Source organism: Zooshikella sp. RANM57 (genome assembly GCF_050749885.1).
GTDB lineage: Bacteria > Pseudomonadota > Gammaproteobacteria > Pseudomonadales > Zooshikellaceae > Zooshikella.
This window is the reverse complement of record NZ_JBOIUB010000001.1, coordinates 633,593-691,263: the sequence shown is the minus strand read 5'-3', so window position 1 is coordinate 691,263 and position 57,671 is coordinate 633,593. Positions and strand designations below refer to the sequence as shown.

Genomic DNA, 57,671 nt, shown 5'->3' with positions numbered 1-57,671 from the left:
CCACTTTCTTTTGAAAAACACGTTGCAGCTTGTCAGTGATAACCTGCTGAATACCATTATTAACCATTTTGCTTAGATGCTGGATGGCAGATAACTCCAATCGATAAATCCGAATTGCCTTGCCATTCGCCATACTTTTACCTGCAACGATCACAGGTAACACCGGTTTAGCATGCAGTGCCAAGCGTAATAGCTCACTAATACCTTCCTTCACCGAAAGCATTGCACTAGAAGATGTGGGCTGACGAAATGCAAGCCCATGAGGAAATTCCTCACTTTTTTGACAACAACGAACTTCAATACCTGTATATCGGATAGCCTCTTGGGGAATATTATAAAAAGTATGATGTAAAGCTGATTTATCGGGTTGAACAATCACCCTCTTTTGACAGGTTAAATCACTGCTTACTGAATTACGCTCATTACTATATTTTAATTGGTAATTGGTGATTAACTTTGCCGTTTCAGGCAAGTACACGCAAAAAAGAAGTTTTAGCAAGGGTAAAGCATTAATCTGATTTTGATCTGAGACATTACCAAGCACTAATGACATGGCAGACTGAAATGCTTCGTTTGTTGTGTTAAACGACATAACTTTTCCCTCAGGCTTGTAAAAGGTTCCCGTAAACGTCATACACCTTCACCTATCAATAAGGTATTTAATCGATCTCCATTCCTAACCACATATGTACACACACTGGGATAGTTATTGAGATTGCAAACCTGGCATATCTTTCTCAGCACAGCAAAACTACTCTTTTTGTTTGCTTCCCCAAGAGCGTTTAAGCAACATACACTGATTAAGGAAACGTTACGGGAACGATATACCTCAACACGAGGCATAAAATACAACACTGCACTATGAGCAGTTAATGTGCCAAAATAACGCCCCAAATTAACGTTAAACGCATCACAAAAACAAAATGAGACTTTTGTCACCATAGTCACTGATTTGGTTACTTTTTTTGTCATTAACCAGGTCAACAAGTGACAAAAACAGTCACATCAAGAAAACGAGTCAGTGCGGCTTAAAACAAACGATTATCAATAACATTGTTTTGCGATACACTATGACGCTGTTTTTTTGCCGTTTTCTCTGGAGTATCGCCATGAGCTGGGAAGAATACGAAGCACTTTTCATGCAAGGCCTTATCGCTGCACTTATTATTTTTATGTTTTTTATTGTTTATGATCTGGCCAAAAAAACAAAAGCAGGAAAGTTCGGTTCTTTTGTGTTATTTGGCGCTCTCTGCCTGGGTGTTATTGCTTATATTATCAAAGCAGTGGTTGTTGATAGCTTTGGTGGGTATTGATTGAAAGGAATTGATAAAGCCTAGTTAAACACGACAGTTAAGATACACTATGCTCTTATCTTCGAAAACTACAAGAAAAAATCCCATAAAAAAAGCCTGGTTGTTTAACAGCCAGGCGAGACAAGAACGAACATGATAAGATAAGGCTTGGTGCAGCTTATCTCGTTTCATTGTGGTCAATAGCCCTATTGACTACAATCCGTACAAATACTGACTAAGATATGATCAGCTCACAAAGTAATCATTCGTCATTACTTCATGTTACAACTGCAACTGCTCACCTACTTTGGGAACAATAAATTGTCCATGCAGCTCATCAGCTTGTTGATCCAATAGTGTAGTTAATTCATCTGCAGCTTGATATTGACCATCATCCCCTAAATCAAACGTACGAAAATGAATAGCCATACTATAGTCAGCCGCTAGCTGTTGATGCGCTGATAATGCATCCTTAGGTGAGAGATGATTATCAGCCATAAACCATCGAGGTAAATAAGCACCTATGGGTAGAAGCGCCAAATTCACGTGCTTAAATCGCTGCTTAATCAGCTCAAAATGAGGCCCTATCCCAGTATCACCCGCAAAATACGTTGTGTCCTGCTTTCCTTCCAACACAAAACCTAGCCATAACGTTCGATTCATATCAAAGCGTGTTCTTGTTGACCAGTGCTGGGCAGGTACGCCTGTTATATTAAAAGAAGAAGAAATTTGAAGCGTTTGCCACCAGTCAATTTCACTGACTTTATTAATCCCTGCATTACGTAGCAGCTTGCCATTGCCCAAACCAACAACAAACCTAGGGTTAAATTGCTTGTCCAGTTTTACTAATGTTGGTAAATCCAAATGGTCATAGTGGTTGTGACTAATGATGACGATATCAATAGGGGGTAATTCATCAAGCGCCAAAGCCGGTGGATGATAGCGTTTAGGGCCGAGAAAACTAACGGGACTACAGCGCTCAGACCAAATAGGATCCGTCAGAATATTTAAATTATCCTGTTGTACAAGTACTGTTGCATGATTTATAAATGTTGCTTTAATACCTGAGCGAATCCGCACTGGCATAACCTTGACGGGTCTGACGTTAAAAGCCTGCCAGCTGTCATTATCCACACTTTGCCACCGCCAACGAATAATATCCCATAATGTTTTGCGCTTTGTTGGCACAATATTAAAAAAGTAAGTACCATCAAAATGGTCTGATACAGGTCCCTGATACGTTGAACTGCACCCTGCTAATATAAAACCAGTCCCTCCAATTATCAGGCTAAGCGCTATCAACCACTTTACCCAACACTTCGTATTCATAACGTTATCACCACATACTCAAGCCAGAACCAGCATGTTATACTCAATGCTCATCAAATAATGTCTGCAGCCAATAAGGTTATCCCGTAGCGAACATGATTCACCTTAAACTGACTGTTAATCCATTCTTTACAACACGAAGCATTCATCTGTCTACCCTGTTTAAAGGTTAAAACACGACAATGCCCTTTAAACTCTCGAAGCTAAAACAGAAAACCCAACGCTCACATATCACCCACGCTAATACGAATGACATAGTGGTGCTTTTTAATAAGCCTTACCAAGTGCTATCACAATTTACAGATGACCAACAAAGACAAACGCTTTCAGACTATCTAACAATTCCAAATATTTATGCCGCTGGCCGTTTAGATCGTGACAGTGAAGGCCTACTACTTTTAACCAACAATGGCCGTTTACAACACACAATTGCTCATCCAAAGCACAAACTACCCAAAACCTACTGGGTGCAGGTAGAAGGTATTCCCAGTAATGATGCCTTACAGCAGTTACGCAATGGGGTCATGCTTAATGATGGCTTAACACTCCCTGCTACCGTAGAACTGATTCCTCCTCCCCCCTCACTTTGGCTGCGGGAGCCTCCCATCAGAGAGCGTAAATCAATTCCTACTCAATGGTTAGCCATCACGTTAGTGGAAGGACGTAACCGCCAAGTCCGACGTATGACGGCTGCCATAGGCTTTCCAACATTGAGATTAATACGCGCGCAAATGGGGCCTTGGCACATAGGGAAGTTACAACCTGGTGAGTCAATGATATTACAAGACCCTTGGCAGCAAATAGCGCGGTACCGATCACAGCAATCTCAACACAAGCCATCTAAACTTCGGCCCAAAATATGACTATTAATACGTTATGCAAATGATGACTAAATTCTTACAAAATAATTATGTATTACTGGCCCGTCTGTCGTTAGGCATTTGCCTGATTGCAATTTCAATACTTGCTTTCAGCCCTGCCGTTGTTGATCCTCTCGTACACACCAGCGACAAACTTAAGCATGGCTTTGCCTTTTTAGTTTTGGCCTATTTAGTTGATGCAGCATGGCCTACAAGCTCATTTCACCGCCATAAATGGCTGTTTTTATTGAGTTATGGCGTATTTATTGAAGTTGTACAGTATTTTATCCCCTACCGCTCGGCTTCATTATTGGATCTACTGGCTGATACTTCAGGTATCGTGTGTTACTGGCTGCTTATTCCAGGGTTCAAGTATTTACCTCTCATCAACTGGCGTTGGCAGTTTCTTACGCTTTCCACTACACGCCAGCAAAATTAAGGACTGATATGCAGTATCTATGTCCCTCTTTTGCCACACTTGCAAAGCAACAACAACTTGTCCACTTTAGTGATTTTTGGGACTTAACCACCCCCTGGTTTGAGCCACCAAACCATCGCCGTAATGGCTGGAGTGGTGTCATTGAATACCCATTAACAGATAACAGTGGACACATTCACCGCTACTTTATAAAGCGACAAGAAAATCACAATACACGTAGTTTGCGCCATCCTTTTACAGGAGAACCAACGTATCGTCGTGAATTGATTAGTATTCTGAAATTACAGGCTCTCAAGATACCTACTTTAGAAGTAGTGTACTACCAAGAGCGAAAAACAAAAGGACAGCATCAAGCTATTTTAATTACCAAAGCACTTGAAAACTTTCAAAGCCTTGGTCAGTGGTATGAAAGTAAACCGAATGAAAATCAAATATCATCAGCTTTTCAACAACTTACTGCTATTGTTAAACAGCTTCACCAACATAAACTCGCACATTACTGCTTATATCCTAATCACATTTTTATTAAACCCGACGAAAAAAATAAATTTGATATACGCCTAATTGATTTGGAGAAGGTACGTTACACCCCTCTTTCTGCGAAAGGCCGTTATAAGGACTTAGATTGCTTTTTACGCCACGCCTCAGCCTTTTCCAAACAACATTTAAATCTTTTTTTAGACGAGTATTTCAAAGACTTATCCCAGTTTACTCATATTCAAAATAAGTTAATGCAACAGTTACCATAATCAAAAGGCTGTATTTAGGCAGTTATTTTTATTTATTGTTTTTAGAGATACCCTTCAATATTTTTTAAAAGTGAGAACTACATAAAGTCTATGACATTTCCCTTCTAGGGCAATGTCATTACCATACGGTGACAATAATAAATACAAAGTGGTGCGAAGCCGTATGAATCACTTTATTGTTGCCTCACAAGCCGTTGCTAATCTTCTGACTCAAAATCAACTGAGTAGCTTTGAGCAAATCTGGGAATCTGAGCTACCGTGGTTTGAGCCTCCAAATCACCGCCGTAATGGCTGGAGTGGTGTCAGTAAGCACCAATTGCATACACCTTCCGGCAATCACATCAACATATTCATAAAGCGTCAGGAAAACCATAATACATTTAGTTTTCACCATCCTATTGCAGGTATTCCTACTTTTTCCCGCGAGTTTAATAATTTAAAGCGACTTTATCATATTGGTATCGGAGTCCCTCAACCACTACTCTACGCAGAACGCAATCACTGCGGTAACAAACAAGCCGTTTTAATCACCAAAGCGCTTGATGGCTACTGTAGTTTAGAAAGCTGGTATCAGCGCTATCCAAAAGCAACATTTACAATACGCGAAAAATTACTTGGCTCGCTGGCAGCATGCCTACGTACCTTTCACAATCATCATTTAGTCCATAACTGCCTTTACCCAAAACATATTTTTGTCACTAATGCCGAAAACCCTGAACACTTCCAAGTTTGCTTAATTGATTTAGAAAAAACCAAGCGTGTATTCAATGCAAAAAAACGCTGTCATCATGACTTACAACGTTTTATTCGACACGCTGATATCATGCCAGAGCCAGATATTCAGTGCTTTATGGAACGTTACCAGCTAGTCGATAGTAGAAGCACTACCTTTGTGCAAGTTAAATCTATACAGACAACAGAGGCGGTCACTTTATAATAATATTTTACGTATATGTGCTTGTAGAAAAGGCACAACTTCAGCCTCAAACCATGGATTTTTTCTTAACCATAACGTATTTCGAGGTGATGGGTGAGGTAGTGGCAAGTAGTCCGGTAAGCATTCTTGCCAGTGGCTAACGCGCGCTGTAAGCGTTTTATGCTGATCTTGCAAGTAGTATTGCTGAGCATATTGCCCTATCAGCAGGGTAAGCTGAATATTGGGCATTAATGGACGGAGTAATGGGTGCCACTTAGGTGCACATTCTGGACGCGGAGGCAGGTCACCACTTTTGCCTTTACCTGGATAACATAATCCTATAGGCACAATGGCAATTTTGCTTTCATCATAAAACTGCTCACGCGCCAAATTTAACCATATACGCAACCGATCACCACTGGGGTCATTCCACGGAATACCAGTAGCATGAACGCGTGTTCCTGGTGCTTGGCCTACTATCAGAATTTTCGCCGTTTCACTTGCTCGAAGTACAGGGTTGGGTCCTAAAGGCAAATGTTCCTTACAGCTATCACACTGTCTTATGTTCGCCAATAAATCTTTAAGAAGGATCATCCGTCATTACATCCCAGTACATAGCATTCATCAGAGATATAATGTAGAAATTTTAGCGGGAGTCAAGAAAAGCGGAAGGTGTTTTACAGAAGAGACTATTTACAGAATCAAGCAGCTTTCACTGTTACACACAAATTAACATCAGTCATAAAAAAAGCCCCCGAGTTTGAATACTTGGAGGCTTTTTTAAAGGCCTTGCGGTTGTAAGAACCTTTTCCTTTTTTCGGTTTCTCTGTCTGACTGCGAAACTGTCGCTGCATAACTAATTGTTTACCCAGTGCTCGACGCTTAGGTTTAATTGAAGTAGCCATTATTTATTCCTGTTTGCTTCTTTCAAATGATTAATGCTAAAAGTTACCTGCATACCCTGCAAGCCTCAATAGCGAGGAGTATCATAATAAATCTTTGTCCTAAACGCAAAAAAGCAGGTCAGTTACTGACCTGCTAAAGGCAAGGGTAATGTACATCAGGGAAGATAAACTCAAAGAATCTCCTTAAGAGGAGAAATAGATACGTGACTACTCGCCTTCACCAATAGGTTCTTTCGATGTTGACAAGAAACCTCTACCTTGGGCGAAGTATAGATAAACAGGCTTCTCATTGCGCAATACATCAATTACATTTTCAAACATGGCTGATGGTAGATGCATCCTGATAATTCCACCACTTTCATAGTCATTTTCGTATTGCATACCAGGATCATTAAACCGAACATATCCTTTTGTTTTGCCATCTGAACCATACAGTGCTATTTGAGCACGGTTAGTTTGATAACCTTCGGGGCCACCATAAAATAAAACATGATAACTTTTAATTTCTGTAGACATAACTTTCCAATCTCCCTATGGAATACGTTTTTCTATTCTTTTACCTTTATCAGGTAAACAGACCCTCTTTCTTTGCGTAAAGACTTACACTCAGATGTCAAAAATAGTTTACTGGGCAACCATCTTAAACCTAGCTTACCAACACTTGATAAAAACTTAAAAAACCGTAAATCAACTCAAATAAGAGCTTAGCAGGTAGTTAACTAGCTGCAACAAATTACCATCGAATACTCATGATTATTTTGTGAATTATTTTTAACAATTTAATAACCATCATTAAGCAACCAGGCTTCTGGAATTTCATAAAAACCATAAAAAGTGACTTCTTGTTTTTTCCCTTTCAACTGTATGGTATAACCTGGCCATTCGTTGGTATCTATCGCTAAAATTGATAAAAATGCACTCGAAATAATAATAGGGTATCCCGTCACCTTGCTTTGCTGTTCTAATCTTGCTGCAGTATTTACATCATCGCCAATTGCACTAATAATTTGTGCCGCTGGAGGTCCCATTGTACCCACAATGGCTCGGCCAAAATGTAAACCTATACCACACGACAACGGCGCTAATAATTCAGACGACAATAACCCATTAAGATGGGCCAGTTTAGCTTGCATTAATGCGACCCCTTTTAATGCCTGTCGACAAACACGTGCCTGGTTTTCTTCCGCCAAACCATATAATGCCATTAAGCCATCGCCCGCAAATTGAGCATAATGCCCTTCAGTATCATGTAATGCTGCCGTCATTTCTGCAAAAAACTGGTTTAAAATAAATAACACATCATAGGGTAAACGTTGCTCGCCTAATCGCGTCGAGTCCCGAAGATCTAAAAAAAGTATCGCCACCTCACGCTCATGCCCATCAAGACCACCTGGTCGTTTACTTGCTGAAGCCCTCACATCCGGTGATAAAAGCGGCTGCACTGCAATTGTACCTGTTGGGTACAACTGACACGCCAAACGCGTGTGAGCAGGTGCATTTATTTTATCTAATGCTTGCTTTTCAATCGTGTTAGGTGGTGCTAAAGCCGCCTCTCCAGAAGTAATTAATACCCGACAGGTTGTACATCTTCCTCGACCACCACAAATAGCCGCATGAGGAATACCATGCTGACGAAAGATATCTAACAGTGAGGTATTGCGAATAAGACGAATGTTTTGACCATCAGCTAAACAGAGCTGTCCAACTGTTTGCTGCTGTAACCACAGATAGTTCAACCAACGTACCATTAATGGCAAGACTAAAATGCCCACATAGACCAACCAGGCATACTGGGTATAATCTTCAACCGTAAAAAAGTAATCATTTGTGAAATTGGCTTGTGCTTCTATCTTTGCAATGAGCGCTTCATCAAGCATCCTCAACAACTGCCGACCACTGGCTACAAACCCCGCAAGTGCTAAAGCTGGTATCAATACTGCACCCACTAGCCAGTAACCTTGCTGATTTTGATACCAGCGATTAACACGCAACCAATAGTGGATACCTAAACAACCGTGATACCAAACAAGCAATAAGGTAGCTGCCTGCCATATTCCTTTCTCAGGCGCTAAGTACCAATAAATAAGCTGAATTGAGTGATAGTCATGCTCTACCAAAAATCTATCCACAAGCGCATTTGTGGCCAACACATGCTGTACAAGCATGATGGGTATCAGCAACCCAGAAACAATCTGCCGCCATTCCCACCCTGCAATACCCTGAACATTCCTCCTGGCTAAAGCCCAAATTGCATTAGCCATGTGAGTAAAAACAGCCAAAAACATGATTATTTGGCCTACTACAGTATTCCATGGAGCCAGTAGCCATTTACGCGCTATATTTTGAAAATGGATGTCAATCAACCCCATGCTGTGATTAACCAAATGCATTAATACAAATGCAAATAGAACCAATCCGGAATATAGCCTTAACTTTGCTCTTAGATTTTTCAGCTGCAACCATCAATCTCCGCAATAGCATATGAAATGTCCCTTACAAAAGGGATATGTTAATTATACTCATGATGCGGGGTAATGGGGTTATTCAATAATGCCCTTTTTCTCAACTCCCATACTAAAGCGATCAGCAAACCATCAATTCACTTCTAATCTTTACTTCTCTGATATTCACTCGGTATAGTGACTTTAATTAAGAGTCAAACTCCCTAAGAGACTAATAAATATACTGCAAAAGCAGCATAGCCCCCCCAGTATTGAAGAGAATACAACGATGCTAATGCTTATTTCTCCAGCAAAAACCCTTGATTTCAGTAGCCCAATTCCTAATAACCTCTCAGTGGTACATCCTCAATTTACACAACAATCTACCCAGCTAATAGAAATACTTCGCCAGTATTCCACTTCAGAAATTAGCCAACTCATGAAATTAAGTGATAAATTGGCAAGCTTAAACGTTGCACGCTACGCAAGCTGGGAGGAAAAACATACAGAAGCCAATAGCCGTCCAGCGATTTATGCATTCAAGGGAGATGTGTACACAAGGCTTGATATCGATTCATTTACGCAGGAAGACCTACAGTTTGCTAATACCCATCTTAGCATTTTGTCTGGTCTATACGGTTTACTTCAACCATTGACACTGATCCAACCTTATCGCCTGGAAATGGGAACTAAACTAGCTAACTCAAAGGAAAAATCACTGTATGACTTCTGGCAAGATACAATAACTACAACGATACGTCAGCAACTCGATAAGCAGAGGGATAATATTCTGGTCAACTTGGCTTCAAATGAATATTTCTCAGCTGTTGATAAGAAATCACTCAATGCCGATATCATTACCCCTAGTTTCAAGGATTACAAGAATGGGACCTATAAAATAATCAGTATGTATGCCAAAAAAGCGAGAGGTATGATGGCACGCTATATTATTCAAAATAAAATCGTGCATCCAGCCGAAATTAAACAGTTCAACGAGTCAGGCTATCAATTTAACGAACAGTTATCAACGAATGATAATTGGGTATTTACTCGAAAAATGAGTAATAACTAATCACTTCTTTTAGATGTGATTACCAGGGATGCTAACAAGCATAGTTTTTTAACTGAAAGTATTAACCAGACAATAAGAAAGTAACTGAATGAAATTTTTAGCTTTTCTAGTCATTTTTGTTAGCTGTTCTGCCAATTCGGCTTATGTTTTCAATAGTGATGGAAATGTAAACGATGTACCCGTTACCGTTAACTTATCTATAAATGATGCCGGAAAAGTAACTGGACATTACTTCTATAAAAGAATAGGAAAGCCTATTGGCTTAGTAGGAACACTCAAGGAAAAGGACCTTAAATTATTCACCACGAAAGAGAGTGGTATAAATGAGAAATTTGTCGGGTATGCAAGTATTCTTGATAACCAGATAGTCCAGATTAAAGGTAAATGGCAAGGAAGGTTAGGCCCAGATACTTCACTTTCAGGAAAGAAAGTGGATGCCCACCTCAAGGCAACAAGTTTGAACATATTTGAAGATAAAACTATCACCTGCCACGAAATGAGATCGGTTCCAGAGATTGTTTTTGCAGATGATGCGGATATTGATTTAGGGTCTGGATACCGAGGTTTTACTGATATAGAAGACTGTCGAGAAAGTTTGGCAAATATTAGCTTTTTAGAAAACTTAAACCGTATTGCGACTAATATTAGAAGTGAAAAGTATATACAAGGTTGTACTGGTACTATTTACTATGCTCACTATCGGTACTTTAAATTTAGCCTGCAAACAGCAGGCTTTTGGCCTCCCATCATAAATGTTAAAGCAAAAGCATCTCCTAAAATCTTTTCTTTCAAAAAAAACGCTACTTTTGATTATCTATATCATTGGTCACTTGAAAGCCCTTATAATTATCGCCTATATACACTTTTGTTAAAAGAAATCAACCAGTCTATTCCTAGGCTGACCCAACATTATATGGAAAACTTCAACTATTCAGCTCCCTTTGCTAAAGAAAGTGCTGAAAATGCCATAATGCTATTTGTAGACTGGGCTGCTGGCACCTACTCCGAAAACAATGGTGATTATTCATTTTCCTCAAAAAATTCTTTAATAAAACTAAAAATAACTGAAAAAACCACCCTACCCGAACTTAAGTCTCTATTTAAGCAGCTAGATAGTGATGAGCATATAGAGCAAATACTTAGAGCCTCTCTGGTCCTGGGTATACCCAAAAATTTTATCCAGTATATTATTAATAATGGTGGTAGTCAGTTTCTAAATAGTGGTAATGAAAGCTTATTAACTTTGACCTTAGATCATCCAGAAATATTGGTCTATCTAATTAACGCTGGTGCAAAGGTGGACTTAAAAACCCTTTTGGAAAAACACCATTGTATTACGCTATTCAATTTGACAATGTTAAAGCCATACAAGCTTTACTATCGAAAGGAGCCAATATCAACCATAAGTATAAATCAGCCAGTGAATTATCCAGTATGAGATGCGAATATGATATAAAGCACACGCTTCGCACCCCGTTACATCATGCTGCACAACATGCTTCTTTGGAAACAGTAAAGTACTTGATTGAACAAGGCGCTGATATTACAGCCAAAGATGAACTAGGTGATTCAATTTTAGATTATGCAAAAAATAATGAACGAAAAGAGGTTCTTTTATATCTTGAAAAAAACTATGGAGATAAGCTACGCAAAGCGAAAGAAATATAAAGGAATCAAGTCGATAAATACTATTTACCACAACATATCGCACAACGCTTGGATAACTCATGTTGAACTGTTTGCCGCAAGGAAGCGACAACTAAGCCTCCAGGGATGGATTCACAGCGTGTTCAATGGGAGTTATCCAAGTATCGTATAAAGGGGCTTTAGACAAACGACTGTTACAAAGCTAATTGATAAGTGATCGCTTTAAGTACTAGCCTAATCAAGCTCTTATAACTCTTTACTGTAAGTTTAAAATACACCTTTGATTTTCAACTACTCACTCAGACTTTCCTGATCAACATTTTCTTTTATTTCTACTTTTAATTTCCTTGCTTCTGTATATAAATATCGAACTAAATCGTATTCAAACGGTGAGCCTAAATCACCATAGCGAAAGGGTGTAACATAGCGCTGATTAATTGCTTGCAGCGCAAAAATTTCATTATGTTCTTTTCTTTCACGGGCAACATTTAAAAAATTAATCTCTTTTTCTGAAACAATATCTACTACGATACCTGTTGTGTCTCTCAAGTTACTGGGTCCTAGAAAAGGTAATACCAAATAGGGTCCTTCTCCTACCCCCCAGTAAGCTAATGTTTGTCCAAAATCTTCTTTAAAAGCTGTCAATCCCATCGCTGATGCAGGATCAAATAACCCAAAAATACCTAAGGTTGTATTTATTAATAAGCGCCCAACACTCTTTGCGGTATTTTTTATTTGCAACTGTAACACTGAGTTTACGATGGTGGGGACTTCACCAATATTGGAGAAAAAATTTGATACACCCGTTCTCACAAACTCGGGAGTAACCGTTTTATACCCAGAAACCACTGGTAAAAAAACATATTCGTCAAACAGATAATTAAATTTATAGACTCTTCGATTTATTCCTTCTAAAGGATCATACACAATAAGAAAATCTAAACTGTCAGGATTCGGTGTTAAACGGTCAACTTCCTGTGTATAGTCAATCGTTTTTAACGGATATTTAAAACCATCTGCCGCAGGTTCAGGTAATTGCTTATCCGCATAGCTCGAAAACGACCATAAACAAAAGATGAAGGAAAGGAAGTGTTTCATAATGAGCTGTTTTCCTGACGACTTAACGCCAAATCAAAAAATGCCAGTATATCTCTAGCATTCTGTTTAAAGTTTAAGTTTCCACAATGCCCGCCATAAGGGTATATGGTGTAACGCCCGTCTTGAAAAGTATCCTTAATAAACTGCAGATCTCCCTCTCCCAGAATGAAGTCATCGGCATTGGTCATAATCCCTATATAATCGGCATTCTTTAAGAAGCTCTGAATTCGGTATAAACTCACATTATTCATAAGATCCGTCAGTGTTTTACCTGGGTTTTCCTGTTTCCAATAGGGGTAAACCCGCTGCTTAACATAACACTCAAAGTCACAAATAAGCACCCGCCGTAGGTAGCGTGTCAGAGAGGTACTCACCGTCACCCGTTGTTTCACTGGCAAGTAAATACCTGTTTTACCAAGTTGATTTGAAGTAAAGTTCATATCAGCAACCGCAAACCGAAATACAATACCAATCAGTGCTGCCATCTCTTCTCTTGTCATGGCCTGACCTGAACCTTGCAAATCAAAAAGAAAAGCATCATCGACATTAATTCGACCATACTCAGCAAAAAATTTAGCCAATTTACTAAAAATATGATTATAAAATTGTTCAGCCGACTTAATACCCGGAATCTTAGCATGAATCATTTTATCTAAATGAGTAATTGAAGTGTAAAGATTAACTGGAGGATTAAGTAATAATATCTTTGAAAAGTTAATTCGTTTTTCTCGCGCATCAAGATCGCCTAAAAAAGCAGCGTCTAAAGCTCCCAAACTATACCCTGTCAGAAATACATCAGAAACGTTAATTTTTAAGTTTTGTTTAATATAATCAAAAGCTTGCTGAATAACATAATATAAATCAACCGCATCATTCGGGCTAATACCTGGAACAAAGGTGGTTGATGCTGAAGTAATAAAGTCATAATTTGTAGGAGAGGATACTTGCAATACATGCAAACCTGCACTATAGAAAAGTTTCTTCAAATAACCCATTTTCTGTTCATTATAACTCCCTCCTGTACCCGCAATAATAACGACTATTGGTGCTTTATTTTCCTGCCAGGCAATATTAATAGGTAACTCAGCAACATCCCAAAGATTTTTAGGGACTTTACGTTTAGGAAAAACGTTTAATTTAAATGTTTTTTCTACAATATCATTTTCATGTATAAGCTGCGGTCTAAACTCTGGTGGAGATGTTGCAATAGTAGCAAAAAACGGATTTTTTATAGGGAAATCATAATCAGCAAAAGTCTCTGATGAACATAATATAAAGCAAGAGAATAGAGCTAAAAGACAGTGATATATACGAACAATTTTTTTATAACTCACTTGATACAAAATCAGACTGAGATAATAAAGTCTACCTTTCATAATAACCGTACGATTACCCTCCCAGAAGTCTAAGAATAACACTGTATATGTTGGGGAACCTGCATATTAGCCAACCAGCGACTAATCCACGCAGATAACTTGCGATCAACACTTTCTGTTTGGTCAAGTTTTAGCTTTAACGGCTCCAAAATACGTTTTGCATAGAGTTCAAGTAAATGTTCATCAATAAGTGTGGTTGAACAATGACCAACATGCTCCATGACTGTGAGAGGTGTAAAAACAATGACACCATAGTGTAACCCCGCTAAAATAGGACTAACCTGACTTATTTCTTCAAAAAGCGTCTGGTAACCAATTGGTGCAACATCAGCAATTGATGTTTCACAGACCAAAATCACTTTTCGATGAGGTGGAGAAATTGCAGATAAAGAGGGTCGCTGTTGCTCTATAGTAAAGTGCTCAGCTGCCAGTCGTTCTACTATTGTGTGTACCCAATATTGACTTTGCTTCGCCAGGCATGAAGAAACAACTGTAATTGTTGCCATAATCCTTATGTCTACATCCCTATAGGTTACTGTTACGGTTTACAGCACTAACATGATCATTTAATGATCATTATATCCATATAATAAACGCAAGAATTATTGATATTATCATCTTTTGCAGGTGATAACTCATTCTTAGTTTATGATGTTATGAGAAAGTCGCAAGCCTAACTTTAAGAATAAAGATACTTTTCCTACTCTCTTTGTTGATACTGAATGAATGTATATACCTTCAAAGAATAATTTTTATGCCTTATTATCATACTATGCCGTGCGCTTGACGAACATCAAGGTAGATAATGACTAATGTTCATACACTGCGCATAGTTCTTTTTCATGTACTTAGGGTAACAGGCTTATGACAGCGGACACATTGGTTTACGATATAGGCAATAGTCGATATATTAACCTGACTGACCGCTGCACACTTCGCTGCCAGTTTTGCCCCAAATATAATGGTTCCACTCAAGTCCATGATTATCAATTAAAACTATCAAAACGTCCTACCGCAGAAGCGATTATTCCTCTGCTCGAAAACCCTGCCCAGTATAATGAGGTTGTTTTTTGTGGTTTTGGTGAGCCAACGCTAAACCTAAAAACGTTGCTCCGTGTAGCCCACTATGTCAAAGATCATGGCGGGAATGTCCGCGTTAACACAGATGGTTTGGGCAACCGCCTTCATAAACGCAATATTCTTCCAGAGCTTGCCGACTGTGTTGACCGTTTATCCATTTCATTGAATGCACACAATGAAGACGTGTATAACACACACTGTAAACCTCAATTACCTAATGCCTATCAGGAATTACTCGACTTTATTAAACTCGCTCCTCACTACATCAAACATGTCACAGTCACAGCCATTGAAGGGCTACCAGGGGTTGATATTGCTGCATGTGAGAAAATCGCTAAACAAGCAGGCGTTCATTTCAAAAAACGTGTTTTAGATCAGGTCGGCTAACCACAACTCATCGATACCACCCTGGCTCTCTCATTCAAACTATCATTTAAAAGATAAATAGGATTCCCTCGTTATTATTATGGTTTTACTAGACGTTTAAAGTGACTGCGCGTCTCTTTAATTCTAACTGTTTTTAAATCACAAGTTGGTTGCCATTGGCATGTTGCAATATCCTCACCCAACTCTTGTAATACCTGGCTTGCAAGCGTAGGGATTAGTGGATACGCAGCAATAGCCAGTAACCGTACCAAATTTGAAGTCACTAAACATGTTTCCTGTACTGAAATATCACTTTTTCCTTTACTAATTTCCCATGGCGAACGTTGGTGAAAATAACGATTACAATAGTCTAAAGCCTCTTTCCAAAACAAAGAGGCTTGGTAAAAATCAAATGCCTTATAAAAATGAAATATTTCGTTAATTACTTGCTCACAGTACTTAATAATTAACTGACTCTGATTCGACAAGGTGGCCTGATTAACCAATTTTGAATCAATACTACCTGAAAAATACTTCAATATAATAGTGTGATTTCGCTTAACCAAATTAGCAAAATTATTAGCCAAATCGGCATTAATAACTTCAACTAAATCACTATGAGTAATATTTCCATCCTTAGCAATCTTTTTCTGTCGAAATAAAGCATAACGTAAACCATCACTAGTCAATTTTTTAATTAACTCATTAGGGCTTATTAACGTCTCTGGGTTAGATTTAGATATTTTTTGTTCATTAATCGTCCACCAACCGTGGACCAATAACTTTTTCGGCAACGGTAACTTTGCCGCAAGCAACAATGCGGGCCAATAAATAGCATGAAATTTTAAAATATCCTTACCAATAATATGGGTTGTTTGTGTTAAAGCATTCTGATCATAGCCTGCTTTTTTAAGTGCCGATAAATAGCTAAAAAGAGCATCAATCCAAACATATATGGTGTGCTCTTGGTGGTTAGGTACTTTGATACCCCAAGGAACATTCACTCGGGAAACAGACAAGTCCTCTAGAGGACCTTGCTTTAAATAATCAAGAATATCCTGACTATAATGACTAGGAGTAATAAAATCTGGTGAGCGGTGATAAAATGCTATAAGCTGCTTTCGGTAAGCATCCAGTCGAAACAGATAAGTTTCTTCACTTCTAATCTCAACGGGGATTTTATGAATTGGGCAGCAGTTATTTTGCAATTCGTAGTCCGTGTAATATTGCTCACAACCAAGACAATATAACCCTTGGTAATAACCTAGATATATATCCCCTTTCTCCACTAGGTCATTCCATATAGATTGGATTAAGTTCTGATGTTGTTCATCTGTCGTTCGCACAAAAATATCAGTTTGAACGCCCAGCTCTGGCCATAAAGTTTTAAAAGCCTGCACTTTGTCATTAATAAACAGATTTATGTCGGTTTTACTACGAACAGCGGATTCCAAAATCTTTTGACCATGCTCATCCGTTCCTGTGATCAAAAGGCAAGATTCATCGTAAACAAGCGCACGAAAACGTTTATATACATCTGCAAGATATCCACTATACGCATGCCCAAGGTGAGGGGCACCATTAACATAAAATATGGGGGTTGTAATTACATTAGTCATTATTAAGTCTCCATGAAGCAAGTTAACACTTGACTGAAATGTAGACTTAATAGAAAGCTGCTATTTGACCCCACTCCAGTCAACACACTTTGATAAGGAATGGGTAATACCAGAAAAAAGAGTCAGAAACGAGGGCAGCCCATTCCCCACAACATTCGTTGTGTAGTCATAGGCATCATTTTGAATAGAGATATTTCTGGTGATCTGTTCATATACCTGAAGATAACAAAGCTTGATTAAGTTTGCATCTTTTTTTCTCTTTCAGACTTAAGCTGCAGAGACATGATACTGTCTTCAGCAGCTAAGCAAGTTTGAACTAGTGCTGTAAGATTTGGCTCAAAAACAGCTGGGTTCTTTCTGACTGAGGATTATTGAAAAATTCATTCGGATTATTTTCCTCAATGATTTGTCCGCCATCCATAAAGACCACACGGTTAGCAACTGTTTTCGCAAACCCCATTTCATGGGTTACACAAAGCATGGTCATACCATCTTCAGCCAGTTCAATCATGGTATCCAATACTTCCTTAATCATTTCAGGATCTAACGCAGATGTTGGCTCATCAAACAACATGACTTCGGGATTCATACATAAGCTCCTTGCTATAGCAACCCGCTGCTGCTGTCCTCCCGATAACTGTCCAGGGTACTTAAGTGCCTGATCAGGAATTTTTACACGTTGCAGATAATTCATGGCAATTTCTTCCGCTTCCTTTTTGGGCATTTTTCGTACCCAAACAGGTGCCAAGCAGCAATTCTCTAGCACCGTTAAATGAGGAAACAAATTAAAATGCTGGAATACCATACCGACTTCTCGACGGATCACCTCTATATTTTTAAGGTCATTCGTTAAAGGTGTTCCAGCAACAATAATATCACCCGTTTGGTGTTCTTCTAATCGGTTGATACATCTTATCGTGGTTGATTTTCCTGAACCCGATGGACCACATAAGACGATTCTTTCACCTCGGCGAACCGTTAAATTAATATCTTTTAAGACATGGAAGTCACCATACCATTTATTAACACTGCGCATTTCCACCATAATCTCATCAGAGATTGCCATTAGGTTTTGCTGAAGCTCATTACTCATGATACGACTCCCTAATTATTATGATTTATGCCCAGTATCTAATTTCTTTTCTAAAGCTTGGCTATAACGCGACATACCAAAGCAGAAAACCCAAAACACCAAACCAACAAACACATATCCTTCAACTGAGTAACCCGCCCATTTTGCATCAGCCAAACCCGCCTGGACAATCGCCAGCAAATCTAACAGACCAATAATTAAGACAAGGCTGGTATCTTTAAATAAGGCAATAAAGGTATTAACGATGCCTGGTATCATTAGTTTGAGCGCTTGTGGTAAAATAATGAGTCCCATCATTTTCCAGTAGGATAGGCCTAACGCACTCGCCGCTTCATATTGCCCCTTGGGAATAGCCTGTAACCCACCTCTGACAACTTCTGCCATATAAGCAGACTGAAACATCACAATACCAATCAATGCGCGTAGCAGCTTGTCAAAGACAATTTCTTCAGGAATAAAAAGTGGCAACATAACTGAAGCCATAAACAATACTGTTATTAGTGGTACACCACGCCAAATCTCAATAAATAACGTACAAAACGTTTTAATGACAGGCATGGTTGATCGACGCCCAAGTGCTAACAAAATACCAAAAGGCAATGCAGCAACGATTCCCACGACAGCAAGAATCAGCGTTAGCATCAGACCACCCCATTTATGGGTTTCAACAACCTCCAGGCCAAATGCACCACCATAGACCAGATAAAAAGTAATTACAGGAAAAGCCGCCAACGTGAATATAACAATCCACTTTTTATAGGGTGTTTTTTCTGTAACAAGTAGTGCAATCAATGAAGCAAAAAGAAGAAAAACACAATTGACTCGCCAGTAAAATTCCTCAGGATAAAATCCATAAATAAATTGATTCAAGCGTGTTTTAATAAATACCCAGCATGCACCACCTACTGCACAATCATCACGCGTTTCTCCTGCCCAACTGGCATCAATCAATGCCCACTTAATCACTGGCACAATACCAATGTAAATTAAGTACACTGCAAACAGCGTTAATAACGTATTCGTCACCGATGAGAACAGATTGGCTCGAATCCATCCAAAAGCCCCATCAGAACGTCGTGGTGGGGGTAAATCAGGCAATTTGGTATCACTATGAATCATGCTATTACCTCTCCACCAATGCAATTCGTTTGTTATACCAGTTCATAAACAATGAAATAAGCAAACTTAAGGTCAAGTACACTGCCATTGTCATTGCAATCACTTCAATAGCCTGACCTGTCTGGTTCAATGTCGTACCCGCAAAAACAGATACTAAATCTGGATAACCAATAGCGGTGGCTAAAGAAGAGTTTTTAACTAAATTAAGGTACTGACTGGTTAATGGTGGAATTATGACCCGCATAGCCTGAGGAATAATGACTAATTTAAGCATTTTTGGCCGAGATAATCCTAATGCAAATGATGCCTCAGACTGACCTTTATTTATAGATAAAATGCCTGATCTGACTATTTCTGCAATAAATGCTGCAGTATAAACACTCAAAGCCAATAACAGTGCTAGAAATTCAGGAATAACGGTAATACCACCACGGTAGTTAAATCCACGCAAAGCTGGTACGTCCCAGTCTATAGGGCTACCCACAATAAAATACGTCAATGCTGGTAAACCAAGCATAATAACCAGTGATATGCTGACAATAGGAAAGCTTTTACCTGTCGTATCCTGCCTGTTCTTAGCCCAACGCGTTACCCCTAAAACCACAAACAAAGACAATGCAAAGGCAAGTAAAACCCAGCCAAAGCCTTCCGCAAGGTTAGGCGAGGGTATGGAAAGTCCACGATTATTGAGAAAGAAAACATCAAACAACTCAATACTTTGCTTGGGTCTTGGCAGGGGCCTAAGCACCGCAAAATACCAAAAGAAAATTTGCAGTAACAGTGGAATATTACGAAACGTTTCAATATAAACAGCAGATATTTTTGCAATTAGCCAATTGTTGGATAGCCTTGCTACACCAATAATAAAACCGAGTACGGTAGCAATAATAATACCTATCGATGCAACCAGTATGGTATTCAGCAAGCCTACAAAAAATGTATGACCATATGAGTGACTTTCATCATATTCAATAAGACTCTGGTTTATACCAAAACCAGCTTCAGACCATAAAAAGTCAAATCCTGTTTTGATACCTCTTGAATCAAGATTATGCAGCGTATTCGAGACAATATAAACACCACATATTACCAAGAATACCAACATAATTATTTGATAAATCATGGATCGCTTTTCAGGGTCATTCCAAAAAGCCGTGTGTCCCTTAGCCAGATCCTTCTTTTTTTCCGGCATAAGCAATGATCTCCACTGTTTCTGTAAGTGGTCAGGTTATTGTTATTTTCGACAATTCACTTCAGGGTTATTGTTTTTTAATTCGCACTTTACCTGTGCTTACAATTAGTTCAGCAACTGTTTTATACCTTTGTGAATAACTTTTAATCATTGGTCTAAAACAGCTGCTAAAACGCTCTTTTAATGTATTTCTAGCGCATAGGTGGTGCGTATTGAATTCCACCTTTTGTCCAGAGGTTATTCAAGCCACGATCGATTTTAAGCGGTGAACTTGAACCCACATTACGCTCGAAAATTTCTCCGTAATTACCAACCTGCTTAACAATTTGATAAGCCCAATCACTGGATACGCCAAGTGACTTAGCACCTTCACCACTGATAAAGCGCTGAATTTCAGGGTTCTTTGATTTTTTCTCTTTTTCGATATTAGAAGATGTTAAGCCCAACTCTTCAGCATTAACCATGGCAAAAAGTGTCCATTTCACCAAGTTAAACCACTGATCATCGCCTTGTCGTACTACAGGGCCTAAAGGTTCTTTGGAAATGACTTCTGGTAAAACCATGGCTTTATCAGGCTTGGATAGTTTGATACGTAATGCATAAAGTTGAGATTGATCACTCGTCAAGACATCACACCGACCCGCTTCAAAACCTTTTGCTGTTTGATCAGCAGTATCAAAAACCACGGGTTCAAACTTCATTCCATTTTGTCTAAAGTAATCCGCCAAATTCAGCTCAGTGGTAGTACCTGACTGAATACACACAGAGGCGCCATCTAACTCTTTCGCACTTTTAACACCTAACTCTTTACTGACCATAAATCCTTGGCCGTCATAGTAGGTGACACCCGTAAAGTTCAGACCCAGTGATGCATCCCGTGTAATTGTCCAAGTGGTTACCCGAGACAATACATCAATTTCACCAGATTGAAGTGCGGTAAAACGTTCTTTTGCAGTTAAGGGAGTATATTTTACTTTGTTCGCATCACCCAAGGTTGCAGCCGCTACAGCCCGACAAACATCCACATCAATCCCTTGCCACTTACCCTTGTCATTTGGATTAGAAAACCCTGGTAAACCTGTCGTTACTCCACACTGGACATAACCACGTTTTTGTACTGACTTCACCGTACTATCCGCAGCGCTTGCCATCATGGGAAAAGATACAGAAACAGCTGTTAATACTGCACATATACTTATTTTTTTCATTACTTTTCCTTTATCTTATTAGAATTTTACTGGGGTCTTCCTTTACTACTGATTCTTAACAGCAGTACTCGCTTGCTCCTTTAATAGGCCCCTTAACCTACGTATACACTCTTTAACAACCTTTAGCTCCAGCCTTCGCAAAGGCCACACCAACCATCCCTTTTGCTAGTACTTTCATTTTTTTGTTTTGCACTCTTTCTAAAACCTGGGTAAGGATTTTTCGCAATGCAATACGTGAAAGACGAAAGCGTGTGGCCTAATTAAACAGCAATCCCTTCACATTGCAATGTGAAAGTAGTCTTGAAGTGATTAATAAATTGAAAAGATTTGACGAACTTCAAATATTTATAACTTAGTTAAAGTACGAAGACATTCGATCACAAACAGTAAAGCAATGTTACAGTTAGAAACTTAAATGCTAATACCTTTTTAAACAACATACCTTTACTGTTAACTCAAGCTTCTTCAACTCCACCAGACAGATGCGCCTGAAATTATTTTACAATAAAGGTATTAAGTATCACTTTAAAGCAATTCGAAATAACACTTAAAAAAGCTATTTCCTTTTCTTTCGATGCATTTTAAAAGTATGCCGTTTTTTGCCTGGTGTGTACTGGAAAAACTACTTTAGCTCTAAAGCGATACATTTAACGGGTAGTGACTGATTTGACGGGACAACTGTTCTATTTGAAAAAATAGTCGGTAGCTTGATGCTTTCCATAAAACGATTTGAAGCGATAATTTTTACATTCTTTTCCTTACTGACAGACATCATTTTAGCTGCAGTATTTATCGTGTCACCAAAAAAAACCAATTCACGTTTAATCGTACCTACTTCCGCTACTAATACATCACCGGAATGGATACTGATACGAAAATCTGGTACTCGACTATAACGCTTTAGATAGTCATTTTTTTTTGCTTCCATCATTGTGCATAGAGATTCTACACATTGAATACAACGCTGATTATCCGTATTATTTTTCATTTGCCACGTCACTAATACCTCATCGCCTATTACCCGCTGCATAAAACCTCCATGCCTTGAAACAATGCCAGCGATATCGGCAAAAAAATGAGAAAAAAACTGCTGTGCTACATTGTCACCTAACTCTCTTGTTAAACTCGTTGAGCCAACTAAATCAATAAACATAAATACGCGTTGCTCATTTGTAGGCGTACGGTATTTTCCTAAAAAAAGCCCCCAGAATGTTGCTGTTCCTAAATGGGTATTAATACGTAGTATAAAATTCAAACCAAGCGTTAATAAGAAACTATATACAATATCATGCCATATATTAGGTGCTAAAAAAGGCTGACTACACTGAGGAATAAATATCTGTGTACTCACCGAGTTATAATATTCAATGGCACCTATAATCAAGGTTGCAAAAACACTTAATACCAAGGCAAAAACAAGTTGATTTAACTGAACAAAAATTTCTGCCACTTTTGTCATGACATGATTAAGTTCTGTAAAGGAGACCAGTAAACTCACTAAGATACTTAACGTAATCACATGAAAAAGAGTGCGATCGCTACTCAGCGAATAGATGTAGCCAAAGATGCTCCCCATCAACATAATCGTTACAACTTTTACAATACCTTTTCGCACAAGCATACTACCAAAATATAAAAACCTAATATTCATTCGTGAGTTCCTTTTCAATACTTCTTTTAAACCAATCAAGCTAACTCCCAAATCCAGATATCTGGACCCTCACTAAAAAAATTAAAAACCGCCTCCAAATCATTATCTGTTACTTACAACTCCATCCACCTAAGCATTTATCAGAATTTTAATACTCAAGATATTTTCTTTTACGGTAAATAATTTATTTATCTAATATTAAAATACTTATTTACTATAATAATGCGTAAGTATAAGCCACACTATTTTTTTGCAACGATTAAATAACTAACAAAAAGTAAAACAAATACCCCCCGAATGACAATTCATAAAGGGTATATCCAGTGTATAATTAGTTATTATCGTAATGAATTATTGCCCTTGATCTTGGGCACTAATGAAATTTCAGGCTGACCTACATAAAACTCAAGCTAGTCAAACTAATGCTGGCCAGCCCCGCTACAAAAGTCTTTATGAGGATATAGCTATGATGATAGCCAATAACTGAATAGACATAGCCGATTGACTCTTCAGTTACTCATTATGAGACCTAATTCTAGCTCATAAATTCCATATAAGTGAACTAGTTTCTTTTTTAGTCTATTTTTTGTGATCTATACAACACTTTCTCCCTTTATATAATTTACGAAGATTTGCACCAAGCTAATAACCACTGAATAAAATCAGTGACTTTAGGATTATTTTGCTGCTTTTTAGTCAGCACGAAATAACGATAGCCAGATTCATACGTGATATTAATTAACTGCACCAACCGCTGATTTTCAAGATCTTCTTTCACCAAAAAATCAGGTACCAAAGCAACGCCCAAGCCTTCACAAGCTGCCTGGATAAGCATAAAAAAGTGTTCCATACCAATTCGCTGAAACTGTGGTTTATCTATATGCTGAGCATTAAACCAGTGCTGCCAAATTTTATCTCGTGATGTGTGTTCTAACAGCGTGTACTTCATAAGGTCTGCTGCAGTGCTAACCTTATTCTTAATAATATCCTTACGGCAGACAGGAATCAGTTTCTCAATGAATAGTTCGTCTGCTTGAATACCAGGCCAGCTACCTAATCCACTACGAATAACAACATCAACACCTGGAGGAAACAGCTCTGTCTGGTTGTCTCGGGTGATCACATTGAGTACATAGTGAGGATAGTGGTGTTTGAATTGGTTCAAGCGCGGAATCAACCATCGGGTACTGAGTGACGGTAATACGCTGATAGTCAACAACTCACTAGGTCGATGTGCACTCATAACACTTTGAGTCGCATCACTCAAAATGTTCAACGCACTCGCAATCGCTGCTTGATACTGAAGACCTGCAGCCGTCAGTATTAACTTTTGACCTTGTCGTACAAATAAATCAAACCCTAAATATGCTTCCAGCTTTTTCACTTGCCGGCTTACGGCCCCTTGTGTCACACATAACTCTTCCGCGGCAAGCGTAAAACTATGCAATCGCGCAGCCACTTCAAATGTTCTTAATGCATTCAGTGGAGGAAGTTTACGTGCCATAAAGCAGCCTGTTATGAGAAAAACTCATGATAGCCCTAAGTTTAATCGTTTGCTTATTTTATGCTAACTCGTTGTAATCATCATGTTTTACCAGGGTAAGTTTAACTCACTGATAACGCTTCAAACTTGCCTTATTCTCATTATTAATAGCCAGTGCGAATAGTATAGAAGTACTTATTATGATTGATACAGGGTTTCTAATGACCAAAGTGAGCTTCCTATTCATTTTGGTGATGATTGGATTTTCCTTAGGTAGACGCTTCACTATCGAGCTGAAAACAATATCCACATTGTTACTTTATTTGCTCTCCCCTATTGTTGTGTTTAGTGGCATCGCTCAGGCTAAGCTCTTGCCAATGTATTCACTTATTCCCATCTTCTTTTTCCTGTTTAGTCTTACCATGGCATTAATGGCGCTTAAGTTTGGGCGATTATTTTGGCAAGACAATACTCGTCATTTATTTGCACTCTCATGCAGTACGGGGAATACAGGGTATTTTGGCCTGCCTGTCGCTATGGCCATTCTCGATGAAACAGGCGTAGCACTGGTGATTTTTGCCATGCTTGGCATTACCCTTTTTGAGTATACAGCGGGCTTTTATATCACCGCTCGAGGCCAATATGACGTTCGCAAAAGCATACAAAAACTGATTAGATTGCCCTTCTTTTATGCATTTTTAGCGGGTTTATTGATAAACCTAACCCAAATAGAACTACCCTCAATCATTACGGATCAACTACCCATTTTCAAAAGCAGTTATACCATGCTGGGGATGATGATGATTGGCTTTGCCCTGTCTTCAGTAACGCGTAAGGATGTTGACTGGAAGTTAATCGGGCTAACCACCTTAAGTAAATACTTACTATGGCCTAGCTGCGTAATTCTTGTGATTTTATTAGATCAACATTCACATCAATGGCTTGACGATATCATGATTCAAGTAATGTTACTTATATCCGTTGTCCCTCTAGCAGCAAATACAATTGCGCTTGCCGTTGAACTCAATGTTCACCCCCAAAAGGCCTCTGTTGCAGTGCTAACCAGTACCGCACTAGGCGTTCTTATTATCCCTATATATCTTTCTACCTTAACACAATGGTTGATTTAACAACACGATAGTGCTGTACAAAAAAAAGCCCTGCTTAAATAATTTAGCAGGGCTTTTTTTAATTCTAGTTGAAAGCTTTAAGTGAGTTACTTTTACAGTTGGCTTGCTAATTCCTCAACTGTTTTCACCAAATGAGTTGTATCATCAACTGTAAGCTGTTGAGTTGTAACATTATAACTATCTTGTTGCTCAGCACAGACAAACAATACTATAACTCCTTGTTGCTGTAGATACTCAGCAATACCCACCACAGAATTAGCTTCTACAGTAGATAAAACCTCCTGGTCCAGCACCACGACATTACGGCCTTGATTAAATAAAAGCCGTTCCAAGTGCTTAGCGGCAGCCTGACGCTCCTGCCCAGTAATTTCAATAATCTGAGGTTGCTGATTGAACCGTGCTGCACGCTCTTGTTGGGTAACAGGCTTCACCTGTTGTTCGCCAACCCCTTTGACCATACCTGCACCCACAGTCACATTAGTCATTCGGTCAACTAAAATAAATGCGCCAGTCCCCGGGTTACTATGGTAAGCATCAAAGTTCACTGATTTATTCAGAGCAAACTGACACAGTGCAATCTCATTAAGCAGTAATTGTTCACCTTGTTGTTGCTCCAGGGTGTTAACATCCGTCTTATGTTCAATACGTGTTAGCGTAGCAATCGCCTTATTTGTGAGAAATTTAATATCATACTGTTTACCTGCCTGGAGCGGTGCCTCTGCCATCCATACAACGGTTGCCTGTATATCACTCGCTACCAGTGGTAAATTGTCTGGTTTAACAAGCAAATCACCACGGCTGATATCAATTTCATCGGTTAATGTCAGCGTAACCGCCTGACCGGCATATGCTTCAGTCAGTTCTCCATCATAAGTGATTATTTGCTTTACCCGACTCCGCTGCTGCGAAGGAAATACCACCAACTCATCACCTGGGCGTACAACACCAGAGGTGATTGTGCCACTAAAGCCTCGAAAGTCGAGGTTAGGCCGATTAACATATTGAACAGGAAAGCGAAAATCATCGAGGTTGCGGTCCGCATTGATTTCTACTGTTTCTAAAATAGACATCAATGGCTGGCCTTGATACCAAGGTGTATTTTCACTTAGGTTGACAACATTATCACCGTCCAAGGCAGAAATTGGTACAAAGTGAATATCTTTAAAACCTAACTCAGCAGCAAACGTCGTGTAATCTTGCTTAATACGTGTAAAAACGTCCTCAGAAAAATCCATCAAATCCATTTTGTTAATGGCAACGATGATATGCTTGATACCCAATAACGAAGTCAAAAAGCTGTGACGACGAGTTTGTGTTTTTACGCCATTTCGAGCGTCAATTAAAATAATGGCTAAATTACAGGTCGATGCCCCCGTCGCCATGTTTCGTGTGTATTGTTCATGGCCAGGGGTATCCGCAATAATAAATTTTCGTTTTGCTGTTGAGAAATAACGATAGGCGACATCAATCGTAATGCCTTGTTCTCGTTCAGCCTGCAAACCATCAACCAGCAGTGCTAAATCTAATTTTTCACCTGCATTACCATTTTTTTTACTGTCGTGTTTGATCGACTCCAGATGGTCTTCATAAATCATTTTAGAGTCATGAAGTAACCGACCAATTAATGTACTTTTTCCATCATCAACACTGCCACAGGTTAAAAAGCGCAACAGCTCTTTCTGTTCATGCTGTGCCAGATAAGCATTGATATCAGTAGCGATCAGTTCAGATTGATGTGACATACCCTGGCCCCGCGGACAATGCTGCAAACGTTAATACCACACCAGTGGCTACATTAGTGCTATTTTGGCAAATAAGACGGCAATTGCTGTTCATGGCTTAGAAATACCCTTCTTGCTTCTTCTTTTCCATGGAACCCGCACCATCATGATCAATCACACGACCTTGTCGCTCTGAAGTTTTAGTCAGTAGCATTTCCTGAATAATATCGGGCAATGTCTTTGCGGAAGATTCAATAGCACCAGTCAGAGGATAACAACCCAGAGTTCTAAACCTAACCATTTTCAATTCTGGCTGCTCATCTTGGTGAAGAGGAAAACGCTCATCATCAACCATTAAATCCACACCATCGCGCATCACAACGGGACGTTTTGCTGCATAGTAAAGAGGTACGATAGGAATATTTTCTAGGTGGATGTACTGCCAAATATCGAGTTCAGTCCAGTTTGATAAGGGGAATACACGAATACTTTCGCCCTTATTCACTTTACCGTTGTAGATATTCCATAATTCTGGACGTTGGTTTTTAGGATCCCAACGATGATTTTTATCACGGAAAGAATAAACACGCTCTTTTGCACGAGACTTTTCTTCATCTCGTCTGGCACCACCAAATGCCGCATCAAAACCGTATTTATCCAGTGCCTGCTTCAATCCCTGAGTTTTCATGATATCCGTATGTTTGGCACTACCATGCACAAAAGGATTGATACCCAGTGCTTCACCTTCAGGATTTTTATGGACCAACAACTCCATGCCCACTTCCTTCGCTCGTTGATCACGGAAACTGATCATTTCACGGAACTTCCAACCTGTATCGACATGAAGCAATGAAAATGGTGGTTTACTGGGATAAAACGCTTTTAGGGCGAGATGCAACATGACAGAAGAATCCTTGCCTATTGAATAGAGCATGACTGGATTTTCAAACTCTGCGACCACCTCGCGGATAATATGGATACTTTCAGCTTCAAGCTGTTTTAAGTGGGTCAGATTATTTGCTTGCATCTCAGGCTACCATAGCGATTCTTCACGCAGTTAACTTCAAACGGATAATCGCAGTTACTAAGTTGTTCGGTTACACCCTAGCGTATAGTTCAAGGTTACCACCAGGACTATCAGATCCGTTGCCGAGTATTCTTTAATCCCCCTGCTTTGCAGGGTTATGTTATCAGTAACCTACTATACCAAATTAATAATAATTATAATAAGAGAGCTATTTAGATGTTTTTGTCATATAAATATGTTTTTTGGGGATAACTGTAGCCACGGAAAAGAGTCTACACAGCCCAATGTCTCCAAATACTGGGCTGTGACGAGATGAGGAAAAATAAAGGTCGGATTAGACGGGGTTATCTATATCAACAAATATGTGTTCAATACCAAAATGATCTGCAAGTGCTTCACCTAACGCTTTAATTCCATAACGCTCAGTGGCATGGTGGCCTGCAGCAAAATAATGAACCCCTAATTCACGCGCAGTGTGCACAGTTGGCTCAGAAATTTCACCCGATAGATAAGCATCCACACCTAATTGTGCAGCCTTTTCAATGAAACTTTGTGCTGCACCTGTGCACCAAGCGACTTTTTTGATGGGGTGACTACCCGATTGAATAACAAGTGGAGAACGCCCTAATACATCCGTAACTTGCTGGGTTAATTGCTCTACTGAAAGCTCACTAGAAACTTCACCCACCAGACCAATGCTGGTATTAATATCTGCATCCATCCCTTGAGTAATCTTCAAACCTAACAACTTAGCCAGTTGTGCATTATTACCTAGTTCAGGGTGAGCATCTAAAGGCAAGTGATAGGCTAGCAAGTTTATTTCATGGGCTAGTAATGCCTGTAAGCGCTTTTTCTTCATACCCACAACAGGCTCAGACTCACCCCGCCAGAAATATCCATGGTGCACCAGCAGGGCATCCGCCTGTATTTTAATTGCATGATCAATAAGCGCCTGACTAGCAGTGACACCAGTCACAATTTTCTTAATATGTGGTTTGCCTTCAACTTGCAAACCATTAGGGCAATAATCCTTAAACAGCTGCGGTTGCAACCATTCACTCAAAGTATTTATAAGGTCTTTACATTCAACCATAGTGTATACGTCTTACATTAGCAGAATATGAGATGACAGAATAAGTCATGCATCCGTATAATAAGTGCGCCCAAGGGTTAAGAAACACCTGAATAACTTGGCCAGATTTCAAAGCCAAAGGCAAATTATTACGAAAACATGACTATGAAAAAACTAGTGCATTTCCTTACATGGCCAACAATTTGTGGTGTCTTAGTTGCCGTTATTCTAATGCAACAATTCCCCAGCTTAGTTGGAAAAAATAATACTGTTGAAAAAAATACACCACAAGTTACTCAAGCAGTATACAACAGTACAAATAGCCCTATCAGCCCAACTGAACCTGTCGTCGTTAATCAAGAAAATGTAACCGTTTCCCCCAGTAAAACAGGACCCAGCTCTTATAGTCATGCTGTAAAAAAAGCAGCACCTGCTGTGGTTAATATATACACAACAAAAATAATTCGTGAGCGCCAACACCCAATCTTCGATGATCCTTTCTTTCAGGATTTCTTTGGCTATAACCAAATGCCTAAACGGAAGCGTATGCAATCCAGCTTAGGTTCAGGCGTGATTATGAGCCCAGAAGGCTATGTCGTTACCAACAATCATGTTATTGCAGGTGCCTCAGAAATTCTAATATTACTGCAAGATGGTCGTGAAACAGCCGCTCGCGTAGTTGGCACAGATCCAGAGACGGACCTAGCCATTCTTAAAATAGATCTAGACAATCTACCTTCCATCACCCTAGCCCCAACGCGTAATGCTGAGATTGGTGATGTGGTATTAGCTATTGGGAATCCTTTTGGTGTTGGCCAAACTGTGACCATGGGTATTATCAGTGCCACAGGTCGTAGCAAACTTTACTTAAACACATACGAAAACTTCATCCAAACAGATGCAGCCATAAATCCTGGAAACTCTGGTGGCGCACTTATTAATGTGCATGGCGACCTGCTCGGTATCAATACAGCTATATTTTCTAAGTCTGGAGGCTCTCAAGGAATTGGTTTCGCGATTCCTTCAGAAATAGCCCGCGATGTGATGTTATCAATCGTCAAACACGGCAAGGTTATTCGCGGCTGGTTAGGGCTTGAGACTCAACAGTTTACCCGTGAGCTTGCAGATGCTTTTGGTCTTCCGCATATAGAAGGGATTTTAATTACGGGTGTATATCGTAATGGCCCAGCTTTTCAAGCGGGCTTAAAACCGGGCGATTTAATCCTGGAGATTAACAGTATGCATGCACGTGAAGGCCGCAAAGTCATGTATCAGGTGGCTCAAATGCGTCCAGGTGAAGAAGTTATTATTAAAATTATTCGTAATGGGGTTGAGCAAGATATCAAATGTATTATTGGTTTAAGGCCGTCCCTCTCAGGACTGCAAGAACCTTCTCGCTCAAGGCATTAACTGCCCATTTAACTTATCCTTCCAACTTAAAGCTTCATTTCAAACACTAATCCAGAATACTTACAGTCTGGATTAGTGTATTCGCCTCAACGACCAACAATTTATTACTAAAAGCCCAAATTAACTGGCAAGCAAGGCAGCTAACTCCCTTAATAACACCTCATTTTCTTTTGGTGTACCCACCGTAATACGCAAACAGTTGTTGAGCAAAGGGTGTGAGCCATGAAGACACTTTATTAAAACACCTTTTGCGAGCAATAGTCGCTGGACGTCTACTGCATCATGTTCAAGAGTTCGGCATAGTAAAAAGTTAGCCTCACTTGGCCAGACATGCAGATTATCAAAAGCAGAAAGTCGCTCTTTAAGTGCTTCCCGATCAGCACAAATCTTAGTCGTTTGTTTAAACAACTCATCCACATGTTGTAACGCAAATGCCGTACTGGCTTGGGTTAACACATTGATATTGTAAGGCAGGCGTAGTTTATTCACTTCAGCTAACCAGCCAGGGTGACCAATTAAATACCCTAAACGCAATCCTGCTAGCCCTACCTTGGAAAGCGTTCGCATGATAACTACATTGCTATAATCTGCTAGCAAAGAATAAGCATCACTTGAAGAAAAAGCCGTATAAGCCTCATCGATAACAACCAACCCTGAAGAGGCTTCAATAATACGCCGAACTTTTTCTTCACCGAATACATTACCTGTTGGATTATTGGGCTGTGCTAAAAAGATCAAGGCTGGGTTATGCATCTCAATAGCCTTCAGCATGGCACCAATATCCAGAGAAAAATCTGCACCTAATGGAATGCCCACATAATTCATCTGCAAGTACTGAGCAATCATCTTGTACATAACGAAGCTTGGTTCTGGTGCCAGTATCGTTCGGTTTGGGCCTGCTACTGTCATTGCTAATAACTGGATTAGCTCATCGGAGCCATTACCAAATAGAATTTCATAATCTTCTGCTATTTGGAATGCCTCGCGAAATGACTGCTTTAACTGAGCGCAGCCTGCATCTGGGTAGCGGTTGACATGAATTTGCTGGAGGGAGTCAAGCCATGCTTGATGCATTGTTGATGGCCAATGATAAGGATTTTCCATAGCATCAAGCTTGATAACATGCTGCCCAATGGTCGGCACATGATACGCTTTTAATGCCTGGACATCCGTTCTAACCCAGCGCTCAACACGAGCACTTACTGCTTGTTTACGATTATCACTCACCATAAGTCATCTTCTTATTGTTAGCTGTGTTCTCTCATTATTTTTTATTCACGATTCGGTATTCAGCTGAGAGTGCATGTGCCGTCAGTCCTTCCCCCCTCGCCAGTGTAGAGGCTATTTGTCCAATCTCACTGGCACTTTCTGCCGAAAAACACACTAATGAGGAACGTTTTTGAAAGTCATACACACCAAGAGGAGAAGAAAAACGCGCTGTCCCAGAAGTAGGCAGCACATGATTTGGGCCTGCGCAATAGTCACCCAGAGCTTCTGCCGTATAGCGTCCCATGAAAATAGCACCGGCATGACGTATTGCAGGCAATAGTGCATGGGGATCTTCTACTGACAGCTCCAAATGCTCAGGGGCAATTTCGTTGCTTACGGCTATTGCTGTATCTATATCAGGAGTCCAGATAAAAGCACCACGATTAGCTAATGAGGTAGCAATAAGATCTTTTCTTTCCATTGTAGGCAACAAGCGTTTTATACTTGCTTCCACTTTATGCAAAAAGTCTCTGTCTGGTGAAATTAATATAGATTGAGCGTCTTCATCATGCTCTGCCTGCGAAAACAGATCCATCGCAATCCAGTCAGGCTCTGTTTTGCCATCACAAATCACCAGAATTTCAGATGGCCCCGCAATCATATCAATGCCTACCTGGCCAAACACCAGTTGTTTAGCCGTGGCGACATAAATATTACCTGGTCCCACAATTTTATCGACTTTGGGAACAGACTCAGTGCCATAAGCCAAAGCAGCAATAGCTTGAGCCCCTCCTATCGTGAACACTTTATCAACCCCAGCAATGGCTGCTGCTGCCAATACCCAATCATTCACCACACCTTTAGGCATGGGTACAACCATAATAATTTCTTTAACACCAGCAACTTTGGCTGGAATTGCATTCATTAATACAGATGAAGGGTAGGCTGCTTTGCCTCCTGGAACGTAAATACCGACCCGCGCCATTGGCGTAACCTGTTGCCCAAGTAAAACGCCCTCTTCTTCGTACTGCCAGGAACGTTGGACTTGCCTTTCATGGTACTGCCGAATTCGATCAGCTGCTGCGACCAGTGCTTGTTCATCATTGGCATTTAAGCGTTGGCGAGCTTCATGAAGTGCTTTGCTATCAAGACAAATATCAGCTATTGAGGCTAAATTTCGCTGGTCAAAACGACAAGTGTAATCAACTAAAGCCTGATCACCCTGTTGTCGTACATTACTAATAATTGATTGCACAGTACTCAGTACTTGCTGATCAGAAACCGCTTCCCATGCAATCAATGCATTTAAACGCGTAGAGAAATCTTCTGCCGTGGCATCTAACCACTGAATATCAAGCGACATGAATTACACTCTCCAACCAAGACTGCTGCACGGTATTAACTAAGCCAGAACTGTTTGACTTATTTTCCTGATATTTCCCGCTGATTCACCGCTGATTCCAAGTCCTTAATCAGGTTTTGAAGTAATTTATGTTTTATTTTCATCGCAGCCTTATTAATGACCAGCCTCGCACTGACATGAGCAATCAGTTCTCTTGGCGCCAAGCCATTTGCTCGCAGTGTATTTCCAGTATCCACCACATCCACAATTTCATCAGCCAAGCCCACCAAAGGTGCCAATTCCATTGAACCATACAACTTAATTATTTCTGCTTGCTGTCCTTGTGCCGCATAGAAACGCTTAGCAACGTTAACAAACTTCGTAGCCACACGCCTCCCCCTGGCCTGAGGTTTAGCGTCTACAGGTCCTGCCGTCATTAACCGACAACACGCTATTTTTAAATCCAAGGGTTCATACAGCCCATGAGTACCATGCTCAAGCAAGACATCCTTACCAGAAACACCTGCATCCGCAGCACCATATTCAACATAGGTAGGAACATCAGTAGTTCGAACGATGAGTAAGTTAACATGAGGATGATGGGTGGGAATAATTAACTTGCGGCTTTTCTTCAAGTCTTCTGCAGGCTCAATGCCTGCAGCTTTTAGTAAGGGCAAGGTTTCATCGAGAATCCGCCCTTTCGATAACGCGATCGTAAGTTGATTTTTCATTGTTTTAGTAGCGTATGCTAAGGTACACGTCTGATTTTTGCGCCTAATAGTTGAAGTTTTTCTTCTATACACTCATAGCCACGATCAATATGATAAATACGATCTACTACTGTATCACCTTCAGCAACTAAACCAGCTACCACCAAACTCGCGGAGGCACGTAGATCAGTTGCCATAACTGGCGCAGCTTTAAGTTTTTCAACACCAGTGACAATAGCAGTATTGCCCTCAATGGTGATATTCGCTCCCATGCGCATCATTTCTAAAGCATGCATAAAGCGATTTTCAAAAACGGTTTCAGTAATACTACCTGTTCCTTCAGCAACCGCATTTAAGGTTGTGAATTGTGCCTGCATGTCAGTTGGAAACGCAGGGTAAGGCGCTGTTTTCAAGCTGATGGCTTTTGGTCGCTTACCATGCATGTCCAGCTCAATCCAATCATCACCTATAGTCATATCAGCGCCCGCTTCTTTCAGCTTGCTCAATACGGCTTCAAGGATAGAAGGATCTGTATCTTTAACTTTCACCCGCCCCCCCGTAACGGCTGCAGCCACGAGATAGGTTCCAGTTTCAATTCTATCGGGTAATACAGAATACACACAGCCATGAAGCTTTGGTACCCCATCAACCACAATCGTGTCACTACCATGGCCAGAGATTTTCGCACCCATTTTAATCAAACAGTGCGCTAAATCGACCACTTCAGGCTCTCTAGCCGCATTTTCAATCACTGTTTGCCCATCAGCCAAACATGCAGCCATTAAAATATTTTCAGTACCGGTGACGGTCACTGTGTCCATGAAAATATGGGCACCTTTTAAGCGATCTTTAACACTCGCTTTGATATAACCATCCTCAACCTTAATATCCGCACCCATGGCTTCCAAACCACGAATATGAAGATCCACAGGACGACTACCTATAGCACAACCACCCGGTAGTGCTACTTCAGCTTTACCAAAGTGCGCTAACATAGGCCCCAGCACAAGGATGGAAGCCCGCATGGTTTTCACCAGTTCATAGGGAGCACTTAAGCTTTTAATTGAGTTTGCATGAACTTCAACATTTAACTTTTCATCAACCACAAGCTCAATGCCCATACGGCCAAAAAGCTCAATCATGGTTGTAATATCATGAAGGTGTGGGAGGTTACACACTGTTACTGGCTCATCAGCCAAGAGTGTTGCCGCCAGGATAGGTAAGGCAGCATTTTTCGCTCCGGAAATTCTTATCTCACCATCCAGGCGACTACCACCGGTAATAATCAATTTATCCATTAATTATTCCTCAAGCTCTTACTAAATACTGAGCCAGATAAACTCTGACAGCACAGGGGGCATCACTTTCTATTGCTGTCCATTTTGTTGGAGATACTGTTGCCACTCAGCAGGCGAGAAGAATTTCATCGTAACCGCATGGATAGTGCCATCAGCGATAAGGTGGTTGAGGTGAGCATAAACCATCTGTTGTTTTTTTACGGGCGATAAGCCTGTGAATTCATCGCTGACGAGTATTAGCTGAAAGTTACAGCCTTCACCATCAACGATAACTTCAGTATTTACCAGCTTATCTTCTAATAATGCTTTTATTTGCTCTGGTCCCATCGCTACCTCAACATAGAATGCTGAAAAAAAAGGGGAGTATCATATAAAAAAATACGCAGTAACGAAACCTTAACTGCGTCTTAATTACCATAGCAAATCTGACTTTTTACTCAATTCCCAAGGGAAGTACGCTATCAAGGCCACTTACTCTGGCCAAATCAAACAAATCAGCAGACATATTGACGAACTTAAGCTGGTATGAACACTTTCTCGAAAAACGTAACCAGCAAAGTAAAACAGAGAGCCCCACACTACTGCAAGAAACTATGCCACTGAGATCAATCTGCCAGGCTGTCACTGTATTAGTACTCGTCATCAAGTCTCGTCCTTGCTGCTCAATTACCACAGCGTTGGCTGCCTCAAGGCAGCCTGAAACTTTAATAACACCTGGCTGAGTAAGTTCTACTGTCGCGTCGGTCACAGCTTAAGCACCTTTAGCTCGTGTCTTTTCTTCTGCAGACTTCATGATAGTAGACCAGTTATCGATCACTTTTTGAATATTGCGCTGGTTTTCACGCATTGCTTGGTCAAATTGAGACTGGAAAACTTTACCAATATTGATGCCATTAACTACAACATTACGCATCTTCCACTCTCCTGCACCATTTTTAAACATGGTGTAGGTTAAAGGGTAAGTTGTGCCATCTGCAGCATAGATAGTCATATGCACAGGTATACGAGGTTTTTTGAGATGTTCAGCTGGAATTGGTTTTACATCAATACGTTGATTATCGTATTTAAGCAATGCTTTTCCATAAAACTCAATCATGCTGGTTTTAAATGCTTTTTCAAACTGCTGTAATTGTGCAGGTGTCGCTTTTTTAATGTGACGAACACTCATAACACTGCGTGCGATTTTATCAAATGCAACAACAGGTGAAAGCACTTTATCCAGCTCACCAAAAAAACGTTGTGGATTACTTTTGTAATTTGGTTTTTCTTTTTTAATAACGGCAATCATTTTCTCAGTAGTATCTTTAACCAACCGATCAGGGCTATCGGCTACAGCTAAAGCACTTGAAATGAGGAAGCATTGCGCAAATACCAAAGTAATCGCTTTAGTTAAATAGTTTCGCAAATTCATGAATATACCTTCGTCTAGCTAATCCTGTTTATCTTTATTCAACTTCTTTGACTGATTGTTTAAGGAATTTTCCAATCAAATCTTCAAGAATTTGCGCTGGTTGGGTATTCCATATTTCCCCCCCTTCCTGCAAAGTCTTTTCCTCACCACCTAACGTAATTCCAATATACTGCTCGCCCAAAAGACCTGAGGTCAAAATGGCTGCCGTGCTATCTGTTGGAATATTATTAACTTGGCTGTCAATTTCCATAACAACCTTGGCACGCATTTCCGTTTTATCATAGGAAATGGAAACCACTCTTCCTACATTGACACCACTAATAGCCACCTTGGAACGCACTTTGAGACCACCAATGTGATCAAAGAAAGCATGGACGTGATAAGTAGTTTGGGCTGTCTGAATGGATAATCCACTTACTCGCAAAGCCAACAAAATCAGCGCAAATATGCCTGCCAGCATAAAAACTCCCACGCTGATCTCAACGGTTCTCATGCGCACCATTACAGTTCTCCGAACATCACTGCCGTTAAAATAAAGTCTAAACCCAGTACAGCTAATGACGAATAAACAACGGTTCGCGTTGTTGCTCGACTAATGCCTTCTGAAGTGGGCATAGTATCGTAGCCTTGGAAAACGGCGATCCAGGTTACGACAAAACCAAAGACCAGGCTTTTAATCACACCATTACAGACATCATCTGCAAAATTAACAGACTGTTGCATGTTTGACCAAAAAGACCCTTCGTAAATACCAAGCCAGTCAACGCTGACCATGGCCCCACCATAAATGCCAATGACACTAAAAATTGCCGCAAGCAATGGCATTGAAATAAAACCAGCCCAAAAGCGTGGTGCAACAATTCTTTTTAATGGATCAACGCCAATCATTTCCATACTGGATAGTTGTTCCGTTGCTTTCATCAAGCCAATTTCTGCCGTCAGTGCAGACCCCGCACGCCCCGCATAAAGCAATGCAGTAACAACAGGACCCAGCTCACGAAGCAGGGTCAATGCAACCATCTGACCGACAGCTTCTTCAGAACCATAGGTAACGAGTATGTTATATCCCTGAAGGCCCAGTACCATCCCAATAAAGAGGCCTGAAACAGATATAATGACCAGTGACAGCACACCTATTGAATACAGTTGCTGTACTAGCAACTGATAACGTGAGCCAAAACCAGAACGACCAAAGATGGCCAGTAATAAAAAAACACCCGAGCGTCCTATTGACTCAACTCGCGCAATCCCAGTCTGACCAAGGCGACGAAGAAAAGTAATGAAGCTGGTCATTAAGTCCTGTCGTTGCCGCTTCATAAAACCTCTCCCATCAACAAGTCTTGGCGATAATCTTGTGCCGGATAATGATAAGGTACAGGACCATCTGGTAGACCTTTCATAAACTGTCTTATTCTGTCATCTGTAGAATTCATTAACTCATCAGGTGCCCCATGACCTAATACACTGGCATCACCAACGACATAAATGTAATCTGCAATACTGGCAGCTTCATGAACATCATGGGAAACAACAATACTGGTTAAATTCAAGGCATCATTTAATAAACGAATCAACTGGACTAAAACCCCCATCGCAATAGGGTCCTGTCCAACAAAAGGTTCATCGTACATAATCATCATCGGGTCCAAAGCTATAGCTCTTGCCAACGCAACCCGACGCGCCATACCACCAGAAAGTTCACTGGGCATTAAATCTCTTGCACCACGAAGACCAACTGCATGCAACTTCATTAATACCACATCACGAATCATTGCTTCTGGAAGCTGAGTATGTACACGTAATGGAAAAGCAACGTTTTCATAAACACTAAGGTCAGTAAAAAGAGCACCACTTTGAAACAACATGCCCATTTTTCGTCGAACCCTAAATAAATCACTACGCCCTAAAGAAGGAATACTATGTCCATCCACAATAATATCGCCAGCATCAGGCTTAAGCTGGGCCCCAATCAAGCGTAATAACGTGGTTTTACCAGTTCCACTTGGCCCCATAATAGCTGTCACTTTTCCTCTAGGAATATGTATTGTGACATTGTCATAAATAGCACGACCTGAACGTTTAAACGTTAAGCCGTTAATTTCGACAATATTATCAGAGGCAAACGCCATAATTTATCAACCTTTGTTAAACGCAGAACAACATTGACTATGGGCCAGACTGAATCAAATAAATACTGCACTCATTTTATTTGAATACGTAAGCTTTATTTGAAAATAGTGCACATTTTATACAACGGTTCATTATTCGGCTGTCATTAAAGGATTGTCATCTATCCCTTTTTCAGCAAAGACAATGTATCCATAGTTAGGTAAAAGTACTTAGTGCCGGCTGACAGTATTAGTATTTTGTTACTAGGGCGCGCATTTTAGCACTATTTAAGAGGGAAACAAAAAGCAGCTTTTTATACACTAAACTACAAAAGAATGTACTTACTACCCCATGAAGCATCGAGATGCATTAAACCATTTTGCACCAAAGTAACAGTATTGATATTTAGATCACACTAGTGAATATCTTTTTTATCACACTACAAACCAATAACAACATAGCATTTAACAATAATTAAACACTATCAACACATTTTCATAAACAACACTTAGTGTTGCGAAACTTTAATACCAATATAAATGAAGTGGTTATTTCTATATTTAAAACAGCTCTGTGTAAAAAAATATTACATTGCGTAATGTTTAAATACTCAATAGAAGATTATATATACGACTTGAAACTGAAGGTATTTCACCCACTAAAACAACGTTAACGCCTTCCTTAACCCTACTAGAAAGCTAAGGAAGGAGCAGAATGCCTTATAGCGTTTTAGTTACTCCACTGCCACTGCTGATAGTCATTTGATAAGTCATACCAAACACCTACCCAGTCACCATACTTTTCACCAAAATGTGTTAAATAAAACTTTGTGTGTTCAGCATTTTGCAGCTTTCCACCAACCAGCCCCCAACGTTGTGTATTATCTGTTGTCTTACACTCACTTAGTTGAGCCATATTGGCACCTGTAAACCAAGAGCGCATAGCCAAACACTGTTTTTCACTCCCTTTGGGGTGAATACGCCCCTCACCATCCATCATCCATTTTTGGTTAGCCGCATTATTACACTGACTTGCAGTGATCCTATTTCCGCCCTGTTTATTGACGCCTAAGCAGAAGCCTTTGCCATTTTTCAGTTGCTTATAAGAACCATCATCGGGAGTATTTGGATCAGGGTTGTCAGGGCTATCTCCCGCACTTTTCGCTAACTCTACAGCAAAAGCCGTTGCTAACTTAGCGAATTTAATGGCATGCAAACCATTACCACCCGCGCTTTCCAATGTATCATTCGTGGTATGAATATTATTATTTGATTCACGCATTTGCGCTTCAAAAGGCATTACTGCTGGATAGCCATTACGATACCAGGAAGCATGATCCGAGCAGGCGTAACCACAACTACCGTAATCTACACTAATTTCTGGAAGATAGGTTTCAGCAAGCTTTGCCGTAAACTGAGTAAGCTCATTAGAGGTATTGTCTTGCATAAATACAACATCTGCACGAGAACCATTAAAGAGCGTCATATCCAACTGCATCACACCAATAACATTAGCGTTACTCTGCTTATGTTGTGCAGCAATATCGCCTGACCCTCGCAAGCCAACTTCTTCTGCCGCATACCCCATAAACTTTATCGTGCGTTTAGGGTTAAAATCACTTGTAAAAAGCACTCGCATTGCTTCAGTCAGTGAGGCTATACCTGATGCATTATCATCAGCACCGGGTGCTTTTGCGCGTATTTTGTCACTACTGCTTTGGTTGATAGAGTCCAGGTGCCCACCCACAACAACAACCTCATCTGGTAACTCACTTCCTTTCCAGGTCAATACCACAGATGGTTGTTGCCACTGACTATGCTTCACCAATTCAACTGAAACATTTTCATGACCTTTTGCTAACTGCTCCCACTGACTTTTAATCCAGCTAGCGGCCTCTACACCTGTATCGCTTTGATAATAACGATTATTAAAGCGACTTAAACTATTTATGGTTTCTTTTAAAGATGCTTCCTGAACAGAAGGAATCAGAGCAGTAACTATTTCCCCTTGATCAATGGTGTAATTAGGTTCTACAAAACCATTAAGAGGGATATTTTCATTTTGCTTCACCAAAGCAAGTGCTTGCTCAAAGTCATCATGCACTATAAATCCCCCACAGCGTTTCATCCGTAGGTGAATAAACTGACTTAGTGCATCTATTTTTTTCGTCGAAACCTTGGCGACAGTTGAGTTACTTGTTGAAAATGCTTCATCAGCTGCCAGTGATGACAGATCAACATCCTCCAAAAGATAAGGCATTTCTGTACGGATTTTTTCCCGTGTCTCTTTATCGATGGTGATCCAAAAGCCATCATCAGCCCAACCAGACATACTGACTGCAGCTAACAATGCACTACTCACAAAGACACGACTTAATGGTAGAAGCTTCACGGCTAAACCCTCGTGATTGACCTAGTTCATAACAACGGATTACTTCGACTTGTACTGGCTGTACGCTAGGTGCTCCAAAGGTTTGTTGCCCTAATACAACAGACCAAAGCTAATCGTTAAAATTTTTTATAAGCATTTTACAAACTGCAATTTCATCAACGAATAAATTTAAGTGCTATATAAGCTAAAAAACGTGGCTATATCACTTTACCTACAACAAACTTATTCTCAGACACAACCAGCACACAATAAGTGTCAGACAGCACAAAAATAATTCATAAACGGTATACAAATAGCAAACACCTGTCGTACAGAACGCAATCAAGCTTATCAGTTAACGAAGGAGGGGCTGAGGGGAGCAAGTCGCAAATTATTATCACCTACTGACTAAAATGCTGATCTGTATAACATATCCCACTAGAGTAATGATTTTCGTCATCGAATAGTTGTGAAAGCATAATGACTGCAAATTAATGACAAATGTCTCAATGCAATAACTTAATGCAAACGATTTATTCTTTTTTCTTTACTTGCATTTCACTTACAGACTTTCTTTAATAGCGCCCAAACAACATGAGAATATAAACGAGTTGAATTTATGTCTCTGCTATTAGCTTTTATCGCCATCTTGGTAGGTTTTGCTGTGCTCATTTGGAGTGCTGATATGTTTGTCGATGGCGCAGCCGCCACCGCACGTAATTTTGGCATGTCAACGATGATGATAGGTTTAACCATTGTCGCTTTTGGTACCTCTGCACCAGAAATTCTAGTGGCGATCATGGCCGCTTCGGATGGGCACTCAGGTTTAGCGGCTGGTAATGCACTAGGCTCTAACATTGCCAACATCGGTTTAGTTTTAGGTATTACTGCACTAGTAGCCCCCCTCCCAATAAAGTCATCTTTACTGCGTAAAGAAGTCCCCCTTTTACTTGCCGTGACATTTCTAGCAGGAGTGTGTCTCTTCGACTCTAGCTTGGCCCTGATGGATGGAATAATTCTACTGAGTGGGTTAGTGGCAACGCTTTATCTATTTTATCGTTGGCAGCAAAATGCCTCTAAAGGTGCAGACCCACTGATTACTGAGGAAGAGGAGGAGGTTCCTGATATCCCACAAAAAAAAGCAACCTGGTTATTCATTTGTGGGCTGGTTCTTCTCCTTATTAGTTCCAGAATCTTGGTGTGGGGAGCCACTGAAATTGCTTATTGGCTCGGTGTCAGTGAACTCATCATTGGTTTAACAGTGGTTGCAATTGGAACCAGTCTCCCAGAACTAGCAGCTTCAATTGCTAGTGCTCGAAAAAATCACCACGACATTGCAATTGGTAATGTGGTTGGCTCAAACCTTTTTAACTTACTGGCTGTACTACCTATGCCCGCGCTGATAAACCCTGACCATTTTAGTAGCCTTGTCTTCCAGCGTGACTATCTAGCTATGTTGTTACTCACAGGATTACTGGTTGGGATGATTTTCTGGGGTAAAATTCGGCAATCCTCACTTAGCCGTATTAATGGTTCCTGCCTAGTTGCTTGTTATGTGGGGTATGGCATCGTTCTTTACTTAACTCACAGTCTTTAGTCTGTCATAATTCGCGCCAGCTAATACTGTTGATTTTTACTCAGTCCACGTTCCATGTTAGATAAGCAGCCCAGTTATGTGTCTTTGACTCACTCTATATAGTAGGTAGATTATGACCCAGGCAGAACAGCTTATAGCGTCAGGCAAACGCACCTTTGAAATTGAAATTGAAGCCCTACAAAAACTAGCGGGCTCGGTAAATGCTGACTTTGTTGCAGCATGTGAGCTTATTCTTAGCTGTAAAGGCCGAGTGGTTGTTGTAGGTATGGGTAAGTCAGGGCATGTCGGCAATAAATTTGCGGCAACACTAGCCAGTACTGGCACACCTGCTTTTTTTGTTCATCCTGGTGAAGCGAGTCATGGTGATATGGGTATGATCACTGCCAGTGATGTTGTTATTGCGCTCTCTAACTCCGGCAACACTGCCGAAATAGTTACCCTTCTCCCTCTGCTAAAGCGACTGGGTACCTCTTTGATCAGTATGACAGGAAACCCTCAATCGACGCTTGCAAAAGCGGCCGATGTTAACCTTGATGTTTCCATTAAAAGAGAGGCTTGCCCTCTAGATTTAGCACCAACAGCAAGTACTACTGTCGCTTTAGTCATGGGTGATGCGTTAGCTATAGCCTTATTGGAAGCTAAGGGGTTCACAGCTGAAGACTTCGCATTTTCCCACCCAGGCGGCAGTCTAGGTAGAAGACTACTGTTAAAAGTCGCAGACATTATGCATCAAAATGATCGCTTGCCCACTGTTCGTTCAGGTACACGGCTAAGAGATGCCCTGCTGGAAATGACCCAACAAGGCTTGGGTATGACCGCTATTGTGAACGCTGAAGGTATTCTTCAAGGCGTATTTACTGATGGTGACTTACGTCGAGCACTCGATCAGGGCATCGATATTCAGCAATCCACCATTGATAGCGTCATGACAACACAATGCAAAGTTGCCCAAGCCGATATGCTGGCAGCTCAAGCACTTAACATTATGGAAAAGCACAAAATTAATGGCTTGATTGTGGTAGACGATAACCATAAAGCTATCGGCGCCCTTAATATGCATGACCTTTTACGCGCAGGTGTCGTATGAGCTTACAACACTTAACCACAAAAGCCACAGCTGTTCGTTTGCTGGTATGTGATGTTGATGGAGTACTGACTGATGGTCGCCTTTACTTTACAGAAGATGGCCAAGAGTTTAAGACATTCAATACGCTGGATGGTTTAGGCTTCAAACTTTTGCAGCAAACTGGGGTCAAAATCGCTATTATCACTGGCCGTAAATCTAAGGTTGTCAGTCAACGAATGGCTGCACTTGGTGTAGAAATTGTTTATCAAGGTCGTGAAGATAAGCTTGTCGTTCTAAAAGATATTCTTGAGCAGCTTGATCTCACACCAGAACAGGTAGCTTATTTAGGGGATGACTTACCTGACCTCCCCGCTATCCGTCATGTTGGCCTAGGCTTGGCTGTTGCTAACGCAAATCCAACGGTAAAACAATATGCAGCTGGTGTAACCCAACAAAATGGTGGACTTGGTGCTGCCAGAGAAGTATGCGAGTTTATTATGGCAAGCCAAGGTACCCTTGATGCCCAACTAGCTCCTTACTTATGTTGTTAACGTGACATTACTGTCTTTAACTTCTTAATGGAATGAGCTTAGTTCAATATGGGCTTTAAACGTATTACTACGCTGATATTACTGTTGATACTGGGGTATGGCTTATTTACTTTTCTGAATCAGCCTGATGCATTTAACTTAACCGCCCCCACAAGTGATAAAAAAGAAGATGCCGCTATTTCTCCAGACTTTTTTATGGAGTCACCCGTAATCACCCAATATACAACTCAAGGTGAGCGAGACTACATTGTTGTCGCAGAGAAAGTAAGCCATTTTCCCCACAATGATATTTCGTTAATTGATCAGCCTGATATTTTGATTACGCGGAAACAAAGTAGCGATTGGCATACCACATCACGACAGGGCAGGATACTTCCTGGTGGAGATGTGATGGAACTCTGGGATAATGTCGTAGTTAGAGAACAGAAAACGACTGGAAATCCTGGCATGATTATAACAACAGAGTTTCTTACTGTTTATGCCGATCAAAATCAGGCTAAAACCAAACGTCCAGTAACCATTAAAACTGTCAACTCAGTTGTCAACGCGGTCGGCATGAATGCCTATTTAGATGAGGAGCGTGTGGAGTTGCTATCCAATGTTAGGGGAACATATGAAGTGCAGGATTAACCTTTTAGCAATAGGAATACTACTTGTTAACCTACTGGGCCAGCAAAGTGCCTGGGCTTTACCTGCTGATAGAGAAAAGCCAATCCACGCAAAGTCTGACAGTGCTAATGCCGAAAAAGATGGTGTACGCATACTGACGGGGAATGTTGTCATCACCCAAGGCACCATAAAAATTACTGGCCATAAAGTCACGATTTACACTGACAAGCAGGGAGATATCAACAAAGTAGTTGCTCTTGGTAGCCCTGCACACTATGAAGAAAAGCCTGAGCCCAACAAGGAGTTGATTCGCGCCTATGGTAAACAAATCAACTATATGATTCCTCAAGAAAGAGTTGAAATTATTGTTAACGCCAAACTATTTCAGGAAGGCAACAAGTTCACAGGCAAGCGCATTGACTATAACATGAAAACCCAAACGGTGAATGCTAAAGGCGACTCATCAAAAGCTGGCGGCAAGCAACGTGTTGAGATGATTCTGCAACCCACTAAGACGAAGTAACTCTATGCCTGTCCTACAAGCCCAAAATCTGGCAAAAAGCTATAAAGGCCGTCAAGTTGTAAAAGAAGTCTCACTTCATATTGAAAGTGGTCAAATCGTTGGTTTGCTTGGTCCTAATGGTGCAGGGAAAACAACTACATTTTATATGATCGTTGGCTTGGTTAGGTCTGATCATGGCCAAGTACAAATAGATGAACAGGATATTACACATCTACCAATGCATGGTAGAGCACGTGCAGGAATTGGTTACTTACCACAAGAAGCGTCTATTTTTCGTAAACTGTCTGTCAGTGAAAATATTATGGGGATTTTAGAAACCCGTAAGGATTTAAATCGTCAACAGCGAGAAGAAAAACTTAACCAATTACTTGAAGAGTTCAATGTAACCCACCTCAGAAATAGTTTGGGCATGAGCTTATCTGGAGGAGAACGCAGACGGGTTGAAATTGCTCGTGCACTGGCAACAGAACCTTCATTTATCCTATTAGATGAACCTTTTGCTGGGGTTGACCCCATATCTGTAAATGATATAAAAATGATAGTAACTCATTTAAAAGAAAGAGGCATTGGTGTACTGATTACCGATCACAATGTTCGAGAAACACTTGATATTTGCGAGTTAGCCTACATAGTAAGTGAAGGACAGATAATCGCTCAAGGTTCTGCGAGTGATGTAATGGCCAACCAAAAAGTCAAGGATGTTTATCTTGGACACCAATTCAAAATCTAAGACAAGTAGCCTGGTCGCGCATATAATGTGTTAATGTATGAGATGCGGCCACTCATTATTCTCTTTCACTGTTGACTGAATTACTAATGTGGCAGCATTCATTCACCACAATGACAGGTACTGTTTAGTGGCATATTAATAGATAAATTTCAGCATTTGCTTTGTTGCAGTGTAGGTAAACCAACTAATTATGAAGCCATCCTTAGTTTTAAAAATGGGCCAACAGCTGACAATGACGCCTCAGCTGCAACAGGCCATTAAACTACTTCAGTTGTCTACGCTTGACTTGCAACAAGAAATTCAGCAAGCCTTAGACTCCAACCCATTACTTGAACTTATTGAAGACGCTTCAGACTCAAATATGAATAATGAGTCAGCTGACTCCTCTGATGAACAACACGCTGAGTTCAACCAAGAAGCTCCCTCAAGTTCCAATGGTGATGGCAGCAATATTGATGCTACGTCTAGCACTACTTCTCAAGAACAAGAGAGTGATGGTGAATCTCTTTATGAGGATCAGTGGGCGGAGCAAATTCCATCGGAGCTATCGGTTGATACCGCCTGGGATGACGTCTATGACCCAATACTGCCAACGACTGGAAGCTCATCTTCTAACACCGATGAAGATTTTGACTATACCGCTAGAAACAGCACTGCAGAAACAATACAGACACACTTACACTGGCAGCTTAACCTTACCCCACTCAGCGATAATGACCGCCTGATTGCCATTGCAATTATTGATGCAGTTGATGAAAGCGGCTATTTAACCTGTACCCTGGAAGACATTCTGGAAAGCTTTGACCCAGAACTTGAGATAGAGCTTGATGAAGTCGTTGCCGTTCACCGCTTACTAAAACAATTTGACCCTGTTGGCGTTGCCGCTCGCGATTTAAAAGAGTGCCTTTTAACTCAGTTGACACAACTCAGTGCAAATACGCCTTTTGTGGAAGAAGCGAAGCTAATCACTCAAAAGTATCTCCATTTATTAGGCAATCACGACTACAATCAACTTATGCGAAAAGCAAAGTTGAAAGAAGAGCAGTTGAAACAAGCCATCCTGTTGATACAAAGTTTAAATCCACGGCCTGGCTCTGTTATTCAAGATGAGAACTCTGAATATATCGTTCCAGATGTCATTGTTCAAAAAAGAAATGATCGCTGGAGTGTAGAACTTAATACCGATGCCACCCCCCGTCTTCGCATCAATGCAAGCTATGCATCTTTAGTCAAACGTGCAGACAGCAGTTCTGACAATACCTATATTAAAAATCATCTCCAGGAAGCACGCTGGTTTATAAAAAGTTTGCAGAGCCGTAATGAAACATTAATGCGAGTTGCTAGCTGTATTGTTGAGCACCAAAAGGGCTTTTTAGAGTACGGAGAAGAAGCCATGAAACCTTTAGTGCTCCATGATATTGCAGAAGCCGTTGGCATGCATGAGTCAACAATATCAAGAGTAACAACTCAAAAATATATGCACACCCCTCGTGGTATATTTGAACTGAAGTATTTTTTCTCCAGTCATGTCAGTACCTCATCGGGTGGAGAATGCTCATCAACAGCAATCCGAGCCATCATAAAAAAATTGATCGCGGCGGAAAATGCGCGAAAACCTTTATCTGATAGTAAAATAGCCAAGCTTCTAGAAGAACAAGGAATAAAAGTGGCAAGACGAACTATCGCTAAGTACCGAGAGTCACTTTCTATTCCGCCTTCTAACGAGCGAAAACGGTTGGTGTAAGAAAGCGTTATAGGGTGACAAACAACCCTATTACCCCTACTCAATTGATTAGGGATGTTGTGGAGTCAGTAGTAGTACACAGTTTCTACTGATAGACTGTAAATCGGATCACTTAGGAGATCGATGCATGCAAATAAATATTAGTGGTCACCACGTTGATATTACCGATCCGCTGCGCCAATATGTTATCAGCAAGTTTGAGCGGTTGGAGCGGCACTTTGATAGCATTACCAATGTGCAAGTTACTTTAAGTGTTGAAAAACTTCGACAAAAAGCTGAGACCACTTTACATATAAGAGGTGCAGATATTCGCGCGGAAGCGGAATCTGAAGACATGTATGCAGCGATTGACATGCTTGTCGATAAGTTAGATCGTCAACTTCTAAAACACAAAGAGAAAAACCTTGACCGTTTACAGGGCGCAGGAGCCCGTTAAACCGGCCATTGCTGGAGATTGTAAAAACGCAATGAAACTCGAACAGATTCTTGCCCCGGAGTGCACCGCTTGTGATGTCGAGGGTGGCAGTAAAAAAAGAACGTTAGAGCAAATTGCAGATATCCTGGCCGGTTACCGGCCAGGCATAGGTGCTAGCGAACTTTTTGATAGTCTTATTACCAGAGAACGACTGGGAAGTACTGGATTCGGCAATGGCATTGCACTTCCCCACTGCAGATTAACCAACTGTGAAAAACCCATGGCGGCTTTACTAAAGCTTCGTGAACCCATCGAGTTTGACGCAATGGATAATCACCCAGTTGATTTAATTTTTGCACTTATAGTTCCAGAAGAAGCTACTTCTGAGCATTTAGCAATATTGCAACTTGTTGCTGAACGGTTTGAAAATGCCAGTTTCAGAAATAGGCTGCGTAATGCTCAAAGCAATCATGAACTTTATGAGCTTGCTATTGCCCCTCTTCCTAATTAACAGGTCACACACAACCATCTTGCTTTAACGCTTCATTTATTTTTACTCCAAATGACGGACTTCACTGTAGCTTGGCTACAACAAGAAGCCGTCATTTTGGTGTACACTATACATGCAGTGTAATAATAATATGGCGCGCATAATAAAAGCCAACTCACAACCATGGTACACATAAAAGTCGTATGAAACTTGTTATCATTAGTGGTCGATCAGGTTCAGGTAAAAGTACAGGGCTACATGTGCTTGAAGACCAAGGTTTTTTCTGTATCGATAATTTACCCTTAGTTTTACTTCCTGATTTAGCGAAAGAGCTGCAAAAAGCTTATTTAGACCGTGTAGCTGTCAGTATTGACGCCCGAAATATACGACAAGAGCTATCTCGCTTTCCGGAAATTATTAACCGGATAAAACAACAACAAGTTGATGCTGAGGTTATTTATCTTGATGCTGATGACGAAGAACTTTTAAAACGCTTTAGTGAAACTCGACGAAAACACCCATTAAGCAACCATAATTGTTCTTTAGCTGAAGCCCTTAAAGCTGAGCAACAGGTTTTGGAGCCAATCTCAAACCTGGCTGATCTCACCATGGATACAACTGGACTTACGCTGCATGATTTACGCGATATATTTAATAAACGAGTAGCCTGCAAACAAGACAAAAGTATTGCATTATTATTTGAGTCATTTGGCTTTAAAAAGGGTGCACCTAATGATGCAGACTATATTTTTGATGTTCGATGTTTACCTAACCCCTATTGGGTTAATCATTTACGACAGTACACAGGTAAAGATCAACCCATTAAAGAGTTTTTAATGGCAGAACCTCAAGTTGAAGTGATGTTTGAAGATATTTATAAATTTGTTGAAAAATGGTTACCTAGTTTTGAAGCCTGCAACCGGAGTTACCTAACTGTTGCTATAGGGTGTACAGGAGGTCATCATCGTTCAGTCTATTTAGCAGAACGGCTTGCATCTTCCTTCCAAGCTAAGTACCGTAATGTTCAAGTTAGACATCGTGAACTTCCTTAGTTAAGACTTCAGCCGTCACCATGATAGAAGAACAGCTCATCATCATTAATAAGCTAGGGCTTCATGCTCGTGCTGCAGCAAAGTTTGTAACAACGGCTGCAGCCTTTGGTAGCACGATTCGTGTCGGCAAAGCAGGTAAAATGGTAGATGGCAAAAGTATTATGTCAGTCATGATGTTAGCTGCCAGCCAAGGTACAACCCTCGATGTGCTTATTGAAGGCAGAGATGAAGAGCAGGCATTTGTTGCACTTAAGGCATTGGTTGATAACTACTTTGAGGAAGGAGAGTAGAATTTATCGGGTCATAAATATTTTTAATATCCCGCCACTTTCAAGCAAATACCAACAAACCCAAAAACAATCCACAGCTCGTTCTACTGCACTTATTCCAGCCTGTACATTTTCTGATTTAGCAAAAGAAATCAAGAAGATACTATGGTCTATAGCAAATTTTCGTTAAAATTTGCGCTCTAGTGCTTTCTGTAACTTCTGCACTGCCCAACAGGGGGGGTTATGGCTCAACAACAAAGCAGCATTTCCGATACCCAAATTCAGGCCTTAAATGAGGCACTGGAGCAAGGAGTATCGCCTCAAGTATCGATGATGCTAAATAGCCTGTCCTCAGCTGATATTGCCCATTTACTTGAATCTTCTCCGCCAAAAATAAGAACCCTGATTTGGCAGCTCTTAGAAAAAGAACTTGCTGCTGAAGTACTACAAGAACTTGGAGATGATCTGCGCCAGTTTTATCTGGAACAGATGAATGTGGATGAAGTTGCAGCCCTTACCGAAAATATCGATACCGATGACCTGGCAGATATGCTGCAATTGCTGCCAGACACAATTACCCGACAAGTGTTGGCATCCATGGATGCCCAAGACCGTCATCGTGTAGAACAAGTATTATCCTACCCAGAAGATACTGCTGGCGGCTTGATGAACACGGACATGATTACTGTCCGTCCCAGCAATACACTGGATGTTGTATTTCGTTATTTACGCCGTCACCCAGAGTTACCAGAAATGACGGATGCCTTATTAGTCGTTAACCGTCGCGATGAATTCATAGGCGTATTGCCTATCAGTAAAATGCTCACTACGCATCCTTCTATCAGTGTACGCGAAGTGATGCAGACAGATATTCAAGCTATACCTGCCAGTATGCCAGCCAATAAAGTAGCTCAGCTATTTGAGCGTCAAGATTTGGTCTCTGCACCTGTCGTAGATGACGAAGGCAAGCTGGTCGGTCGTATCACAGTGGATGACGTTGTTGATGTCATTCGTGAAGAAGGTGATCACTCGTTGATGAGCATGGCAGGCTTGGATGAAGATGCTGATACTTTTGCTCCCGTTTTAAAAACGGCTCGCAGCCGGGCAATCTGGTTAGGCATTAACTTATTGACTGCTTTTATAGCCTCAGGTGTTATTGGCATGTTTCAGGATACGATTGACAAAGTCGTAGCACTTGCCGTACTCATGCCTATTGTCGCAAGTATGGGAGGCATTGCAGGGAGCCAGACTCTAACACTAGTCATTAGAGCGATGGCCCTTGGTCAAATAGGCCAGTCAAACGTTCGCTGGTTAATCTCAAGGGAATGTATTGTTGGCTTCTTAAATGGCTGTTTATGGGCTATTGTCGTCTCTATAGCAGCCATGCTTTGGTTTAAAGACCCTATAATTTCTACTGTTATTGCGCTAGCAATGGTCGCAAATATGCTGGTTGCAGCCATTGCTGGGGCTGGCCTCCCCTTACTGCTTAAAGCGATGCGCATAGATCCAGCGTTAGCAGGAAGTGTCGTCTTAACAACCGTGACAGATGTTGTAGGTTTTGTAGCATTTCTTGGGTTAGCCTCCTATTTTTTTGGCTGAGGCCAATCCCAAGAACCTTGCTATATACAACAATTGGTGTGCTACAAAATAAAAAGCAACAAAGTCAGTTATTAGTGACCAGCTACTGTCATTTGTTCTATCAGCAACGAACCCGTCTTCACATTACTCCGCCAGTCAATGTCATTACCTATAGCAACAAGGTTGCGAAACATATCTTTTAGATTGCTGGCAATAGTTACTTCAGAAACAGGAAACTGGATTTTGCCATATTCAACCCAAAAGCCAGCAGCACCACGTGAATAGTCCCCTGTAACAGCATTAATCCCATGCCCCATCAGCTCAGTCACGAGCAAACCACGATCCATTTTCTTCAGCAAATCATCAAGTGAGTAGTCATGAGGTTCAATAAAAAGGTTATGCACTCCACCTGCATTTGCTGTACTTTGCATTTTCAGTTTACGCGCAGAATAAGTGCTTAATATATAACTTTGTAATACACCATCAGTTACAAAATCTTTTGCATAAGTCGCCAAACCATCATTATCAAAAGCAGCACTACCAATGGCACCTTTTAAGTGAGGTTGCTCATGAATTCTGACATTATCAGGAAATATTTGCTGGCCAAGACTATTTAACAGAAATGATGCTTCTCGATATTGGCTAGAACCTGTTACGGCAGAAAGAAAATGCCCCAGTATGGAACTCGCTAATTCCGCTGAAAAAAGGACAGGGACCTGACAGGTTTCCACTTTTCGCGATCCTAAACGGGCGACTGTCCGCTCTGCTGCTTTTGCACCTACTTGTTCTGCTGCTTGCAGATCTCCACATTTTCGTGCAATGGTATACCAGTAATCTCGTTGCATCTCCTTTTGCTGCTGAGCAATCATGACACAACTAATACTGTGACGACTTGATAAATAGCTGCCTAAAAAACCATTAGAGTTTCCGTACAAACGGCACCCCTGATGGCTGGCAACTGTCGAACCTTCAGAGTTACTAATAAGATCACTTTGTTGAAATGCGGCTGCTTCAGTGGTTTTTGCCAGTTCCACAGCTTGCTCAGGCGTAATACCCCACGGATGATACAAATCCAAGTCAGGAATTTGCTGTGCCAGCTGCTCAGGATCAGCCAACCCTGCACAATCATCTTCGGATGTATAACGAGCAATATTTACCGCCGCCGCAACGGTGTCTTCAATCGCCTGGGGAGAGCTATCTGAGGTGCTGGCAGATCCTTTACGCTTTCCAACATAAGCAGTAATACCAAAGCCACGATCACAGTTGAACTCTACCGTTTCAACCTCGCCCTTACGCACACTGGCAGATAACCCTGTATCCAAGCTAACACCAACCTCAGCTGCCGTAGCACCTTGCCGCTTCGCTTCGGAGAGAATTTGTTCAACCAGGCTTTCCAGTTGTTTTTGCTCTACCTTAGGATCGATAGAGTGAGAATGTTGTTGCACAGTCATAAATATATTTAAACTTTTAAGTGTTAAACGGGCTGAGTCAAGTGATCCAGGCTCGCTATGATGAATCAAGTAGTGTTAACTCAGATGATTCAGGCTACAATTGCGCCATACTGTAACAAAGATTCCTAGCAGAATGATGACTGACGAAGCCTTACCTGACGAATTTGACGATTATAAAAGCAAATCCCAGCTCAAGCGTGAAATGCATGCTCTACAAGCATTAGGTCAACGCTTGCTGGAATTAAAGCCTGATATTCTTAAGCAAATTCCTTTAAACGACAGATTACGCCAAGCCTTGGAAGAAGGTAAACGCATTAAAAGCTTTAATGCCCAAAAACGTCACCTGCAGTTTATTGGCAAACTTATGCGTGACCATGACACTGAAGCAATCATCGCGACTCTGGACCGCCTTGATAGCACCAGTGAAGAATCTGCTCGACGTTTCCACTTACTTGAACGCTGGCGTGATCGGCTACTTGATGACACTACCAGTCAGGAATCACTTAATGAATTAGTAGCACAGTGCCCTGAAGTTGAGATTCAACATGTAAGGCAACTAATTCGCCAGGCTCACAAAGAAGCGGCTACCAACAAACCGCCCAGTGCAAGCCGTAAACTCTTTCGTTACCTGCGCGAGCTAGACCTGCAGCAGAACTTTTTAGGCTAAAACCATACCCTTCGTTGTAGGTATAACTCATAAATAGGGGCTTATGCCCCTGTTCCACCCACCGTAATTTCTGCAATTTTCAATGTTGGCTGGCCAACACCCACAGGTACAGACTGCCCTTCTTTACCACACACACCAATACCTGGATCAAGTGACAAATCATTACCCACCATAGTAATGTTGTTCATAACATCCGGACCATTACCAATCAAAGTAGCCCCTTTCACAGGACGGGTAATTTTTCCATTTTCGATCAAATAAGCTTCACTCGTCGAAAATACAAACTTCCCAGAAGTAATATCAACCTGACCACCACCAAGTTGTGCGGCATAAATACCTTTATCAACAGAAGCAATAATCTCTTCAGGTGCATGATCACCAGGTAACATATAAGTATTGGTCATACGCGGCATAGGTAAATGAGAGTAAGACTCCCGACGTCCATTACCTGTTGCTTTCATACCCATGAGCCGAGCATTTTGCTTATCTTGCATGTAATTTTTCAGAATGCCATTTTCAATCAATACGGTACATTCTGTAGGTACACCTTCATCGTCCATATTAAGTGACCCTCGACGCCCTGGTAATGTACCATCATCAACGACTGTACAGAGTGTAGAAGCAACTTGCTCACCAATACGACCAGAGTAAGCAGAACTGCCTTTTCGATTAAAGTCACCCTCTAAACCATGACCTACCGCTTCATGGAGCAAGACTCCAGACCAACCTGGACCCAGTACAACCGGCATCGCTCCAGCAGGTGAAGGCTCTGCTTCAAGATTAACAAGTGCCTGGCGTACCGCATCACGCACATATTCCTGAGCACGATCGTCTTTGATAAAAAGCTGGTAATCTGTTCGGCCACCACCACCCGCAGATCCTCGCTCACGACGCCCATCCTGTTCAACAATCACAGAAATATTTAAGCGTACGAGTGGTCTGACATCACCCGCCAAAGTACCATCACTCGCTGCAACCAGAACCGTTTCATAGCCTCCAGCCAAACTCACTGTTACCTGTTTTACTCTAGGATCCAATTGTCGTGCTTGGCGATCCATATCCTTTAGTAGTGTCACCTTGTCCTGCTGTGACATCACATCTAATGGATTACTTGCGGGATAAAGTGCTAATGGTCGTGAAGACTGCCAAGCCTGTACAGACTGATTCTGCCCTTGAGCTGCAATTGACCGAGCAGCGGCAGCAGCCTGATTGAGAGCGGGAAGAATGATTTCATTGGAATAGGCAAAGCCAGTTTTTTCACCACTCATGGCGCGTACACCCACACCACGGTCGACATTAAAGCTGCCTTCTTTAACAATACCGTCATCTAAAACCCAAGACTCAAAGCGTGAGTTTTGAAAATATAAATCAGCAGCATCTATTTGATGGCCCAACATGCCATCAATAATATTAGCAACATGGTTCTCTGTGAGCTCAGCAGGCATCAACAGTTGTTCTTTTGCAGAGAGTAATAAATCAGTCATAAATAATAAGAAACCTATTTCTTGATCAAAGCCAGTTCATAAGGACATCGATGAGATAATGAAGGCATTTGATCACGAATTTGTTTGACCTTTTGTAAATCAATTTCAGCCAGAATAACAGCTTCACCCTTTGTCGTTGATGCAATAGTTTGCCCCCAAGGGTCCACAATCATTGAGTGGCCATGAGTTTCACGCTTATCCTCGTGAGTACCTGTCTGGTTAGCCGCAATGACATAACTAAAGTTTTCAATCGCCCTGGCTTTTACGAGTGTTTCCCAGTGTGCAGCTCCTGTCACTGCTGTAAATGCAGAGGGTATACAAAAAATATCAACGTTCTGCTCAGCCAGTTTTCTAAAGATTTCTGGAAAACGTAAATCGTAACAAATAACGGGTGCTATACGACCAAACGGGGTATCAACAACAACAAGATGTTTACCTGGCAGGAACTCCTTTGATTCCCGATACGATCCTTTGCTGTCATCCACATTAACATCAAATAAGTGAATTTTGTCATAACGCGCAACTTCGTCTCCCTGATCATTATAGACAAAACAACTGGCTAGACAGCGATCATCTGTTTGTTCTTCAGGTAAAAACGGAATAGAACCCGCAACCAACCAAATATTATGGGCTCTTGCCTGCTCCGCTAAAAATGATCGAATAGGGCCTTCAGCCGTTTGCTCTCCCTTGCCAATAGCTAACATATCAGGTGTTGCAAATGCAGCAAAACACTCTGGTAATACAACCAAATTAGCACCCAGCCGAGCCACTTGACTCATTAGCCGTTCAGCATGTGTTAAATTTTCTGCTACATCTACACCAGAGTTCATTTGTACAGCAGCTACTTTATATTTCATTTCATCCCTTTAATCGTCTTTTTCTGTGTCAGCACTAAATATTTTATCAAATGACACTTTTGGATTAGTCAGTGTCCCAGTCAAACGGTAACAGGCACTGGCAAACTGTTGTACGGTATTACCCAGTAGCTTATCAAATAAATAAATTGCACCACCCACCTGAGGTGCCCCCATCAGTACAGCAATAATGGGTAAATTATCCGTCACCGGTAAGGTAACTACGAGAAAAGCATCAACCTTATCCGTAATAAAATTAAGCACACCATCCATTTGGAAATCGGCTGAAGGCCCCTCAATGGTGACAGGCTTATCAAAGGTTAAAATGCCACCATTGAAACGACCATGAACTCTGAATTTGTCAAAGCTCACCCCCGAGGAAAATAAATCTGAAAAATCCAAACGTAAACGTCGGGCAATCGCATTAAAATTAAGAATACCCAACAGTTTAAGGGCATTCGCTGAGCGCTCAGTTTCAACAAACCGACCATGCTCAATTTTACTGTCGACTTTTCCTGTGAGTGTTTTTACTGCAAAGGCCATGGGAGAACCAGGCCAGTTTACATCCACAGAGATTTTCGTTTTTTTACTGGTCAGTGTGGCTGCATATCCCCAGTTTTCAAGGACCTTACCAATATTTTCAGCTCGAATCACGCCTTTATAAAATGAGCGATGAAAACCGCGCTGATAATTCCACGACAAATCACCTGTAATGGACAGCCCTTGCATATCCCCCACAATATTTTGTACATGAAGTCCCTTTGGATTTGGACGAATATTTGCGGATAATGAGCCAACCTTCTGCTTGTCCAACGTTAAATCATGAATTCTAAGGTTCATAGCAGGA

Annotated in this window: 58 protein-coding genes (2 of these 58 running past the window's edge); 24 read left to right on the top strand and 34 right to left on the bottom strand. The window is 40.8% G+C overall.

What is annotated here, in order from left to right; genetic code table 11:
* Nucleotides 1–592: the 5' portion of a hypothetical protein gene (locus ACQ96U_RS02580; protein WP_431719665.1), read on the bottom strand. Its footprint begins 5 nt before the window's first position; the window shows 592 of its 597 coding nt (coding positions 1–592); its start codon is at nucleotides 590–592; its stop codon lies off the left edge, out of view.
* 517 nt (nucleotides 593–1,109) lie between these two features.
* Between ACQ96U_RS02580 and ACQ96U_RS02575 the strand changes: the two genes are divergently transcribed.
* Nucleotides 1,110–1,313: a DUF2788 domain-containing protein gene (locus ACQ96U_RS02575; RefSeq protein WP_431719664.1), complete on the top strand. Its 204-nt coding sequence runs from the start codon at nucleotides 1,110–1,112 to the stop codon at nucleotides 1,311–1,313.
* A 261-nt stretch (nucleotides 1,314–1,574) separates the two neighbouring features.
* Here the strand turns inward: ACQ96U_RS02575 and ACQ96U_RS02570 are convergent, their stop codons facing one another.
* Nucleotides 1,575–2,621, bottom strand: a complete 1,047-nt coding sequence (locus tag ACQ96U_RS02570; protein WP_431719663.1) for an MBL fold metallo-hydrolase — start codon at nucleotides 2,619–2,621, stop codon at nucleotides 1,575–1,577.
* A gap of 182 nt (nucleotides 2,622–2,803) precedes the next feature.
* Here ACQ96U_RS02570 and ACQ96U_RS02565 point away from each other — a divergent pair, with 182 nt between their 5' ends.
* The 4 genes from ACQ96U_RS02565 (at nucleotide 2,804) to ACQ96U_RS02550 (ending at nucleotide 5,606) form a co-directional block, all read left to right on the top strand.
* On the top strand, nucleotides 2,804–3,484 hold the full coding sequence (locus ACQ96U_RS02565; protein WP_431719662.1) for a pseudouridine synthase: 681 nt from the start codon (nucleotides 2,804–2,806) through the stop codon (nucleotides 3,482–3,484).
* Between the two features lie 19 nt (nucleotides 3,485–3,503).
* Nucleotides 3,504–3,920 carry a VanZ family protein gene (locus ACQ96U_RS02560; RefSeq protein WP_431719661.1) on the top strand — a complete coding sequence of 139 codons (417 nt, stop codon included), beginning with the start codon at nucleotides 3,504–3,506 and terminating at the stop codon, nucleotides 3,918–3,920.
* Nucleotides 3,921–3,928: 8 nt separating this feature from the next.
* Complete coding sequence (locus ACQ96U_RS02555; RefSeq protein ID WP_431719660.1) at nucleotides 3,929–4,669, top strand: lipopolysaccharide kinase InaA family protein; 741 nt, start codon at nucleotides 3,929–3,931, stop codon at nucleotides 4,667–4,669.
* 163 nt (nucleotides 4,670–4,832) lie between these two features.
* A complete protein-coding gene (locus ACQ96U_RS02550; protein WP_431719659.1) occupies nucleotides 4,833–5,606 on the top strand; it encodes a lipopolysaccharide kinase InaA family protein in 774 nt (257 codons plus the stop codon).
* On the opposite strand, the gene ACQ96U_RS02545 is transcribed toward ACQ96U_RS02550, so the two are convergent.
* From ACQ96U_RS02545 to ACQ96U_RS02530, 4 genes are all read right to left on the bottom strand, one after another.
* Nucleotides 5,601–6,179, bottom strand: coding sequence for a uracil-DNA glycosylase family protein (locus ACQ96U_RS02545; RefSeq protein WP_431719658.1), 579 nt, complete (start codon nucleotides 6,177–6,179; stop codon nucleotides 5,601–5,603). The genes ACQ96U_RS02550 and ACQ96U_RS02545 overlap by 6 nt on opposite strands.
* A 107-nt stretch (nucleotides 6,180–6,286) precedes the next feature.
* Nucleotides 6,287–6,490, bottom strand: a complete 204-nt coding sequence (arfA, locus tag ACQ96U_RS02540) for an alternative ribosome rescue factor ArfA (protein WP_431719657.1) — start codon at nucleotides 6,488–6,490, stop codon at nucleotides 6,287–6,289.
* 207 nt (nucleotides 6,491–6,697) lie between these two features.
* Nucleotides 6,698–7,006, bottom strand: a complete 309-nt coding sequence (locus tag ACQ96U_RS02535; RefSeq protein WP_431719656.1) for a hypothetical protein — start codon at nucleotides 7,004–7,006, stop codon at nucleotides 6,698–6,700.
* Nucleotides 7,007–7,269: 263 nt separating this feature from the next.
* Complete coding sequence (locus ACQ96U_RS02530) at nucleotides 7,270–8,859, bottom strand: adenylate/guanylate cyclase domain-containing protein (RefSeq protein WP_431719655.1); 1,590 nt, start codon at nucleotides 8,857–8,859, stop codon at nucleotides 7,270–7,272.
* A 361-nt stretch (nucleotides 8,860–9,220) separates the two neighbouring features.
* On the opposite strand from ACQ96U_RS02530, the gene yaaA reads away from it, so the two are divergent.
* The 3 genes from yaaA (at nucleotide 9,221) to ACQ96U_RS02515 (ending at nucleotide 11,671) form a co-directional block, all read left to right on the top strand.
* Complete coding sequence (yaaA, locus tag ACQ96U_RS02525) at nucleotides 9,221–10,003, top strand: peroxide stress protein YaaA (protein WP_431719654.1); 783 nt, start codon at nucleotides 9,221–9,223, stop codon at nucleotides 10,001–10,003.
* An 88-nt stretch (nucleotides 10,004–10,091) separates the two neighbouring features.
* Entirely contained in the window at nucleotides 10,092–11,441 is a 1,350-nt protein-coding gene (locus tag ACQ96U_RS02520; protein WP_431719653.1) for a hypothetical protein, read from the top strand.
* Nucleotides 11,333–11,671 carry an ankyrin repeat domain-containing protein gene (locus ACQ96U_RS02515; protein ID WP_431719652.1) on the top strand — a complete coding sequence of 113 codons (339 nt, stop codon included), beginning with the start codon at nucleotides 11,333–11,335 and terminating at the stop codon, nucleotides 11,669–11,671. Before ACQ96U_RS02520 ends, ACQ96U_RS02515 begins: the two co-directional genes overlap by 109 nt.
* A gap of 270 nt (nucleotides 11,672–11,941) precedes the next feature.
* Here ACQ96U_RS02515 and ACQ96U_RS02510 read toward each other — a convergent pair whose 3' ends face one another.
* From ACQ96U_RS02510 to ACQ96U_RS02500, 3 genes are read right to left on the bottom strand one after another with little or no spacing between them, the layout of a single operon-like run.
* Nucleotides 11,942–12,748 (bottom strand): MlaA family lipoprotein, encoded by an 807-nt coding sequence (locus ACQ96U_RS02510; protein WP_431719651.1) that lies wholly within the window; start codon nucleotides 12,746–12,748, stop codon nucleotides 11,942–11,944.
* Nucleotides 12,745–14,124 carry a hypothetical protein gene (locus ACQ96U_RS02505; RefSeq protein WP_431719650.1) on the bottom strand — a complete coding sequence of 460 codons (1,380 nt, stop codon included), beginning with the start codon at nucleotides 14,122–14,124 and terminating at the stop codon, nucleotides 12,745–12,747. Before ACQ96U_RS02505 ends, ACQ96U_RS02510 begins: the two co-directional genes overlap by 4 nt.
* A 29-nt stretch (nucleotides 14,125–14,153) precedes the next feature.
* Complete coding sequence (locus ACQ96U_RS02500; protein ID WP_431719649.1) at nucleotides 14,154–14,630, bottom strand: hypothetical protein; 477 nt, start codon at nucleotides 14,628–14,630, stop codon at nucleotides 14,154–14,156.
* A gap of 358 nt (nucleotides 14,631–14,988) precedes the next feature.
* Here ACQ96U_RS02500 and ACQ96U_RS02495 point away from each other — a divergent pair, with 358 nt between their 5' ends.
* Nucleotides 14,989–15,591, top strand: a complete 603-nt coding sequence (locus ACQ96U_RS02495; RefSeq protein ID WP_431719648.1) for a TatD family nuclease-associated radical SAM protein — start codon at nucleotides 14,989–14,991, stop codon at nucleotides 15,589–15,591.
* A 77-nt stretch (nucleotides 15,592–15,668) separates the two neighbouring features.
* Here ACQ96U_RS02495 and metG read toward each other — a convergent pair whose 3' ends face one another.
* The 7 genes from metG to gcvA all read right to left on the bottom strand — a co-directional run bounded on the left by metG (nucleotide 15,669) and on the right by gcvA (nucleotide 24,956).
* Nucleotides 15,669–17,189, bottom strand: coding sequence for a methionine--tRNA ligase (gene metG / locus ACQ96U_RS02490; RefSeq protein ID WP_431719647.1), 1,521 nt, complete (start codon nucleotides 17,187–17,189; stop codon nucleotides 15,669–15,671).
* A 316-nt stretch (nucleotides 17,190–17,505) separates the two neighbouring features.
* Nucleotides 17,506–18,234, bottom strand: a complete 729-nt coding sequence (locus ACQ96U_RS02485) for an amino acid ABC transporter ATP-binding protein (protein ID WP_431720126.1) — start codon at nucleotides 18,232–18,234, stop codon at nucleotides 17,506–17,508.
* A gap of 66 nt (nucleotides 18,235–18,300) precedes the next feature.
* Nucleotides 18,301–19,401 (bottom strand): amino acid ABC transporter permease, encoded by a 1,101-nt coding sequence (locus tag ACQ96U_RS02480; RefSeq protein WP_431719646.1) that lies wholly within the window; start codon nucleotides 19,399–19,401, stop codon nucleotides 18,301–18,303.
* Between the two features lie 4 nt (nucleotides 19,402–19,405).
* Nucleotides 19,406–20,593 (bottom strand): amino acid ABC transporter permease, encoded by a 1,188-nt coding sequence (locus tag ACQ96U_RS02475; protein ID WP_431719645.1) that lies wholly within the window; start codon nucleotides 20,591–20,593, stop codon nucleotides 19,406–19,408.
* A 191-nt stretch (nucleotides 20,594–20,784) separates the two neighbouring features.
* Nucleotides 20,785–21,801 (bottom strand): amino acid ABC transporter substrate-binding protein, encoded by a 1,017-nt coding sequence (locus ACQ96U_RS02470; RefSeq protein ID WP_431719644.1) that lies wholly within the window; start codon nucleotides 21,799–21,801, stop codon nucleotides 20,785–20,787.
* Nucleotides 21,802–22,423: 622 nt separating this feature from the next.
* Nucleotides 22,424–23,491 carry an adenylate/guanylate cyclase domain-containing protein gene (locus ACQ96U_RS02465; protein ID WP_431719643.1) on the bottom strand — a complete coding sequence of 356 codons (1,068 nt, stop codon included), beginning with the start codon at nucleotides 23,489–23,491 and terminating at the stop codon, nucleotides 22,424–22,426.
* A gap of 583 nt (nucleotides 23,492–24,074) precedes the next feature.
* Nucleotides 24,075–24,956 (bottom strand): transcriptional regulator GcvA, encoded by an 882-nt coding sequence (gene gcvA / locus ACQ96U_RS02460; protein ID WP_431719642.1) that lies wholly within the window; start codon nucleotides 24,954–24,956, stop codon nucleotides 24,075–24,077.
* Nucleotides 24,957–25,156: 200 nt separating this feature from the next.
* Here gcvA and ACQ96U_RS02455 point away from each other — a divergent pair, with 200 nt between their 5' ends.
* On the top strand, nucleotides 25,157–26,065 hold the full coding sequence (locus ACQ96U_RS02455) for an AEC family transporter (RefSeq protein ID WP_431719641.1): 909 nt from the start codon (nucleotides 25,157–25,159) through the stop codon (nucleotides 26,063–26,065).
* A gap of 92 nt (nucleotides 26,066–26,157) precedes the next feature.
* Here the strand turns inward: ACQ96U_RS02455 and cysN are convergent, their stop codons facing one another.
* The 3 genes from cysN to ACQ96U_RS02440 all read right to left on the bottom strand — a co-directional run bounded on the left by cysN (nucleotide 26,158) and on the right by ACQ96U_RS02440 (nucleotide 29,906).
* A complete protein-coding gene (gene cysN / locus ACQ96U_RS02450) occupies nucleotides 26,158–27,807 on the bottom strand; it encodes a sulfate adenylyltransferase subunit CysN (RefSeq protein ID WP_431719640.1) in 1,650 nt (549 codons plus the stop codon).
* Between the two features lie 97 nt (nucleotides 27,808–27,904).
* The gene (cysD, locus tag ACQ96U_RS02445) at nucleotides 27,905–28,813 is read right to left on the bottom strand and encodes a sulfate adenylyltransferase subunit CysD (protein ID WP_431719639.1); all 909 of its coding nucleotides are present in this window, start codon (nucleotides 28,811–28,813) and stop codon (nucleotides 27,905–27,907) included.
* Nucleotides 28,814–29,147: 334 nt separating this feature from the next.
* Nucleotides 29,148–29,906, bottom strand: coding sequence for a Nif3-like dinuclear metal center hexameric protein (locus ACQ96U_RS02440; RefSeq protein WP_431719638.1), 759 nt, complete (start codon nucleotides 29,904–29,906; stop codon nucleotides 29,148–29,150).
* A gap of 144 nt (nucleotides 29,907–30,050) precedes the next feature.
* Between ACQ96U_RS02440 and ACQ96U_RS02435 the strand changes: the two genes are divergently transcribed.
* The gene (locus tag ACQ96U_RS02435; protein WP_431719637.1) at nucleotides 30,051–31,295 is read left to right on the top strand and encodes a trypsin-like peptidase domain-containing protein; all 1,245 of its coding nucleotides are present in this window, start codon (nucleotides 30,051–30,053) and stop codon (nucleotides 31,293–31,295) included.
* Nucleotides 31,296–31,415: 120 nt separating this feature from the next.
* Here ACQ96U_RS02435 and hisC read toward each other — a convergent pair whose 3' ends face one another.
* From hisC to ACQ96U_RS02380, 11 genes are all read right to left on the bottom strand, one after another.
* Nucleotides 31,416–32,525 carry a histidinol-phosphate transaminase gene (gene hisC, locus ACQ96U_RS02430; protein WP_431719636.1) on the bottom strand — a complete coding sequence of 370 codons (1,110 nt, stop codon included), beginning with the start codon at nucleotides 32,523–32,525 and terminating at the stop codon, nucleotides 31,416–31,418.
* A 34-nt stretch (nucleotides 32,526–32,559) separates the two neighbouring features.
* Nucleotides 32,560–33,867 (bottom strand): histidinol dehydrogenase, encoded by a 1,308-nt coding sequence (gene hisD / locus ACQ96U_RS02425; protein ID WP_431719635.1) that lies wholly within the window; start codon nucleotides 33,865–33,867, stop codon nucleotides 32,560–32,562.
* A 59-nt stretch (nucleotides 33,868–33,926) separates the two neighbouring features.
* On the bottom strand, nucleotides 33,927–34,577 hold the full coding sequence (gene hisG / locus ACQ96U_RS02420; RefSeq protein WP_431719634.1) for an ATP phosphoribosyltransferase: 651 nt from the start codon (nucleotides 34,575–34,577) through the stop codon (nucleotides 33,927–33,929).
* Nucleotides 34,578–34,594: 17 nt separating this feature from the next.
* Nucleotides 34,595–35,854 (bottom strand): UDP-N-acetylglucosamine 1-carboxyvinyltransferase, encoded by a 1,260-nt coding sequence (gene murA, locus ACQ96U_RS02415; protein ID WP_431719633.1) that lies wholly within the window; start codon nucleotides 35,852–35,854, stop codon nucleotides 34,595–34,597.
* A gap of 69 nt (nucleotides 35,855–35,923) precedes the next feature.
* On the bottom strand, nucleotides 35,924–36,181 hold the full coding sequence (locus ACQ96U_RS02410) for a BolA family protein (RefSeq protein ID WP_431719632.1): 258 nt from the start codon (nucleotides 36,179–36,181) through the stop codon (nucleotides 35,924–35,926).
* 106 nt (nucleotides 36,182–36,287) lie between these two features.
* On the bottom strand, nucleotides 36,288–36,602 hold the full coding sequence (locus tag ACQ96U_RS02405; RefSeq protein ID WP_431719631.1) for an STAS domain-containing protein: 315 nt from the start codon (nucleotides 36,600–36,602) through the stop codon (nucleotides 36,288–36,290).
* Nucleotides 36,603–36,605: 3 nt separating this feature from the next.
* A complete protein-coding gene (locus ACQ96U_RS02400) occupies nucleotides 36,606–37,265 on the bottom strand; it encodes an MlaC/ttg2D family ABC transporter substrate-binding protein (protein ID WP_431719630.1) in 660 nt (219 codons plus the stop codon).
* 34 nt (nucleotides 37,266–37,299) lie between these two features.
* A complete protein-coding gene (mlaD, locus tag ACQ96U_RS02395) occupies nucleotides 37,300–37,758 on the bottom strand; it encodes an outer membrane lipid asymmetry maintenance protein MlaD (RefSeq protein WP_431719629.1) in 459 nt (152 codons plus the stop codon).
* 8 nt (nucleotides 37,759–37,766) lie between these two features.
* Entirely contained in the window at nucleotides 37,767–38,582 is an 816-nt protein-coding gene (gene mlaE, locus ACQ96U_RS02390) for a lipid asymmetry maintenance ABC transporter permease subunit MlaE (RefSeq protein WP_431719628.1), read from the bottom strand.
* Entirely contained in the window at nucleotides 38,579–39,394 is an 816-nt protein-coding gene (locus ACQ96U_RS02385) for an ATP-binding cassette domain-containing protein (protein WP_431719627.1), read from the bottom strand. Before ACQ96U_RS02385 ends, mlaE begins: the two co-directional genes overlap by 4 nt.
* Before the next feature lie 709 nt (nucleotides 39,395–40,103).
* A complete protein-coding gene (locus ACQ96U_RS02380) occupies nucleotides 40,104–41,765 on the bottom strand; it encodes a M20/M25/M40 family metallo-hydrolase (protein ID WP_431719626.1) in 1,662 nt (553 codons plus the stop codon).
* 598 nt (nucleotides 41,766–42,363) lie between these two features.
* Here ACQ96U_RS02380 and ACQ96U_RS02375 point away from each other — a divergent pair.
* The 12 genes from ACQ96U_RS02375 to mgtE all read left to right on the top strand — a co-directional run bounded on the left by ACQ96U_RS02375 (nucleotide 42,364) and on the right by mgtE (nucleotide 52,389).
* Nucleotides 42,364–43,341, top strand: coding sequence for a calcium/sodium antiporter (locus ACQ96U_RS02375; protein WP_431719625.1), 978 nt, complete (start codon nucleotides 42,364–42,366; stop codon nucleotides 43,339–43,341).
* Between the two features lie 112 nt (nucleotides 43,342–43,453).
* Entirely contained in the window at nucleotides 43,454–44,428 is a 975-nt protein-coding gene (locus ACQ96U_RS02370) for a KpsF/GutQ family sugar-phosphate isomerase (RefSeq protein WP_431719624.1), read from the top strand.
* Nucleotides 44,425–44,958, top strand: a complete 534-nt coding sequence (kdsC, locus tag ACQ96U_RS02365; RefSeq protein WP_431719623.1) for a 3-deoxy-manno-octulosonate-8-phosphatase KdsC — start codon at nucleotides 44,425–44,427, stop codon at nucleotides 44,956–44,958. The genes ACQ96U_RS02370 and kdsC overlap by 4 nt, the downstream gene beginning before the upstream one ends.
* A gap of 48 nt (nucleotides 44,959–45,006) precedes the next feature.
* On the top strand, nucleotides 45,007–45,588 hold the full coding sequence (gene lptC / locus ACQ96U_RS02360) for an LPS export ABC transporter periplasmic protein LptC (RefSeq protein ID WP_431719622.1): 582 nt from the start codon (nucleotides 45,007–45,009) through the stop codon (nucleotides 45,586–45,588).
* Nucleotides 45,572–46,090, top strand: a complete 519-nt coding sequence (gene lptA / locus ACQ96U_RS02355; RefSeq protein WP_431719621.1) for a lipopolysaccharide transport periplasmic protein LptA — start codon at nucleotides 45,572–45,574, stop codon at nucleotides 46,088–46,090. Before lptC ends, lptA begins: the two co-directional genes overlap by 17 nt.
* Nucleotides 46,091–46,094: 4 nt before the next feature.
* Nucleotides 46,095–46,820 carry an LPS export ABC transporter ATP-binding protein gene (lptB, locus tag ACQ96U_RS02350; protein WP_431719620.1) on the top strand — a complete coding sequence of 242 codons (726 nt, stop codon included), beginning with the start codon at nucleotides 46,095–46,097 and terminating at the stop codon, nucleotides 46,818–46,820.
* A gap of 190 nt (nucleotides 46,821–47,010) precedes the next feature.
* A complete protein-coding gene (locus ACQ96U_RS02345) occupies nucleotides 47,011–48,564 on the top strand; it encodes an RNA polymerase factor sigma-54 (protein ID WP_431719619.1) in 1,554 nt (517 codons plus the stop codon).
* A 127-nt stretch (nucleotides 48,565–48,691) separates the two neighbouring features.
* Nucleotides 48,692–49,000 (top strand): ribosome hibernation-promoting factor, HPF/YfiA family, encoded by a 309-nt coding sequence (gene hpf / locus ACQ96U_RS02340; protein WP_431719618.1) that lies wholly within the window; start codon nucleotides 48,692–48,694, stop codon nucleotides 48,998–49,000.
* A complete protein-coding gene (gene ptsN, locus ACQ96U_RS02335; protein WP_431719617.1) occupies nucleotides 48,969–49,490 on the top strand; it encodes a PTS IIA-like nitrogen regulatory protein PtsN in 522 nt (173 codons plus the stop codon). The genes hpf and ptsN overlap by 32 nt, the downstream gene beginning before the upstream one ends.
* 182 nt (nucleotides 49,491–49,672) lie before the next feature.
* A complete protein-coding gene (gene rapZ, locus ACQ96U_RS02330) occupies nucleotides 49,673–50,521 on the top strand; it encodes an RNase adapter RapZ (protein ID WP_431719616.1) in 849 nt (282 codons plus the stop codon).
* Between the two features lie 20 nt (nucleotides 50,522–50,541).
* Entirely contained in the window at nucleotides 50,542–50,811 is a 270-nt protein-coding gene (locus ACQ96U_RS02325; protein ID WP_431719615.1) for an HPr family phosphocarrier protein, read from the top strand.
* A 222-nt stretch (nucleotides 50,812–51,033) separates the two neighbouring features.
* Nucleotides 51,034–52,389, top strand: a complete 1,356-nt coding sequence (gene mgtE, locus ACQ96U_RS02320) for a magnesium transporter (protein ID WP_431719614.1) — start codon at nucleotides 51,034–51,036, stop codon at nucleotides 52,387–52,389.
* A gap of 71 nt (nucleotides 52,390–52,460) precedes the next feature.
* Here mgtE and pmbA read toward each other — a convergent pair whose 3' ends face one another.
* Nucleotides 52,461–53,819 carry a metalloprotease PmbA gene (gene pmbA, locus ACQ96U_RS02315; RefSeq protein WP_431719613.1) on the bottom strand — a complete coding sequence of 453 codons (1,359 nt, stop codon included), beginning with the start codon at nucleotides 53,817–53,819 and terminating at the stop codon, nucleotides 52,461–52,463.
* Nucleotides 53,820–53,952: 133 nt separating this feature from the next.
* Here pmbA and yjgA point away from each other — a divergent pair, with 133 nt between their 5' ends.
* Nucleotides 53,953–54,486, top strand: a complete 534-nt coding sequence (yjgA, locus tag ACQ96U_RS02310) for a ribosome biogenesis factor YjgA (RefSeq protein ID WP_431719612.1) — start codon at nucleotides 53,953–53,955, stop codon at nucleotides 54,484–54,486.
* A gap of 41 nt (nucleotides 54,487–54,527) precedes the next feature.
* Here yjgA and tldD read toward each other — a convergent pair whose 3' ends face one another.
* The 3 genes in view from tldD to ACQ96U_RS02295 are tightly spaced (at most 14 nt apart) and all read right to left on the bottom strand, a layout consistent with a single transcriptional unit that may run on beyond the window.
* Complete coding sequence (gene tldD, locus ACQ96U_RS02305) at nucleotides 54,528–55,970, bottom strand: metalloprotease TldD (RefSeq protein ID WP_431719611.1); 1,443 nt, start codon at nucleotides 55,968–55,970, stop codon at nucleotides 54,528–54,530.
* Between the two features lie 14 nt (nucleotides 55,971–55,984).
* Nucleotides 55,985–56,827, bottom strand: a complete 843-nt coding sequence (locus ACQ96U_RS02300) for a carbon-nitrogen hydrolase family protein (RefSeq protein WP_431719610.1) — start codon at nucleotides 56,825–56,827, stop codon at nucleotides 55,985–55,987.
* 9 nt (nucleotides 56,828–56,836) lie between these two features.
* Nucleotides 56,837–57,671: the 3' portion of a YhdP family protein gene (locus ACQ96U_RS02295; protein WP_431719609.1), read on the bottom strand. The gene runs 3,044 nt beyond the window's last position; only the last 835 of its 3,879 coding nucleotides appear in the window; its start codon lies beyond the right edge, outside the window; it ends in the stop codon at nucleotides 56,837–56,839.

Coding starts and splice junctions, on each gene's coding strand:
- ACQ96U_RS02575 (WP_431719664.1), top strand. CDS start 1,110: ATGAGCTGGGAAGAATACGAAGCACTTTTCATGCAAGGCCTTATCGCT.
- ACQ96U_RS02570 (WP_431719663.1), bottom strand. CDS start 2,621: ATGAATACGAAGTGTTGGGTAAAGTGGTTGATAGCGCTTAGCCTGATA.
- ACQ96U_RS02565 (WP_431719662.1), top strand. CDS start 2,804: ATGCCCTTTAAACTCTCGAAGCTAAAACAGAAAACCCAACGCTCACAT.
- ACQ96U_RS02560 (WP_431719661.1), top strand. CDS start 3,504: ATGATGACTAAATTCTTACAAAATAATTATGTATTACTGGCCCGTCTG.
- ACQ96U_RS02555 (WP_431719660.1), top strand. CDS start 3,929: ATGCAGTATCTATGTCCCTCTTTTGCCACACTTGCAAAGCAACAACAA.
- ACQ96U_RS02550 (WP_431719659.1), top strand. CDS start 4,833: ATGAATCACTTTATTGTTGCCTCACAAGCCGTTGCTAATCTTCTGACT.
- ACQ96U_RS02545 (WP_431719658.1), bottom strand. CDS start 6,179: ATGATCCTTCTTAAAGATTTATTGGCGAACATAAGACAGTGTGATAGC.
- arfA (WP_431719657.1), bottom strand. CDS start 6,490: ATGGCTACTTCAATTAAACCTAAGCGTCGAGCACTGGGTAAACAATTA.
- ACQ96U_RS02535 (WP_431719656.1), bottom strand. CDS start 7,006: ATGTCTACAGAAATTAAAAGTTATCATGTTTTATTTTATGGTGGCCCC.
- ACQ96U_RS02530 (WP_431719655.1), bottom strand. CDS start 8,859: ATGGGGTTGATTGACATCCATTTTCAAAATATAGCGCGTAAATGGCTA.
- yaaA (WP_431719654.1), top strand. CDS start 9,221: ATGCTAATGCTTATTTCTCCAGCAAAAACCCTTGATTTCAGTAGCCCA.
- ACQ96U_RS02520 (WP_431719653.1), top strand. CDS start 10,092: ATGAAATTTTTAGCTTTTCTAGTCATTTTTGTTAGCTGTTCTGCCAAT.
- ACQ96U_RS02510 (WP_431719651.1), bottom strand. CDS start 12,748: ATGAAACACTTCCTTTCCTTCATCTTTTGTTTATGGTCGTTTTCGAGC.
- ACQ96U_RS02505 (WP_431719650.1), bottom strand. CDS start 14,124: ATGAAAGGTAGACTTTATTATCTCAGTCTGATTTTGTATCAAGTGAGT.
- ACQ96U_RS02500 (WP_431719649.1), bottom strand. CDS start 14,630: ATGGCAACAATTACAGTTGTTTCTTCATGCCTGGCGAAGCAAAGTCAA.
- ACQ96U_RS02495 (WP_431719648.1), top strand. CDS start 14,989: ATGACAGCGGACACATTGGTTTACGATATAGGCAATAGTCGATATATT.
- metG (WP_431719647.1), bottom strand. CDS start 17,189: ATGACTAATGTAATTACAACCCCCATATTTTATGTTAATGGTGCCCCT.
- ACQ96U_RS02485 (WP_431720126.1), bottom strand. CDS start 18,234: ATGGTGGAAATGCGCAGTGTTAATAAATGGTATGGTGACTTCCATGTC.
- ACQ96U_RS02480 (WP_431719646.1), bottom strand. CDS start 19,401: ATGATTCATAGTGATACCAAATTGCCTGATTTACCCCCACCACGACGT.
- ACQ96U_RS02475 (WP_431719645.1), bottom strand. CDS start 20,593: ATGCCGGAAAAAAAGAAGGATCTGGCTAAGGGACACACGGCTTTTTGG.
- ACQ96U_RS02470 (WP_431719644.1), bottom strand. CDS start 21,801: ATGAAAAAAATAAGTATATGTGCAGTATTAACAGCTGTTTCTGTATCT.
- gcvA (WP_431719642.1), bottom strand. CDS start 24,956: ATGGCACGTAAACTTCCTCCACTGAATGCATTAAGAACATTTGAAGTG.
- ACQ96U_RS02455 (WP_431719641.1), top strand. CDS start 25,157: ATGACCAAAGTGAGCTTCCTATTCATTTTGGTGATGATTGGATTTTCC.
- cysN (WP_431719640.1), bottom strand. CDS start 27,807: ATGTCACATCAATCTGAACTGATCGCTACTGATATCAATGCTTATCTG.
- cysD (WP_431719639.1), bottom strand. CDS start 28,813: ATGCAAGCAAATAATCTGACCCACTTAAAACAGCTTGAAGCTGAAAGT.
- ACQ96U_RS02440 (WP_431719638.1), bottom strand. CDS start 29,906: ATGGTTGAATGTAAAGACCTTATAAATACTTTGAGTGAATGGTTGCAA.
- ACQ96U_RS02435 (WP_431719637.1), top strand. CDS start 30,051: ATGAAAAAACTAGTGCATTTCCTTACATGGCCAACAATTTGTGGTGTC.
- hisC (WP_431719636.1), bottom strand. CDS start 32,525: ATGGTGAGTGATAATCGTAAACAAGCAGTAAGTGCTCGTGTTGAGCGC.
- hisD (WP_431719635.1), bottom strand. CDS start 33,867: ATGTCGCTTGATATTCAGTGGTTAGATGCCACGGCAGAAGATTTCTCT.
- hisG (WP_431719634.1), bottom strand. CDS start 34,577: ATGAAAAATCAACTTACGATCGCGTTATCGAAAGGGCGGATTCTCGAT.
- murA (WP_431719633.1), bottom strand. CDS start 35,854: ATGGATAAATTGATTATTACCGGTGGTAGTCGCCTGGATGGTGAGATA.
- ACQ96U_RS02410 (WP_431719632.1), bottom strand. CDS start 36,181: ATGGGACCAGAGCAAATAAAAGCATTATTAGAAGATAAGCTGGTAAAT.
- ACQ96U_RS02400 (WP_431719630.1), bottom strand. CDS start 37,265: ATGAATTTGCGAAACTATTTAACTAAAGCGATTACTTTGGTATTTGCG.
- mlaD (WP_431719629.1), bottom strand. CDS start 37,758: ATGAGAACCGTTGAGATCAGCGTGGGAGTTTTTATGCTGGCAGGCATA.
- mlaE (WP_431719628.1), bottom strand. CDS start 38,582: ATGAAGCGGCAACGACAGGACTTAATGACCAGCTTCATTACTTTTCTT.
- ACQ96U_RS02385 (WP_431719627.1), bottom strand. CDS start 39,394: ATGGCGTTTGCCTCTGATAATATTGTCGAAATTAACGGCTTAACGTTT.
- ACQ96U_RS02375 (WP_431719625.1), top strand. CDS start 42,364: ATGTCTCTGCTATTAGCTTTTATCGCCATCTTGGTAGGTTTTGCTGTG.
- ACQ96U_RS02370 (WP_431719624.1), top strand. CDS start 43,454: ATGACCCAGGCAGAACAGCTTATAGCGTCAGGCAAACGCACCTTTGAA.
- kdsC (WP_431719623.1), top strand. CDS start 44,425: ATGAGCTTACAACACTTAACCACAAAAGCCACAGCTGTTCGTTTGCTG.
- lptC (WP_431719622.1), top strand. CDS start 45,007: ATGGGCTTTAAACGTATTACTACGCTGATATTACTGTTGATACTGGGG.
- lptA (WP_431719621.1), top strand. CDS start 45,572: ATGAAGTGCAGGATTAACCTTTTAGCAATAGGAATACTACTTGTTAAC.
- lptB (WP_431719620.1), top strand. CDS start 46,095: ATGCCTGTCCTACAAGCCCAAAATCTGGCAAAAAGCTATAAAGGCCGT.
- ACQ96U_RS02345 (WP_431719619.1), top strand. CDS start 47,011: ATGAAGCCATCCTTAGTTTTAAAAATGGGCCAACAGCTGACAATGACG.
- hpf (WP_431719618.1), top strand. CDS start 48,692: ATGCAAATAAATATTAGTGGTCACCACGTTGATATTACCGATCCGCTG.
- rapZ (WP_431719616.1), top strand. CDS start 49,673: ATGAAACTTGTTATCATTAGTGGTCGATCAGGTTCAGGTAAAAGTACA.
- ACQ96U_RS02325 (WP_431719615.1), top strand. CDS start 50,542: ATGATAGAAGAACAGCTCATCATCATTAATAAGCTAGGGCTTCATGCT.
- mgtE (WP_431719614.1), top strand. CDS start 51,034: ATGGCTCAACAACAAAGCAGCATTTCCGATACCCAAATTCAGGCCTTA.
- pmbA (WP_431719613.1), bottom strand. CDS start 53,819: ATGACTGTGCAACAACATTCTCACTCTATCGATCCTAAGGTAGAGCAA.
- yjgA (WP_431719612.1), top strand. CDS start 53,953: ATGATGACTGACGAAGCCTTACCTGACGAATTTGACGATTATAAAAGC.
- tldD (WP_431719611.1), bottom strand. CDS start 55,970: ATGACTGATTTATTACTCTCTGCAAAAGAACAACTGTTGATGCCTGCT.
- ACQ96U_RS02300 (WP_431719610.1), bottom strand. CDS start 56,827: ATGAAATATAAAGTAGCTGCTGTACAAATGAACTCTGGTGTAGATGTA.